Here is a 40,670-nt window from a genome sequence, read left to right as displayed (position 1 = left end):
GGCCTCGGCCCCGCCCCCGGCCTGCGCGGTGGGGGAGGGCGCGGCGACCTCGTCGACCAGCCGGCCGACCGGCTGGACCTTCCCGGCGGCGGCGAAGCCCCAGTCGAGCAGGCCGGCGGCCTCGTCGTAGACCGTGTTCTGCACCTCCGGGTGCATCACCGTCACCAGCAGGGTGCGCCCGTCGCGTTCGGCGGCGCCGGTGAAGGTGGCGCCCGCGTTGGTGGTGTAGCCGTTCTTGACGCCGATCAGGCCGGGGTACTTGCCGAGCAGCCGGTCGGTGTTGGCGATGTCGAAGCTGGTGCGCCGGCCGGTGAGCGTGTCCAGCCCGCCGGGGAAGCGGGCGGTGCGGGTGGCGCAGTAGGCGCGGAAGTCGGCGTTGCGCAGCCCGGCCCGGGCGAAGAGCGTGAGGTCGTAGGCGGAGGAGACCTGGCCGTCCATGTCGTAGCCGTCGGGGGAGACCACCCTGGTGTCGCGGGCCTGCAGCGCCCGGGCGCGGTCCTGCATGTCGGCGACGGTCCGCTGGATGCCGCCGTTCATGTGGGCGAGGACGTGGACGGCGTCGTTGCCGGAGCTGAGGAAGACGCCCCGCCAGAGGTCCTCGACCCGGTACGGCAGGTTCTCCTTGACGCCGACCAGGCTGCTGCCGGCGCCGACGCCGGCGAGCTCGGCGGTGGTGACCCTGTGCTCCAGCGCCCGGTCGAACCTGGGCAGCACGGTGTCCGCGAACAGCATCTTGAGGGTGCTGGCCGGGGGCAGCGGCAGGTGGGCGTCGCGGGCGGCGAGCACCTCGCCGGTGGCCGCGTCGGCGATCAGCCAGGAGCGGGCGGTCAGTCCGGCCGGCAGAGCGGGCGCCCCGGCCAGCGGCTCGACCTGGACGGCCGGGCGGCCGAGCCGCTCGCCGCCGACGGCGGGGACGGAGTCCTCGGCGAGGGCCGCCGGGGTGACGGCGGCGAGCACCAGGACGGCACAGGCGGCGGCGCCGGCCACGGTCCTGGTGGCGTACGGCGGCTGCGGGGATATGCGGGTCGGGGGCACACGGCGAACGTACCCGGGCTGCCGCGGGGGCGCCGGGCCTGCTGCTCCGTCCGGAGCCGTGCATTGCCGTGCAGTGCCGTCCGGAGCCGTTGCGCCGCAGCCCCGTGCGGCTCGGAGCGGACGACTTTGGTGGCGGCCGCCCGCACCGAAAGTCGGATGCCCGGCCGAGGGGCCGCTTCCTAGGCTCGGGACCATGAAGACCCTGCTCGGCTACCTCGGTTCAGTGTTGATCGTCGGTGGCGCCTCCGGCCTGCTGTCCACCTGGATCGAGGGCTTCCGGCTGTTCGGCTTCGTCCGGGTCCTGGTCCCGGCCGGCCACGAGGTCGCCGGGTACGCCACGTTGGTGGTGCTCGGCGTCGTGCTGGCGCTCCCGGCCGCCCGGCACGGCTAGGAGTTTGCTGAAGATCTTGCTTCGGCCACCCGTCTTGCCCTAGTTCGCCGGTAAATATCGATCGGGGCAATCTGGTGCAAGCCGGGCACGATTTCAAGATCGTCAGTGCACTCCTAGGGCGTTTCTTTCCGATGTGTCAGCCGGCCTTCTGACGGCCGCCCGTAGGCCGACGGCGAGCGGGAGGATGCCGTCATGCGCCTTCCCCGTTCCTCGGACCCCGAACTGCTCGACGTCATCGAGCGCTACGTCAAGCCCACGACCAACGACACCGCGCGCTACCTCCACCTCCTCCACGCCAACTTCACCCGCGCCGACGAGGGCGAGCGCACACTCCTCCTCCAGTCGCTGCGCTCGGCCGCCGAGGCGGTTACCGATGAGGAACTCGAAGTCCTCCTGGAGAGCGAGTGGCGCTCCCGCCTCACCGCCGCCTGGCTGATCGGGGTGAACCGCCGTCAGTACTTCCGAGACGTTCTGGGTGAGCTGCTTCTCGCCAGCCGGCTGTGCTTCTCCGGCCAGGGCTACTGCTTCGCTCTCGCCCGCTTCTGCACGGAGGAAGACGCCCTGTACCTGGCGGCCTACCTGGAACGCCATCTCCAGCAGCCTGACTGCCAGTACGACCAGCACTGGGCCATCAGCGCGCTCCTGCACATCGACAGCCGGACCGGAACCGGACACGCCAGCCGCTTCCTCACCCCCGGAGGCCTGTGGCACCTGTGGAACGACGCCCAGGCCAGGCCCACACAGCCGAGCCGGTTCATGGATGGGCTCTGCGCGCTGACGGACTCGCTCAGGTAGGAGCGCTTCGGCGAGTACGCGGGCACCGCCCGCCCCGGCTGCTCGTGTCGGGCGCCGGGGCCCCGTCGGCCGTGGCAGGTGTGCTGCCCGGGCCGGTCCTAGGCAGGGCAGAACGGCCGCGTGGCACGTGGTCCGGCGGGCGGTCGGGTCCGGGTGCGCAGGGCTTCCCTGGCCCGGGCGGCGCCGGTGGTGGCCACGGACGTTGCGCCGCCGGCCAGGGGTTTCGGCCGGGGCCGGCCGAGGCCCGCGCACCCGGTGCAGATGCCGGGCTGCGGCAGGGGGTCGTGGCACTCGGCGCATTCGGCGTAGCGGGGGCCGGGGGCCTGCTGCGGGGCCGGGGCGGGCGGCAGTTTGTGCCGCAGGCGGTGGCGCAGGACGCCGACGGGGGAGTGCAGGGGCGTGGGCAGGCCGTGCAGCAGCGCCTGGGCGAGGTCGGCTGTGGTGGCCCCGCGTTGGAGCCACGGGGTGACGAGCGGTGCCAGTTCCCGTGCTTCGGCCTCGCCGAGGTGGAGGCGAGGCTCGGGGCGGATGACCCGGAGCAGGGTCGCGACCGCCTCGCGGATCTGTCCGTCGGGCAGCGCGGGCGACGCCTGGCCGGTGCGGGGGGCCTCCTCCGGCTCTCCGGGGCGGTCGGAGGCCTCGCCGGTGTCCGCCGCCGGCTCGTCAGTCTGCCGGGCGGGGTGGGAGGTTTCTTGGTGCCGGTTCTTTATCGGAGGGGTGCCTGCGGGGCCGATGGCCGGTTCACCGGGCGCCGGACGGGGGAGACCCGGTGCCGGCGGCTGCGGGGTGTCGTAGACGTGGGCTTCGGAGCGGACGGTGCCGTCGGGCATGCGGACGACGTCGACCCGGTAGTACCCGGCCTGGGTCAGTTCCTTGAGGGCCCTGCGGACCGCGCCGCGCCCCTGGGGGCTGGTGTCCGCCATGTGCCGTCCGTCCTCGCGCCTACCGTCGGGGCGGGAGAGGAGGTCCGCGAGCAGGCCTCGGGCGGTGAAGGTCAGCCGCCGGTCCTGTAGCAGGGTGTTGGGCAGCACGGTGAAGTTGCGCACGTGGGCGCTACGATGGACGCGCATCGGGAGTTGGAGCTCCTGTTGCCGGACCCCGGGGTGTTGGTAGCACCGCCGGGGTCGCCTGTTTTCGGTTGGACCACGGAACGTACCACGCTGCCTCCCGGCATCGGGGCCGCTTCACGAAAACACTGATGATCACAACTCCCGTCGGGGGTAGGCATGTTCGAGTGGCGGCCGCGGGTGTGCCGGGATCGCCTGGTGCAACGGTACTTTCGGGGCACGGTTCGAACGAGGTGCCGAGGTGGCGTCGTACAAGAGTAGGCGGGGGCCGTCGGAGGGGCTGAGGCGACCGCGAGCGCTCGCTGCCTGGCGGTCATTACGGAGGCGTCCTGAGGTCATGCGGGCCCGCAAGGCGTCCCGTGGACCTTGGCACCCCGCGACGGAGGTGCCCGGGACGGGCCGTCATGAGGCGCCCCGGCAGCGTCTAGGGTCGCCGACGATGTCGCACCGGCCGCTCGCCGGTGGTACCTCGACCTGGTCCAGCGGCCGGTGGCGGCCGAGGCACGGACCCGGAGTCCGCTCGGCGGGGAGTCGACCTTCCGGGGCAGTGCCGAGACGTCGTCCTGCAAGGCCTCTGGCTGCTCTACCGGGAGGTGACGTCGGATCGGTCCCCCACGGCCGGCGTGGCATTCGAGATCCTCACCGTGGTGGGGCCCGACAGGGCGCGCCTGCAACGTGTTCGGGAGCTCGCGGCCGACCGGCTCCGTGTGCTGCCGGACGGGCCTGTGCGACGACGACCTCCAGGCCTCGATCGCCCACTCTGGCTGATCCGGTCGAGGCCGAGCCCTCCGGTCGGTGAGCACTGGGGGGCGTGGCTGGGCTGGGCCCGGCCTTGGCGGTGCTTTTGGTGCGGGTGCGAGGAGGGCCGGCGTTCCGTAGCCCCGGTGCGTGCGGGCCTTGTGTTCGAGCTGCCGGCCGTGCGGCCTCCTTCGTTCCCGTGGTCGCCGCGTCTCCTCCGGGACCCGTCCCCTCCCAACTCCGGTGTCCCACTGCGGCGTTCCAGGTCTCCCCGCTTCCGCTGGTCGGGACGTCAGTCGTCGTTCCGCCATCCCCATCCTGGTGCCCGGGGCGTGGTGGCCGGAACGGATCGCCCGGCATGCTCCGGTCGTCCCGACAGCGGGTGCACCACCATGCGCACCATCACCCGGACCCTGTCGTCTACGTCGGCGCGGTCCATAAGGCCCTCGTCCTCGGCGGTCGGACGGCACGGGCCGTTGTGGAAGCCTGCGGCGCACGGCACGGCAGCTGACGTCCCGTCAGCTGTACCGACCTTCGCCGGCGGGCCCCGCGGCGCATAAATGGAGGATTCATGACATTACGGATAGCGATCACCGCCGAGCCGATCCCTTCCCATGTGTCGGCACTCGACTACGTCACCGGCCCGGCCTTTGAGCAGGGCCATGCGGTCACGCTCTACGCCCCCCTGATGTTCCGCCTCGAAGCCCGGCGGCGAGGGGTGGGGTTCCACCGGGCGGGAACGGACTGGACCTGCGATCCGGCCGTTCAGTGGGCGGCGAGCGAGGTCTGGAAGGAGCGCGGCAACGCGTCCTTCAACCGCCACGTCTTCGGTCGGCTCTGGCCGGACCATGCCGAACCGAAGGCCCGTGACCTGATCACCGCGTGGACACGGGCACGGCCTGACCTGGTGATCGCCGAGTGCAGTGATCCCGGTGCGCACCTCGCGGCGAAGGTCCTGGACCTGCCCGTGTTCACCGCGGACAACGGCCTCGGTCCGGTGCTCCACGACCTGTGGGACACCGACATCGCGCCCGCGTTGACACCCCTCTACAAGCAGTACGGCCAGGACGCACCCGTACTGCCCGCGATGCTCACCCCGGCGCCGGTCCGGTGGTTCCACGAGGCGCCCCCGCCCTCGACGCGCGCCGTCCGGCGCACCCTCGCGAAGTTCCGTACAGCCTTGCCCGAGGGGCCGGAGCGCTCCCCGTTCTCACGCCCGCTCGTCTACGTGAGCCTGGGCACCCTGACCACCACGATGTCCGGCCTGCGCGACGTCGTCGGGAATGTGTACCGGGAGATCATCGCCGCGCTCTCCGACCTCGGCTGCGAGGCGATCGTGTCCGCCGGAGACCTCACCGGGGACCTGCGTAGCGCGGACCCCCGCATCACGGTCGTCGGGCACGTCCCACAGCCCGCGCTCCTGCACCGTGCCGACCTGTTCGTGACCCACGGGGGCCGGGCGTCCCTGCTCGACGCGGTGCAGGCGGCGACGCCCGTCCTCGGCCTGGGCGTTCTCGCCGACCAGCCCGGCAACGCCGCCGCGTTCGCCCGGCACGGCTTCGGCCGCGCGCTGGATGCCGCGGCGACACGCGGCGAGATCGCCGACGCCGTGATGGCTGTTCTCGGCGACTCCCGCTACGCCGCAGCCGTGGACGCCGCCGCCGTCACGTTGTCACAGCTGCCACCGGTCGACATCACGGAACTATGGGACAGTGCATGATTCATGGGCCCGCAGGTGCCACCGCGCCATCCGCTCCGCCTCGAGGAGCGCCGGTCGAAAGGCTGCTGGCGGTGACGCCGACCAGTGGGTGGGCGTAGCCGTCGTCACCGTGTCCGTGCACTGACTGCAGGGAGGCGTGAGCGGCCCGCGGTGCCTGGTCCCGGCTCGCCCCGTAGGCTGAGGTTCCCGCCCCGACGGTCTATGGGCTGCGTTCCGGCCCTCACATCACCGATGCGTGGCACGATGTGCCGTGGTTCCTTGACACCTCAACAGTTCACGTACGCACACCATTGCCAGAGGCCGATTCGGAATCGGCAAAGAAACAGCAAAGCCGTCACATCGTCCCAGGTCGCGAAGAGTCCTCCCCGCACCCGCGGGGGTCAGCCGGCCACCGGGCCGGTGACAGTGAGGCCGGTCCGGTCCTCCCCGCACCCGCGGGGGTCAGCCGGGCAGTGGCCCGCCGAGGGCCCGGATGTGGACGTCCTCCCCGCACCCGCGGGGGTCAGCCGGCCGCTACGGTGCTGGACGCGGTGCGATTGGGGTCCTCCCCGCACCCGCGGGGGTCAGCCGTCGAGCAGCAGGTCCTGCCCGAGGAGGCCTCAGTCCTCCCCGCACCCGCGGGGGTCAGCCGCTGGAGCGGCCGGTGGCCGACCTGGCGGGCGAGTCCTCCCCGCACCCGCGGGGGTCAGCCGATCGTTCGCAGCGCAGGCTACTCAGAGCAGACGTCCTCCCCGCACCCGCGGGGGTCAGCCGGACACTTGGGAATGGCCGTTCGGCCTGGCCGCGTCCTCCCCGCACCCGCGGGGGTCAGCCGGCCAATGGCCGTCCGGACCACTACCTGGAGAGGTCCTCCCCGCACCCGCGGGGGTCAGCCACAGGAGCCACCACCAATGACCAGCGCCGACACGTCCTCCCCGCACCCGCGGGGGTCAGCCGGTGGACACGATCCTCGACGCGTCCCAGGAATCGTCCTCCCCGCACCCGCGGAGGTGGTGCCCTTCTTCACGAAGCCGGTGTCGTCGATGATCAGGACTCCGCTGTCCTCCCCGAGTCGTTCGGCGACGTAGTGCTGAAGTTCGTCGCGGATCTCCTCATCGAGCGCACCGGCGCGGACGCCCGGTCCGTCTTCGAGCGGCACCTGGAGAAGCTGGCCAGGCGGCCACTCACCGGGGAGGCCACCGCTTGAACACCCCCGGCCCTGGCCCCGCCCCCACCCCCGCGCCGACGACGGCGCCGACGACGACGGCGACGGCGACGGCCGACCCGGCGGACGGCGTTGACGACGCCGCGATGATGCAGTGGCAGCCCCCGGGCAGCGACGCGGAGATCATCGACGGCAGCAGGACCACCCTGCGGGCGACCGCCCGTGCCCTGCCTCGCCTGCTCGCCCTGGCCCTGCGCCTGGGCCGGCAGGCCGACCGGCCCGCGCTGATCGCGCTGATCGCCGGTGCGGTGGCCTCGGCCGCGGCCTCCGGCTTCGGCCTGCTGGCGACCACCGGCATGATCACGCACCTGGTCGCCGGCTCCGGCCCCTTCGCCGACCGCCTGACCCGCTCCGCCCCGTCCGTGGCGGTGCTGGCCGCGATGGCCGGGACGGCCGCCCTGCTGCGCATCCTCAGCGAGTGGGTCGCCGAACGGATCGGCCCGAAGATCGCCCGCGCCGCCGAGCAGGAGCTGATCGACGCCGCCACCCACGCCGAGGTCGTCGCCTACGACAACCCGAAGTTCCAGGCCGCCCGGGACGCCGCCGACCGCGGCGCGAGCGCCACCCGCGACCTGCTGTCCCAGACCCGCGACGTCATCGGCTACACCGCCGACCTGGCGGCCGCCGGGATCGTGATCGCCACGATCCACTGGGCCCTGCTGCCGCTGCTCGTCCTCGCCGTCATCCCGCAGGCCCTGGCGCGTACGGCGGCCGCGAACGCCTTCTACCGGGCGATGACGGCCACCTACGGCGCCACCCGCGCCGCCAACGTGCTGCGCTGGATCCTGTGCGACCGGCGCTCGGCCGCCGAGATCCGCTCCAACACCCTCGCCCCGTTCCTGCTGCGCATCTACGGCCGGGCCGCCGCGAAGGTCACCGAGGCCACCGACCGGGCCGCCGGCCGAAGCGCCGTCCTCGGCCTGTACGGCGCCGTCGCCTCCGGCGCCGGGGCCTGCCTGGTCTGGGGCGGGCTGGCCTGGCTGCTGGCGGGCGGCCACGTCACCCTCGCCTCGGCCGGCACCGCGGTGATCGCGCTGCGCTCGGCCGCCGCCGACCTCCACGCGGCCGCGAACTACGCCGCCGCGGTCCACCGTACGGGCCTGTACGTCGGCGACTGGCAGGCGTTCACCGGCCTGGCCCGCTCCCAGCGCCTGGACCGCGGTACGGCCGCGCCGCCGCCGCGGACGGCGGTGATCGAGGCGAGGGGCGTCACCTTCGCCTACCCCGGTTCGGAGCGGGTCGCGCTGGCGGGCGTGGACTTCCGCGTCCGCCGGGGGGAGATCGTCGCCGTGGTCGGCGTGAACGGTGCGGCGAAGTCGACCCTGATGAAGCTGTTGTGCGGGCTGACGCTGCCCGACGGCGGCGAGGTCGTCTGGGACGGCGTCTCCACCCGTGACATGGACCCGGCCCTGCTGTGGCGGCAGGTCGCGTTCGTCCAGCAGGACTTCTCGCACTGGCCGTTGACGGTCCGGCAGAACATCACGCTGGGGCAGGCGCGCGGGCTCGGCGACGAGGCCGTGCTGGAGGCCGCCGCCGCGACCGGCGCCGACGAGGTGGTCGCCGAGTTGGACGACGGCCTCGACACCCTGCTGGCCAAGGAGTTCTGGGGCGGTGCCGAGATCAGCGAGGGCCAGTGGCAGCGGGTGGTCACCGCGGGCTCGTTCTTCCGGGCGCGCGGCGGGACGCTGCTGATCCTCGACGAGCCGACCAGTGCGATGGACCCGCGCGCGGAGCACCGGATCTTCAACGGGCTCGCGGGGATCGCCGAGGACTGCGCCATCGTGCTGGTCACGCACAACCTGGAGAACACGCGGGTCGCGCACCGGATCGTGGTCCTCGACCACGGCCGGGTGATCCAGGAGGGCACCTTCGACGAACTGGCCTCGGCCCCGGGCACCTTCGCCGAACTCCGGGCCCTGCAGCACGACCGGGCGCAGGCCGTCCCGGGCCAACGGGCCCCGGAGGCCGACTGACGGGCGGGGGCCGCCACCCGCTCCCGTCGAGCCCGGTGACGGTCGTGAACGGATCCGCTCGGCGGTCGACGGCGTACGGCCACCGTCCCCGGCGCGACGGCCGGGCACGGGGACACGGCTCCGGCGGGGTCCGGTGACCGGGGGCCGGCGCGCTGCCGGGCCAGTAGGTTCCCGGCCCCGGTCGTCGACGGCAGGCCGAAGCGGGCCAGGGACCGGTGGCGGCCTGATCCGGGGCAACCGCGGAACCGGCCGGTGCGGGAGCGGCCCGCCCGGGGAAAACGGGCGGGCCACGGCGAAGAGCGGCACCCCGGACGAGCGGTTCCCGGGCGCCGCCGCCGCGTTGCGGGTCGTGGGCGCTGCGGTTCCGGCCGCCTACTGCATGAGTTCCCGGTGCGGTTGTTCGAAGGAGAGCGGGCAGCAGTAGAGCTGCATGTCGTAGCTGCGCCCGATCAGGACGCCGAGGTCCTCACCGGAGCCCCGGTCCTCGACGGGGTACGTCCGTGCCCTCGGGGCGCGGCAGCAGGGGGACGCCGCGCGCGTAGAGCTGGACCACGGGCAGCATCGCGTTCAGTCGGCAGCCCCGGGCGGCTGACCCCCGCGGGTACGGGAGGACGCCATCTCCCAGTCCGGGCCGGTCCCGACCAACGGGTGACCCCCGCGGGCGCGGGGAGGACAGCACCGGGGCGAGCTTCTGCCAGGCCAGGTCCGGCTGACCCCCGCGGGTGCCGGGAGGACATCGCGAGCTGCACGCACTGCCGGCGCCCGTCCGGCTGACCCCCGCGGGTGCGGGGAGGACCGCGGTTCTCGGGAGGGTGTCGTGATCCCGATCGGCTGACCCCCGCGGGTGCGGGGAGGACTATCACCGCACCGGGCGGCGCTGCCCCGCCGCCGGCTGACCCCCACGGGTGCGGGGAGGACGATCCGACTCCGGTGATCTCCATCACCGGGCGCGGCTGACCCCCGCGGGTGCGGGGAGGACAGCACGCCGCCTGCCCCGGCCTCGGCGAACTGCGGCTGACCCCCGCGGGCGCGGGGAGGACCTGCTGGCGGAGACCGTCGAGGGCGGCGCGGGCGGCTGACCCCCGCGGGTGCGGGGATGACACCTCGCGGCCGCCGTCGGCGAGGCCTGGCGCCGGCTGACCCCCGCGGGTGCGGGGAGGACGGTAGTTGGCGTGGTCGGAGCCCTCGGAGGTGCGGCTGACCCCCGCGGGTGCGGGGAGGACGCGACGGCCGGTTCCGTACCATCCCGGTGGACCGGCTGACCCCCGCGGGTGCGGGGAGGACAGCCAGTACCCCTCGATCGGCGCCTGGGTGAACGGCTGACCCCCGCGGGTGCGGGGAGGACGCCTGAACACCCTGCTCCTGGGCCTGGACCGGCGGCTGACCCCCGCGGGTGCGGGGAGGACCTGTACCGGCGGACCGCCCGGTGCCGGAAGTGGGGCTGACCCCCGCGGGTGCGGGGAGGACTAGAAAGCGGCGTCGCGCGGGTAGCCGTCCAGCGGCTGACCCCCGCGGGTGCGGGGAGGACATCTCCGCCGCGTCCACCACCACCACACCCGGCTGACCCCCGCGGGTGCGGGGAGGACGACGTCAACCTCTACCGCTACGCCGCGGACGGCGGCTGACCCTCGCGGGTGCGGGGAGGACACCCTGTTCGGCGGCGACCCCGGCACGCGGACCGGCTGACCCCCGCGGGTGCGGGGAGGACTGCCTGCGGGGGTCTAACCGGGACTCGCTCTTCGGCTGACCCCCGCGGGTGCGGGGAGGACGACGTCAACCTCTACCGCTACGCCGCGGACGGCGGCTGACCCTCGCGGGTGCGGGGAGGACACCCTGTTCGGCGGCGACCCCGGCACGCGGACCGGCTGACCCCCGCGGGTGCGGGGAGGACTGCCTGCGGGGGTCTAACCGGGACTCGCTCTTCGGCTGACCCCCGCGGGTGCGGGGAGGACGGCGTCGGAGGCCTTGGTGATCTGGGCCTGGACGGCTGACCCCCGCGGGTGCGGGGAGGACCTACGAGCTGACCGTTCCCGAGGACGCCACCGCGGCTGACCCCCGCGGGTGCGGGGAGGACCTGTTCGACACCGAACTGGGCAGGCTGTACGACGGCTGACCCCCGCGGGTGCGGGGAGGACCGCCGACCAGAGCCCGCCCGCCGCCGCCCCGTCGGCTGACCCCCGCGGGTGCGGGGAGGACGTGCCCAAGCGCGTCCAGGAGCACCAGGTCCGCGGCTGACCCCCGCGGGTGCGGGGAGGACACGACCGTCGTCGCCGCCGTGGTCGTCATCGGCGGCTGACCCCCGCGGGTGCGGGGAGGACGACGCCGCGTTCCGTGGGGCGTTCACCTTGGCCGGCTGACCCCCGCGGGTGCGGGGAGGACACCACCAACACCCCTGGCAGCACCGGGGGTTGCGGCTGACCCCCGCGGGTGCGGGGAGGACCGTTCGTGGTGGTGTCCATGTGCCCATCCTCCCGGCTGACCCCCGCGGGTGCGGGGAGGACGACATGATCGCTGCGCTGGAGCTCCAGGTGGACGGCTGACCCCCGCGGGTGCGGGGAGGACGCACGGCGGGCCACGGCGACGGGCTGGATCTGCGGCTGACCCCCGCGGGTGCGGGGAGGACCTGCTGCCGCGCGGCCTCCAGACGCTGCTCGGCGGCTGACCCCCGCGGGTGCGGGGAGGACGGTGCGGGCGCGGCCGGAGGACGTCTGGGTGGCGGCTGACCCCCGCGGGTGCGGGGAGGACGTGACGTCGGCGCCCCGGCAGCAGCCGGCCATCGGCTGACCCCCGCGGGTGCGGGGAGGACGGTTGTCCCGCCTCGGCGAGGAGGGCCGAGTGCGGCTGACCCCCGCGGGTGCGGGGAGGACTGTAGATGGCCACTGAGCTGCGAATCGCACACCGGCTGACCCCCGCGGGTGCGGGGAGGACATGCGCGGGTAGCCGCGCTCGTCGATCCACTTCGGCTGACCCCCGCGGGTGCGGGGAGGACATGATCCGCGCTCCCTCGTACCCTCGCCTGTCCGGCTGGCCCCCGCGGGTGCGGGGAGGACGTTGTCCCGCCCGGATTGCCCCGGTCAGGGACCGGCTGACCCCCGCGGGTGCGGGGAGGACACTTCGTGACCTGCGGCGTTGTGGGGGCTTTGCGATTTCTTGACCATGTGGGCCCTGTATTTGATGCCATGTCAAGTATCGAGGTGTCAAGGACCGCTCACACGATGCTACGGCTGCCGCGCGGCGAGTGCGGTAATCCGGCGGCAACAGGTGGTGACTGCGGAGCGGCAACTTGGGGCGCAAGGGTGTCCTGCGCTGGATGGTGAGCGGGCAGGTGCTTCTGCCCGTCCCGTCGGCGGCCTCCCGCACGTAGGGGCTGACCTATCGAAGAGGTCCCCCGCCGTCCCTGCGTCGGTCCCGCGAGTAGCCAAAAGCTCCAACCTACGGGGTGGTTGGGCCCGGTCGGCGGTGTCTGAATCGTTACACGAACCACCCGCGCATGCCTTCGGGTGCCAACGACCTCGGGCGATGCGTCGAGGGTCCCGCCGGACGGCTCCTCGCCCGTACCTGAATCCGATGCGGGAGCCGAGGGGATTGTCGGTGGAAGCTGATAGATCCTCAGGCGTGAACGAAAGCAATCCCGTTGGCCGGTTCGAGCCGGTCGATCCCGACTCTCGCCTGTGGGGCAAGAGCGCCGGCCTGCCCGGTCCGTACCCGGTGATCTGTCACCTCCTGGATACCGCTGCTGTCGCGGGCGCACTGTGGGACGCGGTCCTGAGCGAGCGGGTACGGGCGCGGATCGCCGGGGCCATGGGCGTCAGCGAGGCTGAGGCCCGGAAGACGGTGATGCTGTGGGCCGGGCTCCACGACATCGGGAAGATCTCGCTGCACTTCCAGCAGCAGGTCGCCGAGGAGTTCGCGGAGCTGATGGGGGACCCGGCGTATGCGGAGGACAACCCGGCGGCGAAGCGCAGCGGGTACTTGAGGCACGAGACGGCCACGCACTGGGGGCTGGTCGAGTTCTTCAGGCAGTGCGGCTACCCGCTTCACAAACCGGTCCGGAAGTCGCCGGCCCACCAGATCGCCCAGCTGCTCGGCGGGCACCACGGATGCTTCGCCCCCACGCTGCAGGTGAAGGAGATCAACAACCCGTCGGGCTACCAGCCCGCTCTCGGCACTGCGGAGGGCTGGCGGGAGCAGCGGCTCGCGCACGCCCACGCGGTCCGTCGGACGGTCGGGGCCGACAAGCCGCTGGAGTCCGTGCTGCCCGGTGAGCTGGCGGTGGTGGTCGCCGGGCTGGTCGTGGTGGCCGACTGGCTGGCCAGCCAGGTCGACGTCATCGAGCCGCGGATGCCCGGGGAGGACTGGAAGACCGGGGACTCGGAGCTCGCCGAGCACTTCGAGACGGCGGCCGAGGCCGCACCGCGGTGGGTCCGCGCGGCAGGCCTCGGGCGGGCGGCGTTCCCGGACAGGCCATTCACCCGGCAGTTCCCGTTCTCCCCGAACAAGCTCCAGGCCGACGTCGCGGAGTACTTGCCCAAGGTGGTGAAGGGGCCCGGACTGCTGCTGGTCACGGCCCCGACCGGCGACGGCAAGACCGAGACCGCCCTGCACGCGGCCTCCGTGATGGCGAGGGCCTCAGGCGCCTGCGGGATCTACTTCGCGCTGCCGACGATGGCCACGGCGGACGCGATGTTCACCAGGGTCCGCAGGTTCGCCGAGGACAACGTCGAGGGCGATCGCGCGCTCACACTGCTGCACAGCATGGCCTGGCTGAGCCCGGACTACGCCCCGGGGGAGGGGGCGACCGACGGGTCGGCCGTTCTCGCGGACACCGAGGCCGGCCAGTGGCTGCGCACGGGGCGTCGGGGCCTGCTCGCGCCGCTCGCCAACGGCACCGTCGACCAGGCGCTGACCGGCGTACTGCCGGTTCGCTACGGTTTCCTGCGGCTGTTCGGCCTGTCGAACAAGGTGCTGGTGCTGGACGAGGCGCACGCCTACGGCCCGTGGATGCACAGCCTTCTGGTGCGGCTGCTGGAGTGGCTCGGCGCGTTCGGCGCCCCGGTCGTGCTGCTGTCGGCGACCTTGACCGGCAGGGCGGCCTCGTCGCTGGTTGACGCCTACCGGCGTGGCGCGGGCTTCCGCGAGCCGTCCACGGTGGAGCCCTGCTACCCGGGATGGCTCTTCGTGGACGCGGGCAGCGGATCGGTGTCCGAGCCGCGCGAGGCCGGCAGCAGCCGCACCCGGACCCTGCGCGTGCAGACCCGTCGGGTGCACTGGGACGTCCGGGACGAGGACATCGCGAAGAAGCCGGGAGTGCAGGGGCGGCGCGACGCCCTGCTCGAGATCCTCACCCCGGTGGCCACCGAGGGGGGCTGTGTCCTCGTCTGCTGTACCACCGTGGACGAAGCCCAGCGCACCTACCGCTACCTGGAGTCGGCCCTGCCCGCTCTCGCCGCGCGCGACGGGGGCCTGCGGCTGCTCCACTCCCGCTACCCCGCCCACGAGCGGCAGCGCATCACCACCGAGTGCGAGGCCGCCTACGGCAAGCCGGCCGACGACGCGGCGGCGGCCGTCCCGCGGGAGGGCTCGATCCTGGTGGCCACCCAGATCGTCGAGCAGTCACTCGACCTGGACTTCGACCTGATCGTCTCGGACCTCGCCCCGCTGGCGCAGCTCCTGCAGCGGGCCGGCCGCGGCAAGCGCCACGAACGCCCCAACCGCCCCGCCTGGACCGGCCCGGCCGCCGAGCCGCGCATGATCGTGCTGGAGCCGCTCGGCGACAAGGACCGCGCGGCCGCACCCCGCTCCTGGGGCACCGTCTACGACGCGTCCCTGCTGCGCCGCACCAGTCTGCTGCTCGAGAAGCAGTCCGGCGGTGCGATCGAGGTCCCCGGAGACGTCCAGGAGCTCGTGGACGAGGTCTACGCGGACGACTTCGGAACGGACCTGGACAAGGCCGCCTCGGCGGAGCTCGAGCGGATGGACGCGGAGCGCATCGCCTCGGCCGCCGCCGAGGAGCAGATGGCGGAGACCACCGCGGTCCCGGCCCCCTACGGTGTGGCCGACGACCTCTCCCAGCTCAGCGAGCGCGGCTTCGCCGTCTCGGACGACCTGCTGACCACCCGCCTCGGCGCGGACAGCGGCCGTGCCGTGTGCGTCTTCCAACGGGAGAACGGCTGGAGCCTCGATCCCGACCGCGATGTCCCGCTGCCCGCGGCGAACCGGGATGAGATCGCGCTGATCATGCGGCACACCGTGCCGCTGCCCGGCCGCTGGCTCGCCGGCCGCACCGAGGAGAACGCCGTGCCGAAGGCCTGGAAGGACCGGCCGCTGCTCACCGACCTGGCGCTGCTGCGCCTGCGCCCCGACGGTGACCGGTGGACGGGCCGGCTGGGGGAGCGGCAGCTCATGTACTCGAACGTGGGAATTTCCGAGAACTAGCGTCGTAGGCGCCGCACTTGACGATACGTTGGCTATGCCGGTCCCGGACGGGATCGTCGTCCCTCCGGGACCAGCGTGACCCCCGCTCGCGCGGGGACAGGCCTGCCGACACGGCCGTTCCTAGGCGCCGCACGGCTCACCCTCGCTCGCGGCTCACCCCCGCTCGCTTGCGGGGACCGCGCCGAGTCTACCCACCCTGTGACCACCCGCACCCGTACCCGCCTCGCCGGAGGCCGCATGACATCCGCCCCACCCGCCTATAACCTCCCCGCCTACAACCTCCTCGACGAACCGTGGATCCCCGTCCGCTGGCTTTCCGTCCGCTGGCTCCCCGGGCAGGAGACGAACGACACGGCGGACTCCACCGCGCTCCGTCCACCCGAGGTCGGCCTGCGCGAACTCCTGCTGCGCGCCCACGAGATCGCGCAGATCGCGGTCGCCGACCCGCCCGCGCTCTCCGCGCTGTACCGCGTCCTGTACGCGATCACCGCCCGCGTGGCGGAGCTCGACGAAGCCGGTCCCGGAGACTGGTCCGACCGCCGCGACGAACTGGTCACCGAGGGAGGCTTCAGCGAAGAACAGGTCTCCCGGTACGTCACGCCGATCCACGACCGCTTCGACCTCTTCGACCCCGCGCGGCCCTTCCTGCAGGACCCGAGGCTGGCCGAGCAGTGCGACCCGGCGAACACCGCCGGCGTCGACAAGCTCGTCACCACCCGCCCCTCGGGCAACAACCACTCCTGGTTCCAGCACGTCAACAGCGCCGCCCCCGAGCTGCCCACCTCCGACCAGGCCGTCCTGCACCTGCTCGTCTGGCACTACTACGGCCCCTCCGGACGATGCTCCAGCCGCACCGTCGGCGGCACCAAGGCGGCCAGCAGCAAGGCCGGACCCCTGCGCAGCACGCTCTCCTACCATCCGGAGGGCGAGACACTGTTCGAGACGCTGCTGGCCGGACTCCCCGAACCGGCCGAGGACGTCTCCCGCGCCAGCGACCTGTGCCCGTGGGAACGGGACGGACTGCCCGACCCCGTGGCCGCCCCTCCAACGCTGAAAGGACCGTGCTCCGCGCTCACGGCCCGCTCCCAGCACGCGCTGCTGCTCGTGCCCGATGCCACCGGCCGGCACGTCCGGGACGCGTTCATCACCTGGGCGAACCAGCTCAAGATCTCCCGCGAGGGCGACCCGTACCTGATCTGGCAGACCAGCAAGGAGAACAACCCCTACCCCCGTCCCGCCGACTCCCAGCGCGCGCTGTGGCGGGACCTGGACGCCCTGCTGCTCAACAACCCCGCAGGCAGCACCCGGCCGCGGCGCCCGGCGGTGTTCCGCACCGCACTGAGAGTCTCGGAAGACCTGAGGGTGCGCGCACTGGGATTCGAACAGGACGGACAGGCCAAGGACATCCAGTTCGTCGACGCGGTCACCCCACCGGTGCTCGGGCTCGCCGAGGACAGGGACCCCACGGTCGCCGTCGAGATCGGCCGCCTGCGCGTCCTGGGGGAGCGCTACGGCAACCGGCTCGACCGGGCCGTCAAGAAGGCCTGGGCCGGCTTCACCACGGCTCCCAAGATCCGCGACTGCACCTGGGCCGCGGACGCCGCGGCCCGCTACTGGCCCGCCGCCGAAGCCGAGTTCTGGAAGCGCCTGAACGCGCGCGACTTCGACGGCGCCGCCGCGGCGTTCCGCACCCTCGCCGAACAGGCCTACGACACCGTCACCTACGGCGCGCTCGGGACCATGCGCGGAGCCAAGGCCTGCACCACCGCCCGCCTCGAGCTGTACGGCGGGCCGGTGAAGCACCTGACCGGGACCGGCGGTACCGGCGGCCGCACCACCAGTACGGAGGACGCATGAGCACGACCAGCACCATCCCCGGGCCCGCCAAACCGGCGGACGACACGGTCGGCACGACGAAAGAGCCCTCCCTCATCCCCTCGCTGGGACGGGCACGTGCCTTCACCGCCAGGATCGACAAGCGCAGCCACGAGGACCCCGGCGTCCGCGCGGCCCTGCGCCGTGGCGTCGGCAAGGACCTGGACGCCGTGCCCTTCATGCACCGTTACGTGGCCTCCTGGCTCACCGAGGACCAGACGCGCAGCCGCGACGTCCAGCGCGCCTTCTACACCGTCGCCTCCCTGATCGCCGCACAGCGCCGCGACCAGTACGCCGCCGCGAAGGCCGAGACGCCGAAGAAGAGCGGGGCGGAGGAACAGCCGACAGGCGAGGGGACGACGGCCGCCGACGCGGCGCCGGACACACCCGGCCACCCGGCCGACCGTCCGGAGGACACGGAGGCCGGGACCGCCAAGCGGGTCCCCCCGCGCAGCCTCGGCCATGCCTTCGCCGACGGTGTCACCAAGGGGGGCCAGAGCGCCGGTCTGCGGGAGACGTCGGCCGAGACCCGCCTCAACCTGCTGAGCCGGCAGAGCGTCGACGGCCTGCACCGCCACCTGCCCGGAGCCGTCCGCCAACTGCGCGGCTGCGACGTGGAGATCGACTGGGCCCAGCTCCTCATCGACCTCTGCCAGTGGCGGCGCCGCTCCGGCGCTGTCAAGCGGACCTGGCTCCAGGACTACCACCGGGCCCTACAGAAGGACGGCGAGCGCCGGGCCCGCGAACACGACGACGACCAGGCCGAGAGCACCGACACCGACAACCCGGACAGCACCGGACCCGAAGCCTGACCGGCGCCCATCCCGCACCACCGCACACCCGTAACCCCAAGGAGCAGAGCATGCCCGGCCCCGACCGCACCACCGCCCGCTTCCTCGACATCCACGTCGTCCAGAGCGTCCCGTTCGCCAACCTCAACCGTGACGACAACAACTCCGTCAAGACCGTCCGCTACGGCGACACCGAGCGCACCCGCGTCAGCAGCCAGTCCTGGAAGCGCGCCGTGCGCGAGTACTTCCAGGACAGCTTCGGCGAGCAGGCCCTGCGCACCCGCCGCATCGGCGCCCGCGTCACCCGCCTCCTCCAGGAGCAGCACGGCTGGCCCGCCGAACTCGCCCAGCGAGCCGGCCAGCACGTCGCCGCCGGCAGCAGCATCAAGTTCGAGACGGCCAAGGACTCGCCCGTCATCACCACCAACGCCATGGTCTACGTGCCCGAGACGGCCGTCGCCGAACTCGCCGCCCTCGCCCAGGAGCACCGCGCCGACCTCGAGAGCGCCAAGGACATCAAGAAGACCAGCGACAAGAGCGTCCTGCCCAAGGAGACCATCGACGCGATCCTGCGCAGCCGCAACGGTGTCATCAACCTCTTCGGCCGCATGCTCGCCGAGGTCGACGACGCGGGTGTCGACGGCGCCGTACAGGTCGCCCACGCCCTGACCACCCACGGCACCGACGTCGAGCTGGACTACTTCTCCGCCGTCGACGACGTCACCTCCGCCTGGGGGGACACCACCGGCAGCGCCCACATGGGCCACGCCGAGTTCAGCGCCGGCGTCTTCTACCGCTACGCCACCGTCGACCTCGCCGACCTGGCCGCCAACCTCGGCGGCGACCGCGACGCCGCCCGCGAACTCGCCGCAGGGTTCGCCGAAGCCTTCATCCTCTCCCTCCCGCGCGCCAAGAAGACCGCCACCGCCCCCCACACCATCCCCGACCTCGTCCACATCGCCGTGCGCAGCGACCGCCCGCTCTCCTACGCCGCCGCCTTCGAGCAGCCCGTCGCCTCCCAGGAGAACGGCGGCTACGGCCCCGCCTCCCGCACGGCCCTGGCCCGCTACGCCGTGGCCGCCGACAAGCTCCTCGGCGGGCGCGGCACCGTCACCGCGGCGTGGGCCAGCCTGGAGGACAAGGACCTCGACGGCCTGGGCACCCGCGTCGACTCCTTCCCCCAGCTCATCGACACCGCCATCGACGCGGCCTTCACCACCGACCGCACCGGAACCGACACCGCTACCACCACCGACGCCGCCTCCGTCACCGCCGGGGCCGGCGCATGAGCACCCCCACTCCCACCCGGGGACTGCTGCTGCGCCTGGCCGCGCCGCTGCAGTCCTGGGGCGAGACCGGCCAGTTCAACGAGCGCGACACCGCGTCCTTCCCCACCCGCTCCGGCGTCATCGGCCTGCTCGCCGCGGCCCTCGGCCGGAAACGGGACGAGGACATCGACGACCTCGCCACCCTCTCGCTGACCGTCCGCACCGACCGGGCGGGCGTCATCCTGCGCGACCTGCACACCGTCGGCGGCGGCCTGCCCGCCGCCCGCACGGTCACCACCGCCGAGGGCAAGAAGCGCACCGGGGCCACCGCCACCCTGCTGTCCCACCGCTACTACCTCGCCGACGCGGCCTTCACCGCCGTCGTCACCGCGGCCCCCGACCGCCTCGACACCTGGGCGCGGGCGCTGCGGAACCCGCACTGGCCCCCCTACCTCGGCCGCCGCTCCTGTCCGCCCGAGGGCCCCCTGCTGCTCGGCCTGGTCGACGACCCCCTGCACCACCTCGTCCACCTGCCGATCGCCAGGCGCGCCCGCAAGGGCGCCAGGACCGTCGACGTCGTCTTCCACGGCGACCAGCCGCTCGACCGCCTCGGCGACCACCCCCAGCCCGGGGCCGACGACGGAAGCACCCCCGCCGGAGAGGTCACCGACGACCCCGTCACCTTCCACCCCCGCAGGCGGGCCTACCGCGCCCGCCCCCGCTACCAGCGCACCCTCACCCTGCCCGCCGACCGCTGCAAGGGCCTCGCCGCCGGCTACCTGACCGCCCTCGGCGACTACCTCGACCAGCACACCACCCGCCCGGAAAGCATCCCCGCATGACCCTGTGGCTCACCCGCATCATCCCCGACCCGCGCAGCCGCGACGCCCGCCGCGACACCGCCGGCGCCGTCGACCTGCACCACCGCATGATGTCGCTCTTCCCGGACCACGTCGCCGACGACGAACCACGCCGCCGCCTCGGCGTGCTCTTCCGCACCGAATCCACCCCCGCCGGCGACCAGATCCTCCTCCAGAGCGCCGAGCGGCCCGACCTCGACCGCCTCCCCGCCGGATACGGACAGGCGGCGACCAAGACCCTCACCCCGCTCCTCGAGGCCCTGCGACCCGGCCTCCACATCCGCTACCGCATCGCCGCCAACCCCATCCGCAGGCCCAGCCGCGCCAGCCGCGAGCTCTACCGGCTCAAAGCCGTCGTCCCGCTCCAGGGCGCCGCCGCCGACGACTGGTGGGCCCGCCAGGCCCAGTCCTCCGGCCTCGACCTCGGCACCCTCCACTCCAGCCCCCTCGAAGCCGCCAAGGGCCACCGGCGCAGCGACCGACGACCCGTCAAACACGACCGCATACTGTTCGAAGGCACCGCCGCCATCACCGACGCCGACCGCCTGCGTACCCGCCTCACCGACGGCATCGGCAAGGGCAAGGCCTACGGCTGCGGCCTCCTCAGCATCGCCCCCCACCGGGGGCCCCAGTGACCGCCCGCCGCCCCGACCCCGGAGCCGCCCGACGCAGACTCGCCGCCCCCACCGTCGCCATGCTGCCCCGCATCGCCGACTCCCTCTCCTTCCTCTACCTCGACATCGTCCGCATCGTCCAGGACGACACCGGCGTCTGCGCCGAGGTCACCAGCCCCCACCGCGGCACCGAGACCGTCTACCTCCCCACCGCCGCCCTCAGCTGCGTCCTCCTCGGCCCCGGCACCTCCATCACCGCCCGGGCCCTGAGCACCTTCGCCCGCCACGGCACCACCGTCGTCATCGCCGGATCCGGCGGCGTCCGCTGCTACGCCGCCACCGTCCCCGAATCCCTCAGCACCACCTGGCTCGAACTCCAGGCCCGGGCCTGGGCGGACGACACCACCCGCCTGGCCGTCGCGACCGCCATGTACGAGCAGCGCTTCGGCCGCGGGACCGCCCCGGCAGGCAGCAACCTCAACAAACTCCGCGGACTCGAAGGGCAGCGGATCAAGGCCCACTACCGGCTCCTCGCCCAGCAGCACCGCATCGGCCGCTTCCGCCGCAACTACGACCCGGACTCCTGGGACACCCAGGACCCCGTCAACCAGGCCCTCTCCGCCGCCAACACCTGCCTCTACGGCATCGTCCACGCGGCGGTCCTCGCCCTCGGCTGCTCGCCCGCCCTCGGCTTCGTCCACAACGGCAACCAGCAGGCCTTCGTCTACGACATCGCCGACCTGTACAAGGCCGAACTCACCATCCCGCTCGCCTTCTCCCTCCACGCCTCCCCCCAGCCCGAAGCCGACGCCCGCCGCGGCTTCCGCGACGGACTGCGCCTGTTCCGCCTGCTGCCACGCATCGTCACCGACATCCAGCGACTGCTCGCGCCGGACCAGGACATCACCCTCCCGGACCCGGAGGAGCAACTCGTCGACCTGTGGGACCCGGTCTCCGGACCGGTCCCGGGCGGGGTCAACTACGCGGGGGAGGAACTGCTGTGAGGACCGGCCGGCCCGCACACCAGCACCCGGGAGGGGCGCGCCCATGGCAGCCATGACCGTCCTCTCCGCCACGGCGGTCCCCGACCACGTACGCGGCGCCCTCACCCGCTGGCTCCTCGAGGTCACCCCCCAGCTGTACGTCGGCACCATCTCCGCCAAGGTGCGCGAGGAGCTCTGGCAGGCCGTCAGCGGCTGCGTCGGCGACGGCGTGGCGGTCCTCGTCCACACGGCGGCCAACGAGCAGGGCTTCGAGCTGCGGACGGCGGGCGAGCAGCGGCGCAAGCCCATGGACTTCGACGGGCTGACACTGGTCGCGATGGCGGGCCTTCAGCCCGCGGACGCTCCGAACACCGCCGACACGTAGGGACGCCGCTGAGGTTCCACCTCGGGGGGTACCTCAGTCGAACGGCAGGAACGGCTGACCCCCGCAGGTGCGGGGAGGACGCCAGGACAGCCTCACCGACACTGTCCGGCACCGGCTGACCCCCGCGGGTGCGGGGAGGACGTGATCGTGTCGTCCGGGCTGTGGGGCACGAGCGGCTGACCCCCGCGGGTGCGGGGAGGACTCTTCGCGACCTGGGACGATGTGACGGCTTTGCTGTTCCTTTGCTGATTCCGGGTCGGCCTCCGACAATGGTGTGCGTACGTGACCTGTTGAGGTGTCAAGGAACCACGGCACATCGTGCCACGTGTCGGCCGCGGCGGCCTGCCGGTAGCGGCGGCCCGTGTGCCTTCGACGCGCCGGTTGAGCCGGCAAGAGCCGGCCCGGAACTGCAAGAGACGGCTGATTCCGCCGTCTGCGGGGCATGAGCCCGCGGCAGGCCCGGTGCGCGCGTCTGGGCTCCGCAGCCGAAGCTGTGAGGCCCAGAGGGGGGAAGGACTCGGTGTCACCCTCGGGCGGACGGCAGCGGGTTGGCCGACTTTTCCAGCCACGCCCGGTGCTTGCCCCCGTCCACGGTCAGGCCGAACCGCTCGAAGCCCGGCCGGCCCGCGGCCGTCCACCATCGGACGAGGTGCCGTTGGGCCGCCCGGACTGGTAGATGCAGCTGAAGGTCCAGGAGATCTGCATCCACGACGCTCCCGCGTGCGGAAGCGGCCCGGGGCGCGGTGGGCACTCCTGGACGGCGGGTGCGACCGAGATCACCTTGCAGTACTAAGGGAACTCCCCGGGGTACCACGAGGCCCTGTACAACCTCATTTACCACGGGGCCCGGGCAAGTGGTCCGGATGACCGTCGAGCTGGACGGCCAGACATACTGGGACACCGTCGCCTTGCTTCCCGGCAACCCGGGCCACGCCACCGGTTATGTCTGGGGCCCAGCCGCAAGACCCTCGATGGTCCGAAGGCACACCCGCTCACGGGCATCAAACTCGCCGCGTACGACGCCCAGGGGAAGGTTCTGGCGAGCAAGGCGGTGTCGTCCTGAGGCTGGACGTCGACCCGGTGAAGGGCCTCCACATCAACGTCGAGATCGGGAAGGGGGGAGTCGGCCGGGAACGCGGCGGCGCCCGCACCGTCCCGGGAGCCGTGGGTGGTCGATTGGTCACGGTCTCAGAGGTTTTCTCCGGAAAGCCCTTGTTCGGTCCAGTCCGAATCACCTTGGACTCGGCTCAGGACGGGGCGAATCTGGTGTCGCAACAAGGCATCCGAAAGCCATGTCCTGGCCGGGAACCGGCTTCCGGTGCTCCAGGGCGCGGAGTGCGTCGAAAGGAAGAAAACATGCGAGCAACGAAGGTCAGGGTCCTCGTGGGCTCCGCTGCCATTGTGTTGGCGGGGCTGGGCGGCATCGTGCCGGTCCAGGCGGCTTCGGTGCCGGAGGTCGCCGCCGGCGGCACGGCGCCGGCCTGCATCGACCGCAGCGATGTCACGAACACGGCCGGCGGTGGGATCGCGGGCTACGTGTACAACAACTGCGGCAGGACGATGCGTGTCAAGATCGTCATTCACAACTGGCGGGACACCTCCTGCCAGTCGATCCCGAACAGGCAGAGCAGGTACTTCCACACCGTCGGCGGGACCTACGACCGGACCGCGGTCTGCTGAGCGGCGGATGGCGGCTGATGCGAACAGCAGCTGATACTGCCGGGAGGCGGGACCAGGCGACCTGCTCCCGCCCCCCGGAAGCAGCACCTCGCCCGCCTCGCCGGGGCAGGGCTCAGTCTCACCTGCGGTCGGGTGGCAACGGGCCCGGCGCCGCGAGGCGGGCGCGCGGCGTCGTCGGCCGGATGCTCGGGCCATCGCAGGCGCCGGGCCTTCGGGATTTACTGACTTCGGCCTGTCAGGGTGAGGTCGGGGTATCGAGGGTCAGACTGGCGCTGGCTATGAAGCCGTCGAGGGCGTCAGGCTGGTACCGCAGGTGTTTGAGCGGCTGGACCGCCGCCAGCGCGGGCGGCGGCGAGGTCGCCGACCACGCCGACGGTGGTGCGGCCGTCCGGTGCGGCGTCGGTCCTGAAACAAGGAAGGAGGCTGCTGCCGGACTGGTTTGGAGCACCGGCCTTATGGCGCTGGTACTGACCTGTGTGATCGGGCAGGATCGATTCCATGAGGTCTCACGGCAGGGGGCTGTCAGCCGCGTGGGTTGCGCGGAAGGTCGTCGCCCACGACGAACTCCAGGCCGTGGCAGGCTCGCTGTGGTGGCTGCAGTCAGACCCCGAACACGGCGGGGTCCGGCGCGTGATGTGTTCGGAGCGCTCCGGCGAGGCCTTCGCGGTGACGCCGTCCGACCTCTCGGTCGGGAGCGGGCTCCACGCCTACGGTGGCGGCAGCTTCGCCGTGGTGGAGGACGGGGTGTGGTTCGTCGGCGACGACGGTTCCCTCTTCCACCAGCCGCTCGGCCGCACACCGGAGAGGATCGTGCGCGTCCGTGGGTCCGAACAGTTCGGGGACCTCGCTCCGGGCCCGGACGGCGGTGCGTTCGCGGTTCGTGGCGGCAGTGCTGCGGACGAGATCGTCGCCGTGTCTCCGGCTGGAGTCGTTCAGGTCCTGGTCCGTTCCTCCGGGTTCCTCTCCTGTCCCCGTCTCTCAGGAGGCCGCCTGGCCTACCTGGAGTGAAGCCGGGACCGGATGCCGTGGGACGGCAGCCGCCTCCTGCTGGCCGACGTCCGGTCCGGCCGACCTGGACCGGGTCGCGTCGTGGCGGGCGGTTCCTCGGAGTCCGTGGTCCAGCCGTCCTGGGGGTCGGACGGGTCGCTGTACTTCATGTCCGACCGAACGGGTTGGTGGAACCTCTACCGGCTTCGCGACGGCGTGGTGACGGTGGTCCTGCCCATCGATGCGGACTGCGCGCCGGCGCCCTGGGAAGCGGGCTATCAGTCGTACGGATTCGGCCCCGACGGTGCCGTCGTGCTGACCGTACTGGACGGGTTCTCCACGGAACTCGTCGCCGTCGATCCCGCAGGCGAACGGCGTCGGCTCGGCCCGAACCTCACCTCGGTGAAGCCGTACATCGCGGTTGACGGGAGCCGACTGGCCGTGATCGGCTCCACCCCGTCGTCCGCTCCGGGTCTGTGGTCGCTCGACCTCACGGCACAAGCCGACGTTTCGGCCGTCCCGTTGCACGCCGATCCCGAGTCCGAGTCCGCACCGCCCTGGACGCCCGTTCTGCCAACGATCGACACCGTACTGGGTGGGGGCGGTCGCGTGAGCTACCTGCTGCACCGGCCCGCGGGGGCATCGTCGTCCGTGCCGCTCCTGGTGCGAGTACACCCCGGTCCGACGGACGACGTGCCCCTGCGGCTGGACTGGACGACCCAGTTCTTCGTCAGCCACGGCTTCGCCGTCGCCGAGGTCCTCCACCGGGGTAGCACCGGCCGGGGACGCGCGTTCCGTCAGGTGCTCCACGGCCATTGGGGCGAATACGACGTCGAGGACTGCGCCGTGGTGGCCGAGCACCTACGATCTACCGGTGTGGCCCTGACCGGGGCGATCTTCATCAGCGGCGCGAGCGCCGGCGGGTACACGGCACTCCAGGCAGCAGGTCATCCCGGGCCGTTCGCCGGCGCAACGGCCATCTCGGCGATCATCGACCCCGCGAGGTGGGAGCTGTCCGTCCCGGAGTTCCAACGCGCCCACGCGGCCGTGCTGCGGGGGCCTGCCGGAGCGGTGACACCGGACCGGATCCGGTGCCCGGTGCTGGTGATCCACGGGTCCGCCGACACGATCACGTTCGCCGAGGAGGCCGTGCAGTTCGTCCAGGACCTGGCCGCCCTCGGCGGTGATCACGACAGCCTGCTGCTGGAGGACGGCGACCACTACCTGTCGGCACCCGCCGACCGGGAGCAGGCACTCCGGGCCGAACTCGACTTCTACCGCCGGATCATGAGCCGCCCGAGAAGGTGACGGCCATGCCGTCGGCTTCGGGTAGCACGGCCCGGGCGAACTCGCGAAGCTCCCGCGGCGACGGGGACCTGGTGACCTCCTTCCCCGACGAGCGGAACGGGGAGGACGCCGGCCGGGTCGCCGTCCGCGACCTGGCCGGCGCCCGCCCGCTGCGGACGCTCGGCCCGGCCGCCGGCGGTGCCGAGATGAGCCCGAGCGGCCGGCAGGTGATCGGCTACGACCACACGCCCACCGCGTACGTGATCACGCTCTGGGACACGGAGAGCGGGCAGACGCTGATGGAGTTCCGCGAGCCCCGGGACTCTGCGGCGCCCGAGCCCCAGGGCGTCCGGACATCGGGGGCCACGATGCCCAGGCGCGAGCGGGAACGCCGCGCACTCGATCCGAACAGCCCGGACGCGACGGTCAGCGAGGACGGCCGCCTACTCGCGCTCTGCGTCCCCGGCCGACCGCTCCAGCTGTGGGACGTCACCGAACGGCGGCGACTGCCCATGACCTGGACCGCGGACCGGGACTGCTACGAGGAGAAGTACCGGTTCGTCGCCGGGGGCCGCTCGCTCGCCCACGTCGCCGACGGCAGCATCCGGATCTGGGACATCGCCACCGGCACCGAACGGCCCCTCCTGGAACTGCGCCGGGTCCAGCAGATCGGCTCCAGCACGGACGACGGCTACCTGGTGGCGACGACCGGCGGCGAGGTCGTGCTCTGGCGGTTGGACAGCCCGGACTGGCCCGTCCTGCTCTATCCGACCAACGGTGAGATCCCGGCCGAGCCCAGGGTCGACCTGGGAAGCGGACGGCTGCGCCCCCTCGCGGGAGCGGGCGAGGGGGCGGAATCGGCGGTGCGGACCCTCGACGTGAGCGGTGCGGTCCGGGCCGACTGGCGAGTGGAGCCCCTGCTGGCGGCGGAGTTCAGCCCGGACGGGAGCCTGCTCGCCACCACGGGCCGCCTCGACGCCGAGGGCCTCGCCCGCTTCGCGGTCGTCGACGGGCGAAGCGGCGAGCCGGTCGCCGACCCGCCGGCGCTGCCGTGCCGCACGGAACCGGTCATCGGCCCGCCGCCGGAGGCCGTACCGCCCTGCGAGGTGTCCCAGGCCTTCTCACCCGACGGAGCCCGACTCGTCTACAGCACCAAGGGCACGGGCGTCGCCCGGCGCCTCGCCCTCTGGGACGCTGACCGGCGCGCCCCGCTCCCCGCGGCCGGGGAGCCGCCGGACCGGGTGGCGGACCTCGCCCTCGGTCCCGACGGGCGGGTGATCCTGCCGACCGGACCGGGTGGACTGGAGTTCTGGGACCCCCGGGAGGGCCGGACGACCGCCGAGGTCCCCGGCCCGCGGGGCACCGGCGTGGCGATCCGCCCCGACGGCCGACTGCTCGTCACCTCCTTCGGGGACGTCGTCGACCTGCCCGGCCTGCGGATGACGCCCCGGCCGCAGAACCCCGGCGCGGCCGTGGAATCACTGGAGTTCAGCGCGGACGGCAGGTACCTCGCCGCCGGTGAACGGGCCGGCCGGGTCACCCTGTGGGACGGCGGACTCGGCCACCGCCTCGGTGAGCTGGCCCGGGCCGACCTCGGCGCGGCCTCCGCCACCACCCTCGCGTTCTCACCCGACGGGCACACGCTCGCCGTCGCCTACCAGGACAACGTCGTCCAGCTGTGGGACCTCGACTCCCGCCTGCCCGTCGGCTCGCCCTTCCCGACCGCCGGCGACGGCGTGCACGACCTGGCCTTCTCACCCGACGGCGCCCGGCTCCACGTCGCGGGCGAGCACGTGCCGCTCCAGCGCATCGACCTCGCCCCGGCAGCCGCGGCGACCACCCTGTGTCGGCGGGTCGGCGGCGGACTCACCCGCCAAGACTGGCACACCTACCTGCCCACCGTGCCCTACCGGGCCACCTGCTGACCGGCTCGGCATCCTCGGCATCCGAACCGGTCCACGCCGAGGGCCCGGCCGTCCGGCGGGACCTCAGGTGCCGCTCTTCCTGAGACCGGCCCGGCGCGACGGGAGGATCCGGGTGCACAGCGGCCCCGGCGGCGCCGTGACATCCGGACGGCAGAACCCGAACCTGTTCACGAGGGAGCACCGCACTCGTTCAAGAGACCGACGCGCGGGCCATCCGGGGCAGCCGCACGGACGGCCCGCGGACCGCCGCCGGTGAACGTCGTACGGCCCGTGACGTGTGAGTCCCCGGTACCCAGACCCTGACCCGCTACGAGAGGGCCGCCACCGTCTTCCAGGCCGGACTCCACAGCGCGGGCATCTTCATCTGGTACGCCCGCTGATCCGAAGAGAAAGATCTAGGCCTTCGGGGCCCGCCCCGCCGCGATGCCGTCGAGCAGGACGGCGAGCCCGGTGCGGAAGGCCTCCCGGTGGCTGTCCTCCGGGGCGCCGCCGCCGGTGCCCTGCAGGGTGACGAGCAGGGGGTAGCGCTCGGCGAAGTCCGGGGCCAGCTCGGCGAGTCGGGCGGAGCGGGTGGCCCACCAGTCCTCGTCGGTGACGCCGGTCGCGGCCGCCGCGCCGCGCGCGTCGGCGGTGGTGGCGGCCAGGCCGCGGACGAACTGCCAGAGCGCGGCGACCGCCCCGCGCAGCCGCGACGGCGGCAGGTCCGCGGGCCGCAGCGCGCGCAACAGCGCCTCCATCGCGGCGAGTTCGGCGGGGCCGAGGACCGGGCGGGCCTGCGAGACCTGGAGCACCCAGGGGTGGCGCAGGTAGCAGGCGTACAGGTCCTCGGCCCAGGCGGTGACGGCCTCCCGCCAGTCGCCCGCCGGAGCCGTAGCCGTAGCCGTAGTTGGAACCGGAGCCGGCACCGGAGCCGGTCCGGTGCCGAGCTCGGCGAGCACCCGGTCGTGCATCAGGTCGAGCAGTTCGGCCTTGCCGGGCACGTAGGTGTAGAGCGCCATCGCGGTGCGGCCGAGCCGTTCGCCCACGGCGCGCATCGACAGCGCGGCCATGCCCTCGGCGTCGGCCACCGCGATCCCGGCGGACACGATGGCGTCCACGCTCAGGCCCGGCTTGGGGCCGCTGCGCCCGGTGCGCGGCTCCTCGGGCGCGCCCCAGAGCAGGGCGAGCGAGCGATGGGCGTCGCCCTGCCCGGCGTACACGGTCATCCAGCATCTCCTTATGGCGTAAAGTATCGCCCCGACGGCAACTCTTTATGCCGTAAGGTTACCAATCGAAGGGGTTTCGCGATGACATTGCCCGTCACCTTCGTCGAGGTCGTCGAGGTCCGCCGGATCACGCCGCGCACCGCCCGGATCACCTTCGCCGCCGAGGAACTGCCCGACACCGTCGGCACCGCCCCCGACCAGCAGCTCAAGCTCTGCTTCCCGCGCCCCGGGCAGCGCGAGCCGGTGCTGCCCGCCCGGCAGGACGACCCGATGGGCTGGTACCAGGCCTACCTGGCGATCCCCGAGCCCGAGCGCCCGCTGCTGCGCAGCTTCACCCTGCGCGGCCGGCGCCCCGGGACCCGGCTGGTCGAGATCGACTTCGTGCTGCACGGCGACACCGGCCCGGCCGCCGCCTGGGCGCTGCGGGCCGCGCCGGGGGACCGGCTCGGGATGGTCGGCCCGTCCGCGCTGTACGCCCCGCCGGTCCCGTTCGCCGAGGCCGCGGCGGCCGCCGACTGGGTGCTGCTGGCCGGCGACGAGACCGCGCTGCCGGCCGTCGCGACGCTGGTCGGCGCGCTGCCCGCCGGGGTGTCGGCGTACGCGTGGCTCGAGGTCGCCGACCGGGCGGAGCGTCAGGACCTGGAGAGCCGCGCCGACCTGGAGGTGGAGTGGCTGTACCGCGGCGGCGCGGCGCCGGGCACCGTGCTGGCCGGGGCGTTCCGGGACGCCGTGCTGCCGGCGGGCGAGCCCTTCGTCTGGCTGGCCGGGGAGGCGGGGGCGGTCCGGGCGGTCCGCCGCTGCCTGGTCGAGGAGCACGGGGTGCCGAAGGAGGACATCGACTTCACCGGCTACTGGCGCCACCGGCTGACCCAGGACGACGCGCCCACCGCCGAGGACCTGGCGGACGCCCGGGAGCGGCTGGCCGGGGCCTGACCGGGTCCTGACCGGGACCGGGTCGGGAGCGGGCCGGGGCCCGGCCGAATGCGGTCGCAGAGGGCCGATCGGCTGAAAGATGCGGATTCGGCCCGATTTCCGCTCCGGAATTTTACTGACCGATGGTCAACTTTACTTTCTGATGGGGATTTACCCCCTTGTCGTGATCCTCTCAGGTGCGTTGGAATGCGTCAGCTGTCCATACTGATGAGAGGATTTATATGATCAGCTGGCGGAAAACTCAGCTAGCAGCCGCCGTCACGGTCACCGCCGCGTCCATGGTGCTGAGCCTCGGGACCGTCGCCGGCGCGGCCCCGGCCCCCGACCCGCGGACCGCCCCGGCGACGGCCGCGGACGGGGCTCCGGTGCCGGTGATCGTGATCCTGAAGGACCAGATCGCGGACGCCCCGGCCGACCACGGCCACCTGGGCGCCCGGCAGCAGAAGGCGGCCGACGCCCAGGCGCCGCTGCTGGACAAGGTCCGGGCGGGCGGCGGCACCGACATCAAGAGCTTCGTGGTCGGCAACGCCTTCTCGGCCACCGTCGGCCCCGCCCTGCGCGCCCGGTTGCAGGCGGACCCGGCGGTCTCCGCCGTGGTGGCGGACGCCCAGGTCCAGGTGGCCCCGCCGGCCGCCGTCAAGGCGAAGGCCGCCCGGGACGCGGCCGCGGCCGCCGCCGGTGCCAAGGAGCCCAAGGCCGAGGCCGCTCCGCAGGCCGCTCCCCAGGTCGTTCCGGGCAGCAACGGCCAAAGCGGCAACGGCCAAAGCGGCAACGGCCAGAGCGGCAAGGGCCAGGGCGGCAACGGCCAGGGCGCCGAGGAGAACGCCACCAACACGGTCTGCCCCTCCGACCCGGCCAAGCCGCTGCTGGAGCCCGAGGCCCTGTACTCGACCCGGGCCGTCACCGGCAACGGCAAGCCCGGCGTGGAGGGCCTCGCCACCGGCAAGGGCGTCAAGGTCGCCTACATCGCGGACGGGCTCGACCCGAACAACCCGGACTTCATCCGGGCCGACGGCTCGCACGCCGTGGTCGACTACCAGGACTTCGCCGGCGACGGCTGGGACGCGCCCACCGGTGCGGCCGAGGCCTTCGGCGACGCCTCGGCGGTCATCGCCCAGGGCCGCCAGGTCTACGACGTCTCGGCGTTCGTCAACGCCTCGCACCCGCTCCCGACGGGCTGCACCATCCGCATCCGCGGCCTCGCCCCGGACGCCGACCTGGTCGCGCTGAAGGCCGGCGGCGAGATGATGGCCAACTCCTCGATCCTGCAGGCGATCGACTACGCGGTGCGGACCGCCCACGTGGACGTGCTGAACGAGTCCTTCGGCGGCAACGTCACCCCGGACAGCGGCGCGCACGACACCATCTCGCTCTTCAACGAGCAGGCCGTCAAGGCCGGTGTGACCGTGGCCGTCTCCACCGGCGACGCCGGCATCAGCGGCACGATCGGCACCCCGGCCACCGACCCGTACGTGATCGCGGTCGGCGCCTCCACCGACAACCAGAACTACCAGCAGACCGGTTACGCGGCCTCCCAGTTCTCCAACCGGACGTGGAGCGACAACCGCATCTCCGCGCTCTCCTCGGGCGGCTTCACCCAGGCCGGCCGGACCGTCGACCTGGTCGCGCCCGGCGAGTCGGACTGGGCGCTGTGCACCCCGGACCTCGCCAAGTACGAGGACTGCAAGGGCTACAACGGCCTGCCCTCGCCGATCCAGCCGTTCGGCGGCACCAGCCAGTCGGCCCCGTTCGTCACCGGCGCCGCGGCCCTGGTCATCCAGGCCTACCGGGACACCCACGGCGGCGACTCGCCGTCCCCGGCACTGGTGAAGAAGCTGCTCACCGGCACCGCCACCGACCTCGGCGTGCCGGCCGAGGAGCAGGGCGCCGGCCTGCTGAACGTCCGCGCCGCCGTCGAGGCCGCCCGCGGCTACGCCGACGGGGACGGCACCGAGGGCGCGCGGACCGTCGTGGTCGGCACCGGCCAGGTCGACATCGCCGGCGCCCCCGGCTCGACCCACACCGCCGAGGTGTCCGTCACCAACACCGGTGACACCACCCAGACGGTGAGCGCCGCGACCCGCGGCTTCGTCCCGCAGGCGAGCAGCCGGCAGACCGTCCAGCTGGACCCGTCCTCGAAGGACACCTTCAAGTACGCGACCAACGGCACCGACTGGGTGCAGAAGCAGGTCAGGTTCACCGTCCCGGCCGGCGCCGACCGGCTCGCGGCCTCGATCGCCTGGCAGGGCGCGCCCAACCCGGTCACCAACGGGCCGGTGGTCCGGATGACGCTGCTCGACCCCTCGGGCCGCTTCGAGACCAACACCCGCCCGCAGGGCGGCGCCGTCCCGGCGAACTTCGGCCTGGTCGACGTCCCGCACCCGGTGGCCGGCGAGTGGACCGCGATCCTCTACACCCCGGCCGGCCAGGCCGGCTACCGCGGCGACGTCCAGCTGGGCACCGCCACCCAGCGCGCGGTGCCGGCCGGCGCCGTGAGCCCGAGCACCACCGACCTGAGGCCGGGCCAGAGCAAGACCCTCAAGGTCCAGCTCACCACCCCGGCCACCAGCGGCGACTCCAGCGAGGCCGTCGTCGTCTCCAGCTCGAACGGCAACACCACCAGCGTCCCGGTCGTGCTGCGCAGCCTCGTCCCGGTCAGCCAGGGCAAGGGCACCTTCACCGGCACCGTCACCGGCGGCAACGCCCGCAGCGCCTCGCCGACGCAGAGCTTCTCGTACGCCTTCGACGTGCCGAAGGGCCGACGGGACCTGCGGGTCGGCCTGACCGTCGCGAAGGACGCGAAGCTGCTCATGCAGGGTGCGCTGATCAGCCCGAACGGCACCCCGGTCGACATCGAGGGCAACGGGCAGTTCGACGCCCAGGGCAAGCTGACCGGCACCGGCGACGGCGTCTCGGCCACCGCCGTCAACCCGGCCGCCGGCCGCTGGCGGTTCGTCCTGAACGTGCTCGGCCCGGTCAGCGGCCAGGAGCTGGCCCAGGACTTCACCGGCACCGTGGCGTTCGACCAGGACCGGGCCACCGCGGCCGGGCTGCCGAACGACCCCCGCACCCGGCTGGCGGCCGGAAAGCCGGTCACCGTCCAGGTGGACTACACCAACAACACCGTCGCGACCCAGCGGATCGCGGCCGACGGCCGGCTGGACCGCCGGGTGGACCTGCCGCTGGTGCCGCAGGGCGCCTCGGCCACGGTCAGCCTGCCGCTGAGCCTCAGCTCCTCGGTGCCGTCCTTCCTGGTGCCGCCGGGCACCGACCGGCTCAAGGCGGTGGCGGCGTCCTCGACGCCGGCGCAGATCGAGCTGAGCGGCACCGCCGGCTCGCCGGACCTGTTCGGCGACCTGAAGCGGGCCCAGGACGGCTCGACCGTCTCGGTCGCGACCTCCGCCGGCACCGCCGAGCAGCCGGTCGTCCCGGGCAACTGGGGCACCTTCGTCCAGCAGATCGGCCCGTTCGGCACCGGCGGCGCGCCGGCCGGCACCTCCACCCTCACGGCCACCGCGCACACCCTGGCCTTCGACCCGGCGCTGACCTCCAGCACCGGTGACCCGTTCGCCGCCGCGGTGGACGCCTCGGCCGCGGCCGCCACTCCGGTGACCGTCGCCCCCGGCGCCACCGGCTCGCTCCGGGTCACGCTGACCCCGACCGGGCCGAAGGGCAGCACCGTGCGGGGCGTGCTCTACCTGGTCTCCGGCCCGACCGGCGTGGCCACCGCCAACAACGTGCTGAACACCACGGGTTCGGTGCTCGCGGCGATCCCGTACAGCTACACGGTGAACTGACGTAACGTCGGTTGCCCGGGCTGGGGCCGTCCCGGATGCCGGGGCGGCCCCGGCCGTTTCCGGCGGGGTTCCGGAGGCGGCCGGCTGGGCAGGGTCGGGAGTGGACGGACGATGTCACGTGATGGGGAGTTGCGAGTTGAACGACGCGATCAAGCACGGCGAGACCGAGGTGAACGGCGTACGGCTGCACTACGCGGAGCAGGGTGAGGGCCCGCTGGTCCTGCTGCTGCACGGCTTCCCGGAGAGCTGGTACTCCTGGCGCCACCAGTTCGGGCCGCTCGCCGAGGCCGGCTACCGGGTCGTCGCGCCGGACCAGCGCGGGTACGCCCGCAGCGCGCAGCCCGAGCGGGTGGACGCCTACACCCTGCTGCACCTGGTCGGCGACGTGACCGCGCTGATCGGCGCACTGGGCGAGGAGCGGGCCGTCGTGGTCGGCCACGACTGGGGCGCGCCGGTGGCCTGGACCACCGCTGCGCTGCGGCCGGACCTGGTGCGCGGGGTGGCCGGGCTGAGCGTGCCGCCGCTGCCGGTGGGCGGGCCGCCGCCGCTGGAGTCCCTCCGGGCCACCTACGGCGAGGGCTTCTACCAGGTCTACTTCCAGGAACCAGGGAAGGCCGACGCCGAGTTGGCCGCCGACGTGCGGACCAGCCTGCGCCGCATCCTGAGCGGCAGGCAGCCGGACGGCGTGCCGCGGCCGTGGATCGTCCCGGAGGGCAAGGGGCTGCTGAACAGCCTCCCGGAGCCGGAGCGGCTGCCGGACTGGCTCACCGAGGAGGACCTCGACGTCTTCACGGCCGACTACGCCACGCACGGCGCGAACGCCTTCACCGGCGGGCTCAACTGGTACCGCAACCTGGACCGCAGCGCCGAACTGCTGGCCGCCTTCAGCGGCGTCACGGTCGAGGTGCCCGCGCTGTTCGTGGTCGGCGAGCAGGACCTGGTCAACGCGATGGTCCCGCCCCCGGTGCTGGAGCACCTGCTGGGCCGGCTGCCCCGGCTGCACCGCCACGTCCGGCTGCCGGAGACCGGGCACTGGACGCAGCAGGAGCGCCCGGCCGAGGTCACCGAGGCGCTGCTGGACTTCCTGGCGCACCTGGACAAGTAGCCGGTCGACAAGCGGGGCCGGTCGACGAGGAGGCCGGTCTACGCATCGCCGGTCGCGGTCCTCGGTGGCCGCGACCGGCGTCAGACCGGCAGCAGGCGGGCGATCAGCTCGCCGAGCCGGCGGGCGTTGCGGCAGGAGTGCATCTCCACCACGCCCGCGTAGGCGAGCGCGGCGGAGTCGCCGGTCGGCCAGAGCGAGGGCTGCTCGGGGTTGAGCCAGAACACCCGGCGGGCCCGGCCGGCGATCCGGCGCAGCGCGTCCAGGTTCGGGTCGCGCCCGTTGTTCCGGGCGTCGCCGAGGACCAGCACGCAGGTGCGCGGGCCGACGGCGTCCAGGTGGTGCTCGACGAACCCGCCGAGCGCGGAGCCGTAGTCGCTGTTGCCGTGGTAGCCCGTCACCTTGGCCTCGGCGAGGATCCGGGCGGCCAGCCGCGCCGGGTCGTCGCCGCCGCGGAGCAGGCCGGTGACCTCGGCGGTGCGGTTGACGAAGGCGAACACCCGGACCTTGCTGAACTGTTCGCTCATCGCCTGCACCAGCAGCATGGTGAAGTCGGCGAAGCCCGCCACCGAACCGGAGACGTCGCACAGCAGCACCAGCTCCGGGCGGGCCGGGCGGCGCAGTCGGTACGCGGGGCGCAGCGGCACCCCGCCGGTGGTCAGCGAGCGGCGCAGGGTGCGGCGCAGGTCGATCTCGCCGCGGGCGGCGCGGCGGCGCCGGGCGGCCAGCCGGGTGGCCAGCTTGCGGGCCAACGGGTGGACGGTGCGCCGCAGTTCGGCGACCTGGTCGCGGCCGGCGTAGAGGAAGTCGACCAGGTCGGCGGTGGGGGCGACGGCGCGTTCGGCGATCCGCTCGGGGCCGCGCAGCTCGGCGACCCGGCGGCGGGCCTCGCCGGCGGCCATGGCGCGGAAGTCCCGGATGCGGCGGCGGATCTCGTCGGCGAGCACCAGGTCGGAGAGGTCCGGGGCGCCCTGCCGCTCGCGCAGGGCGGCCAGGACGCGGGCGAGCAGCGTCTCGGGCGCGAGCCGGCCGAGCGCCTGCTGGGCGGACCAGCCGTCGGAGCCGGGGGAGCCGCCGGTGCCGTACCGGCCGAAGGCCTCCACCACCTCGCCGGCCAGCCGGGCCTGGGCGGCGCGGTCGTCGGCGGCCAGCGCCTCCGCGAGCCGCTCGCGCAGCCGCTCGCGCAACGGGTCGGGGCGGCCGAAGCGCGGCGGCTCGGGGTCGTCGGGGACGGCCGGCGGGTCGGCCCGGACGGCCTCCGGGGTGCCGACGCCGAGCGGGAAGAACAGGTCGAAGGCGGCGTCGAAGACCGTCCGTTGGCCCTCCGAGCGCAGCAGGGCGGCGGCCAGGCCGGCCCGCATCCGCTCGCGGTCGGTGAAGCCGAGGACGTCCAGGACGGCGGCGGCGTCCACCGTCTCGGCCGGGCCGATCGGCAGGCCGTGCCCGCGCAGCGAGCGGACCAGGCCGGTGAGCCGGGCGGCGGTGTCGGCCTGCTGCGGGGTCGTCATGCCGGGGTGAGCTTCTGGGCGGCCTTGCGGACGTCGTCCTGGTGCTTGAGGATCACCCCGAGGGTGTCCCGGACGACCGTCTCGTCCAGGGTGGCGGCGCCGAGGGCGAGCAGGGTGCGGGCCCAGTCGATGGTCTCGGCGACGGACGGCGCCTTGCGCAGCTCCATCGCGCGCAGCGCGCCGACCACCCGGACCAGCGACTCGGCCAGCGTCCCGTCCAGGCCGGGCACCTTGAGCCGGACGATCCGGCGCTCCAACTCCGCGTCCGGGTAACCGAGATGGAGGAAGAGGCAGCGGCGGCGCAGCGCCTCGGAGAGCTCGCGGGTGGCGTTCGAGGTGAGCAGGACGAAGGGGCGGCGGCTCGCGGTGATGGTGCCCAGCTCGGGGACGGTGACCTGGAAGTCGCTGAGCACCTCCAGCAGCAGCGCCTCCACCTCGACGTCGGCCTTGTCCATCTCGTCGATCAGCAGCACGGTCGGCTCCTCGCCGCGGATCGCGGTGAGCAGCGGGCGGGTGAGCAGGAACTCCTCGCCGAAGATGTCGGTGCGGGCCTCCTGCCAGCCCTCGTCGCGGCCGGCGGTGATCCGCAGCAGCTGCTTGGCGTGGTTCCACTCGTAGAGCGCGCGGGCCTCGTCGATGCCCTCGTAGCACTGCAGCCGGACCAGCCGGGCGCGGCCGATCTCGGCCACCGCCTTGGCGAGTTCGGTCTTGCCGACTCCGGCGGGGCCCTCGACCAGCAGCGGCTTGCCGAGCCGGTCGGCGAGGAAGACGGTGGTGGCCACGGCGGGGGAGGCCAGGTAGCCGGTGGCGGCCAACTGCTCGGCGGCGTCCGCCACCGAGGTGAAGAAGCCCGTGCCGTTGTCGCTCATCCGCCTGCTCCGTTCGGGGTCGCCGTCTCCGTGCGGCGCCACCCTACCGGCCGGTCACTTCGCTGTCTCGGGGGTGGACGGGTGGCGGCAGCGGGGTGCGGTGCGGCCGGTGTGGCGCATCGGGTACGCGGAGCGGTGGGTGTGTGACGGGAGCGGGCGCGGCGGAGCGGTGGGTGTGACGGGAGCGGGCGCGGCGGAGCGGCGTACGGCCCGGGAAGGTTGCCGTACGCCGCTCTGGTGCTGGTGGGCCGCTGGGCCCTCAGCCGTGCCCCGGCGTCAGTTGACGAAGAGGACCGGGCTGCCGGCGACGGAGCTGTCGACGACCGGGCCGTAGGTGGCGGTGAAGTAGCCCGTCGCGAAGCACAGGCTCGGTCCGGAGGCCAGGGTGAACGGCTGGGCGGTGAAGCCGATGGTGTTGCCGGTGTTCGAGGTGGTGCCGTTGATCCCGGTGCTGTTCTGGTAGTTGCAGCTGATGCTGCCCAGGATGGTGTTCAGCACCACGGTGGTGCCCATCACGCCGGCCGCGCCGGGGGTGAGCTTGACCGGGTTGCCGGGGGCGTCGCTGACCGTGTTGGTGAACGGCAGGCTGGTGACCGTGACGCTCTTGACGCCGGTGACGCCGACGACGTTGGAGGTGCAGGACCCGAAGGTCTGGGTGTCCAGCCGCTCGACTGCGCTGCCCGGCGCGGCCGGGTTGGAGGTGACGGTCGCCGAGAAGGAGGATGCGGCGCACTTGACGCCGCTCGTCCCGGTGGCGCTGCTGTAGAAGGTCGCGGAGGTGCCGGCGACCAGGTTGGCGGTCAGCACGTCGCCGACGGCGACGGCCGGGCCGGTCGGACTGCCGGTGGTCAGGACCGCGCCGGCGGCCTGGGCGGGGGACACGGCCGCGCCGGTGAGCGCGAGTGCGGCGAGGGCGGCGGTGGCGAGGGTGCGGCTGATGCGCATGAGGGTACCTCTCTCCGTCCGGCGGACGGGTGGGGGAATCCCGGCGTGCGAGTGTGGTGGTGTGCACGGCGGGGGAGGTGCATGGCGTACCGGAGGCTTCGTACCGGCGGCGTCGTGCCGGAGGCCCTGTCCCGCAGGGCTCCGGCCCGTGCCGAGGGCGGGCGGGCCCGGCGCCACGGGCCCGTCCGTGCGGTACGGCGGTGCGGACGTACGCGAGGGTGGGCGTACGGCGGAGCGGTGGTGCGGCGGTGCGCGGTGCGGCGGTGCTTTCGGTGCTCCGGGAGCGGTGGTGCTCTCGGAGCGGTGGTGCTGTCGGTGCGGTGGTACGGAGGTGCGGGTGGTGCGGCCCTGCGTACGGACGACGGCATGGATCGCCGGCGGCACTGCGCCGTTCGGTCGGGGACGTGCGGTGCCGTGGGGGCACGTCGACGGCTGCCGCCGTCGCGGTCCCGCCTCCGCCGTGGTCCCGTGGCCCGGGCGTTCGCCCCGGCCCGTCGGGCCTCCGGAGGTCCGGCCGGTGGGTGCCTGCTGGTCCACCGGTTGGAAACCTGTCAGTGTTGTAAACCCGGTGTTCCGTCAATGTCAATACAGGACACAGGAGTTGGTGATGGATCGGAAGAACCTCCGCGGAGCCGACGTGGTCCTGCTGCCGGGCGCCCGGACCGGCCGCGATCCGGCCCGCTCGATCAAGCCCGGCCCGCGCCGGCTGCCCGCCGGGGTGGTCGCCGCGACCCAGCGCGAGCGGCTGCTGGACGGGCTGGTGCGGACCGTCGCCGAGCGCGGCTACCAGCACGCCACGATCAGCGACATCTGCCGGGCGGCGGGCGTGACCAGGCCGGTCTTCTACGAGCTGTTCAGCGGCAAGGAGGACGCCTTCCTGGCCGCGCACCGGCACGGCACCGGTGTGGTGATCCGGCGGATGGCGGCGGCCTTCACGGCCGAATCCGACTGGTGCCGGGGCATCCGGAAGGCGCTCGGCGTGATGCTCCAACTGCTCGCGGGGACACCGGCGTTCGCCACCATGGCGGTGATCGAGATCGAGGCGGTCGGCCCGGCCGGCCGGCAGGAGCGGGCCCAACTGCTCACCAGGTTCCGGGGGTTCTTCGCCGAGGTGCCCCAACTGCCCGGCGGGGTCGCGTCGAAGGAGATGGTGGACGCCGTGGTGGGTGGCGTCTACAGCGCGATCTACCGCCGGATCGACTCCGGGCGGACCGAGCAACTGATGGAGCTGCTGCCGGTGTTGAGCATGTTCTGCCTGTCGCCGTTCCTCGGCCCGGCGGAGGCGGCCGAGCGGCTGGGGGTGCGGGACTGGCCGAAGCGGGTCGCGGATTGGTGAAGATCCTTCGTGCACCCGTATTGACCCGGCCAATACCGGGCAGTAGCTTCCCAGTTACTCACCGAGCGCCGACCGGACCCGCCCCGCTGCCGAGGGGCGGACGGCCCGGTCGGGCCGGGTAACGCTGTCCGCGCCAGGACAACGTGCCAGTGCCTGCAGACCCATTTCCACCCACAGGGAGCACACATGGCCATGTCCGAGGACGCCGCCACGGCGGCCGAGACCCCGCAGACACCGAGCGCGCCGAGAAGAGGCCGGGTTCGGATCAAGCGCACCGCCCTGATGGCCGTGCCGGCCGTCGCGGCCGGGGGCGTCCTGATGGCGCTCACCGCCCAGGGCGTGCTCGCCGCCCAGTTCTCCATCTCCGGCATGCCGTTCACCATCACCGCCGACAAACTGGACGGCGAGGGCTTCGCCCAGTTCGGCTCGCTGGACTCGATGATCCCCGACAGCCCCAACGCGGGCTCCACCGGCGGCCAGGTGCTGGTCGCGGTGTCGGCGATCAAGAAGGCCGAGATCACCAACCTGTGCCAGAGCGTCGACCTCGGCGGCATCAACCTGGTGATCCACGCGGGCGACGGCGGCACCCCCGTCACCGCCTCCGACCTCACCACCGACTCCGACCTGCTCTCCGGCAACGCGGAGTTCAGGAACATCGAGATCGGCGGCGACGCCAGCACGTACACCAAGGCCGGCCCGGTCGGCAAGGGCAACCCCGGCGTGTTCGGCCAGCAGGCCGACCACGTCACGCTGACCAACCTGAACCAGCACAACTACGCGAGCACCGCCGTCGGGTTCAAGCTGCCCAACCTGCGGCTGAGCTTCAGCTCCACGGGCTGCTGAGCATGGCGGAGTCCGTACCGGAGCCGGCCGGCACCGGCGAGGGCGCCACGGCTGCCCGCGGGGACGTGAACGGGTGCCCGGCGGGGACGGATCCCGCCGGGCACCCGGTACGGACGGTC

27 protein-coding genes and 2 CRISPR repeat arrays are annotated in these 40,670 nt (G+C 73.3%); of the genes, 21 read left to right on the top strand and 6 right to left on the bottom strand.

What is annotated here, in order from left to right:
• A partial coding sequence (locus tag ABZW03_RS05960) for a D-alanyl-D-alanine carboxypeptidase (RefSeq protein ID WP_355252861.1) occupies nt 1-960 on the bottom strand: 960 nt, incomplete at its 3' end.
• 268 nt (nt 961-1,228) lie between these two features.
• Here ABZW03_RS05960 and ABZW03_RS05955 point away from each other — a divergent pair.
• Complete coding sequence (locus ABZW03_RS05955) at nt 1,229-1,426, top strand: hypothetical protein (RefSeq protein WP_355252855.1); 198 nt, start codon at nt 1,229-1,231, stop codon at nt 1,424-1,426.
• A gap of 192 nt (nt 1,427-1,618) precedes the next feature.
• A complete protein-coding gene (locus tag ABZW03_RS05950; RefSeq protein ID WP_355252852.1) occupies nt 1,619-2,221 on the top strand; it encodes a DUF6000 family protein in 603 nt (200 codons plus the stop codon).
• Nucleotides 2,222-2,319: 98 nt separating this feature from the next.
• On the opposite strand, the gene ABZW03_RS05945 is transcribed toward ABZW03_RS05950, so the two are convergent.
• Nucleotides 2,320-3,291, bottom strand: coding sequence for a hypothetical protein (locus ABZW03_RS05945; protein WP_355252849.1), 972 nt, complete (start codon nt 3,289-3,291; stop codon nt 2,320-2,322).
• Between the two features lie 1,306 nt (nt 3,292-4,597).
• Here ABZW03_RS05945 and ABZW03_RS05940 point away from each other — a divergent pair.
• The 14 genes from ABZW03_RS05940 (at nt 4,598) to ABZW03_RS05875 (ending at nt 28,013) form a co-directional block, all read left to right on the top strand.
• Nucleotides 4,598-5,746: a glycosyltransferase gene (locus ABZW03_RS05940; protein WP_355252847.1), complete on the top strand. Its 1,149-nt coding sequence runs from the start codon at nt 4,598-4,600 to the stop codon at nt 5,744-5,746.
• A 358-nt stretch (nt 5,747-6,104) separates the two neighbouring features.
• Nucleotides 6,105-6,743: direct repeats of the CRISPR family, unit length 29 nt; unit sequence GTCCTCCCCGCACCCGCGGGGGTCAGCCG.
• A gap of 185 nt (nt 6,744-6,928) precedes the next feature.
• Entirely contained in the window at nt 6,929-8,923 is a 1,995-nt protein-coding gene (locus ABZW03_RS05935) for an ABC transporter ATP-binding protein (RefSeq protein WP_355252844.1), read from the top strand.
• A gap of 585 nt (nt 8,924-9,508) precedes the next feature.
• Nucleotides 9,509-12,034: a CRISPR direct-repeat array (repeat unit 29 nt; unit sequence CGGCTGACCCCCGCGGGTGCGGGGAGGAC).
• A 504-nt stretch (nt 12,035-12,538) separates the two neighbouring features.
• Nucleotides 12,539-15,358, top strand: coding sequence for a CRISPR-associated helicase Cas3' (gene cas3, locus ABZW03_RS05930; RefSeq protein ID WP_355252841.1), 2,820 nt, complete (start codon nt 12,539-12,541; stop codon nt 15,356-15,358).
• A gap of 237 nt (nt 15,359-15,595) precedes the next feature.
• The gene (casA, locus tag ABZW03_RS05925) at nt 15,596-17,215 is read left to right on the top strand and encodes a type I-E CRISPR-associated protein Cse1/CasA (protein ID WP_355252838.1); all 1,620 of its coding nucleotides are present in this window, start codon (nt 15,596-15,598) and stop codon (nt 17,213-17,215) included.
• Complete coding sequence (casB, locus tag ABZW03_RS05920; RefSeq protein ID WP_355252835.1) at nt 17,212-18,045, top strand: type I-E CRISPR-associated protein Cse2/CasB; 834 nt, start codon at nt 17,212-17,214, stop codon at nt 18,043-18,045. Before casA ends, casB begins: the two co-directional genes overlap by 4 nt.
• Nucleotides 18,046-18,095: 50 nt before the next feature.
• Complete coding sequence (gene cas7e, locus ABZW03_RS05915) at nt 18,096-19,313, top strand: type I-E CRISPR-associated protein Cas7/Cse4/CasC (RefSeq protein ID WP_355252832.1); 1,218 nt, start codon at nt 18,096-18,098, stop codon at nt 19,311-19,313.
• The gene (cas5e, locus tag ABZW03_RS05910) at nt 19,310-20,134 is read left to right on the top strand and encodes a type I-E CRISPR-associated protein Cas5/CasD (protein WP_355252830.1); all 825 of its coding nucleotides are present in this window, start codon (nt 19,310-19,312) and stop codon (nt 20,132-20,134) included. The genes cas7e and cas5e overlap by 4 nt, the downstream gene beginning before the upstream one ends.
• On the top strand, nt 20,131-20,787 hold the full coding sequence (gene cas6e / locus ABZW03_RS05905; protein WP_355252827.1) for a type I-E CRISPR-associated protein Cas6/Cse3/CasE: 657 nt from the start codon (nt 20,131-20,133) through the stop codon (nt 20,785-20,787). The genes cas5e and cas6e overlap by 4 nt, the downstream gene beginning before the upstream one ends.
• A 59-nt stretch (nt 20,788-20,846) precedes the next feature.
• Nucleotides 20,847-21,770 (top strand): type I-E CRISPR-associated endonuclease Cas1e, encoded by a 924-nt coding sequence (cas1e, locus tag ABZW03_RS05900; protein ID WP_355252858.1) that lies wholly within the window; start codon nt 20,847-20,849, stop codon nt 21,768-21,770.
• A gap of 43 nt (nt 21,771-21,813) precedes the next feature.
• Nucleotides 21,814-22,134 carry a type I-E CRISPR-associated endoribonuclease Cas2e gene (cas2e, locus tag ABZW03_RS05895; RefSeq protein ID WP_355252824.1) on the top strand — a complete coding sequence of 107 codons (321 nt, stop codon included), beginning with the start codon at nt 21,814-21,816 and terminating at the stop codon, nt 22,132-22,134.
• A gap of 1,356 nt (nt 22,135-23,490) precedes the next feature.
• Nucleotides 23,491-23,814, top strand: coding sequence for a hypothetical protein (locus tag ABZW03_RS05890; RefSeq protein WP_355252821.1), 324 nt, complete (start codon nt 23,491-23,493; stop codon nt 23,812-23,814).
• 498 nt (nt 23,815-24,312) lie between these two features.
• Nucleotides 24,313-24,822: a hypothetical protein gene (locus tag ABZW03_RS05885; RefSeq protein WP_355252818.1), complete on the top strand. Its 510-nt coding sequence runs from the start codon at nt 24,313-24,315 to the stop codon at nt 24,820-24,822.
• A gap of 147 nt (nt 24,823-24,969) precedes the next feature.
• Nucleotides 24,970-26,109 (top strand): prolyl oligopeptidase family serine peptidase, encoded by a 1,140-nt coding sequence (locus ABZW03_RS05880; protein ID WP_355252815.1) that lies wholly within the window; start codon nt 24,970-24,972, stop codon nt 26,107-26,109.
• Between the two features lie 71 nt (nt 26,110-26,180).
• Nucleotides 26,181-28,013, top strand: a complete 1,833-nt coding sequence (locus ABZW03_RS05875; RefSeq protein WP_355252812.1) for a WD40 repeat domain-containing protein — start codon at nt 26,181-26,183, stop codon at nt 28,011-28,013.
• 395 nt (nt 28,014-28,408) lie between these two features.
• Here the strand turns inward: ABZW03_RS05875 and ABZW03_RS05870 are convergent, their stop codons facing one another.
• On the bottom strand, nt 28,409-29,218 hold the full coding sequence (locus ABZW03_RS05870) for a TetR/AcrR family transcriptional regulator (RefSeq protein ID WP_355252809.1): 810 nt from the start codon (nt 29,216-29,218) through the stop codon (nt 28,409-28,411).
• Between the two features lie 81 nt (nt 29,219-29,299).
• Here ABZW03_RS05870 and ABZW03_RS05865 point away from each other — a divergent pair, with 81 nt between their 5' ends.
• From ABZW03_RS05865 to ABZW03_RS05855, 3 genes are all read left to right on the top strand, one after another.
• Entirely contained in the window at nt 29,300-30,151 is an 852-nt protein-coding gene (locus ABZW03_RS05865) for a siderophore-interacting protein (protein ID WP_355252806.1), read from the top strand.
• Between the two features lie 221 nt (nt 30,152-30,372).
• Entirely contained in the window at nt 30,373-33,948 is a 3,576-nt protein-coding gene (locus ABZW03_RS05860; protein ID WP_355252803.1) for a S8 family serine peptidase, read from the top strand.
• Between the two features lie 136 nt (nt 33,949-34,084).
• Nucleotides 34,085-35,053, top strand: coding sequence for an alpha/beta hydrolase (locus ABZW03_RS05855; protein WP_355252800.1), 969 nt, complete (start codon nt 34,085-34,087; stop codon nt 35,051-35,053).
• An 80-nt stretch (nt 35,054-35,133) separates the two neighbouring features.
• Here ABZW03_RS05855 and ABZW03_RS05850 read toward each other — a convergent pair whose 3' ends face one another.
• The 3 genes from ABZW03_RS05850 to ABZW03_RS05840 all read right to left on the bottom strand — a co-directional run bounded on the left by ABZW03_RS05850 (nt 35,134) and on the right by ABZW03_RS05840 (nt 38,372).
• Entirely contained in the window at nt 35,134-36,558 is a 1,425-nt protein-coding gene (locus ABZW03_RS05850; RefSeq protein ID WP_355252797.1) for a VWA domain-containing protein, read from the bottom strand.
• Nucleotides 36,555-37,427: a MoxR family ATPase gene (locus ABZW03_RS05845; RefSeq protein ID WP_355252794.1), complete on the bottom strand. Its 873-nt coding sequence runs from the start codon at nt 37,425-37,427 to the stop codon at nt 36,555-36,557. Before ABZW03_RS05845 ends, ABZW03_RS05850 begins: the two co-directional genes overlap by 4 nt.
• Before the next feature lie 276 nt (nt 37,428-37,703).
• On the bottom strand, nt 37,704-38,372 hold the full coding sequence (locus ABZW03_RS05840) for a Tat pathway signal sequence domain protein (RefSeq protein WP_355252791.1): 669 nt from the start codon (nt 38,370-38,372) through the stop codon (nt 37,704-37,706).
• A 607-nt stretch (nt 38,373-38,979) separates the two neighbouring features.
• Here ABZW03_RS05840 and ABZW03_RS05835 point away from each other — a divergent pair.
• Both ABZW03_RS05835 and ABZW03_RS05830 read left to right on the top strand, forming a co-directional pair.
• Entirely contained in the window at nt 38,980-39,708 is a 729-nt protein-coding gene (locus tag ABZW03_RS05835; RefSeq protein ID WP_355252787.1) for a helix-turn-helix domain-containing protein, read from the top strand.
• 186 nt (nt 39,709-39,894) lie between these two features.
• Nucleotides 39,895-40,551 (top strand): DUF6230 family protein, encoded by a 657-nt coding sequence (locus ABZW03_RS05830; protein WP_355252784.1) that lies wholly within the window; start codon nt 39,895-39,897, stop codon nt 40,549-40,551.
• The last annotated feature ends 119 nt before the right edge of the window (nt 40,552-40,670 follow it).

This window comes from Kitasatospora sp. NPDC004799 (assembly GCF_040609095.1).
Lineage (GTDB): Bacteria > Actinomycetota > Actinomycetes > Streptomycetales > Streptomycetaceae > Kitasatospora.
This window is presented reverse-complemented; position numbering and strand designations above follow the sequence as displayed.

Coding starts and splice junctions, on each gene's coding strand:
- ABZW03_RS05940 (WP_355252847.1), top strand. CDS start 4,598: ATGACATTACGGATAGCGATCACCGCCGAGCCGATCCCTTCCCATGTG.
- ABZW03_RS05870 (WP_355252809.1), bottom strand. CDS start 29,218: ATGACCGTGTACGCCGGGCAGGGCGACGCCCATCGCTCGCTCGCCCTG.
- ABZW03_RS05860 (WP_355252803.1), top strand. CDS start 30,373: ATGATCAGCTGGCGGAAAACTCAGCTAGCAGCCGCCGTCACGGTCACC.
- ABZW03_RS05950 (WP_355252852.1), top strand. CDS start 1,619: ATGCGCCTTCCCCGTTCCTCGGACCCCGAACTGCTCGACGTCATCGAG.
- ABZW03_RS05850 (WP_355252797.1), bottom strand. CDS start 36,558: ATGACGACCCCGCAGCAGGCCGACACCGCCGCCCGGCTCACCGGCCTG.
- casA (WP_355252838.1), top strand. CDS start 15,596: ATGACATCCGCCCCACCCGCCTATAACCTCCCCGCCTACAACCTCCTC.
- ABZW03_RS05845 (WP_355252794.1), bottom strand. CDS start 37,427: ATGAGCGACAACGGCACGGGCTTCTTCACCTCGGTGGCGGACGCCGCC.
- ABZW03_RS05890 (WP_355252821.1), top strand. CDS start 23,491: ATGCGAGCAACGAAGGTCAGGGTCCTCGTGGGCTCCGCTGCCATTGTG.
- cas2e (WP_355252824.1), top strand. CDS start 21,814: ATGGCAGCCATGACCGTCCTCTCCGCCACGGCGGTCCCCGACCACGTA.
- ABZW03_RS05945 (WP_355252849.1), bottom strand. CDS start 3,291: ATGCGCGTCCATCGTAGCGCCCACGTGCGCAACTTCACCGTGCTGCCC.
- ABZW03_RS05880 (WP_355252815.1), top strand. CDS start 24,970: ATGTCCGACCGAACGGGTTGGTGGAACCTCTACCGGCTTCGCGACGGC.
- ABZW03_RS05865 (WP_355252806.1), top strand. CDS start 29,300: ATGACATTGCCCGTCACCTTCGTCGAGGTCGTCGAGGTCCGCCGGATC.
- cas1e (WP_355252858.1), top strand. CDS start 20,847: ATGCTGCCCCGCATCGCCGACTCCCTCTCCTTCCTCTACCTCGACATC.
- ABZW03_RS05835 (WP_355252787.1), top strand. CDS start 38,980: ATGGATCGGAAGAACCTCCGCGGAGCCGACGTGGTCCTGCTGCCGGGC.
- cas6e (WP_355252827.1), top strand. CDS start 20,131: ATGACCCTGTGGCTCACCCGCATCATCCCCGACCCGCGCAGCCGCGAC.
- ABZW03_RS05955 (WP_355252855.1), top strand. CDS start 1,229: ATGAAGACCCTGCTCGGCTACCTCGGTTCAGTGTTGATCGTCGGTGGC.
- casB (WP_355252835.1), top strand. CDS start 17,212: ATGAGCACGACCAGCACCATCCCCGGGCCCGCCAAACCGGCGGACGAC.
- ABZW03_RS05885 (WP_355252818.1), top strand. CDS start 24,313: ATGAGGTCTCACGGCAGGGGGCTGTCAGCCGCGTGGGTTGCGCGGAAG.
- cas7e (WP_355252832.1), top strand. CDS start 18,096: ATGCCCGGCCCCGACCGCACCACCGCCCGCTTCCTCGACATCCACGTC.
- cas5e (WP_355252830.1), top strand. CDS start 19,310: ATGAGCACCCCCACTCCCACCCGGGGACTGCTGCTGCGCCTGGCCGCG.
- ABZW03_RS05830 (WP_355252784.1), top strand. CDS start 39,895: ATGGCCATGTCCGAGGACGCCGCCACGGCGGCCGAGACCCCGCAGACA.
- ABZW03_RS05840 (WP_355252791.1), bottom strand. CDS start 38,372: ATGCGCATCAGCCGCACCCTCGCCACCGCCGCCCTCGCCGCACTCGCG.